Annotated in this window: 54 protein-coding genes, 1 pseudogene and 1 riboswitch (2 of these 56 only partly in view); of the genes and pseudogenes, 33 read left to right on the top strand and 22 right to left on the bottom strand. The window is 54.1% G+C overall.

All coding sequences use genetic code 11. From position 1 onward, the window contains the following. Nucleotides 1-422, top strand: partial view of a phage baseplate protein gene (locus V6940_RS16555; protein ID WP_333496573.1) — the 3' portion only. Its footprint begins 253 nt before the window's first position; the window shows 422 of its 675 coding nt (coding positions 254-675); its start codon lies off the left edge, out of view; it ends in the stop codon at nt 420-422. Nucleotides 423-463: 41 nt separating this feature from the next. On the opposite strand, the gene V6940_RS16560 is transcribed toward V6940_RS16555, so the two are convergent. Both V6940_RS16560 and V6940_RS16565 read right to left on the bottom strand, forming a co-directional pair. Then, entirely contained in the window at nt 464-1,135 is a 672-nt protein-coding gene (locus V6940_RS16560; RefSeq protein WP_333496574.1) for an EAL domain-containing protein, read from the bottom strand. Nucleotides 1,136-1,387: 252 nt separating this feature from the next. Then, the gene (locus tag V6940_RS16565; protein WP_063215958.1) at nt 1,388-2,623 is read right to left on the bottom strand and encodes a tyrosine-type recombinase/integrase; all 1,236 of its coding nucleotides are present in this window, start codon (nt 2,621-2,623) and stop codon (nt 1,388-1,390) included. Between the two features lie 359 nt (nt 2,624-2,982). On the opposite strand from V6940_RS16565, the gene V6940_RS16570 reads away from it, so the two are divergent. After that, a complete protein-coding gene (locus V6940_RS16570) occupies nt 2,983-3,348 on the top strand; it encodes an NUDIX hydrolase (protein ID WP_333496575.1) in 366 nt (121 codons plus the stop codon). A gap of 46 nt (nt 3,349-3,394) precedes the next feature. Here V6940_RS16570 and V6940_RS16575 read toward each other — a convergent pair whose 3' ends face one another. Next, entirely contained in the window at nt 3,395-3,883 is a 489-nt protein-coding gene (locus tag V6940_RS16575; protein ID WP_333496576.1) for an OsmC family protein, read from the bottom strand. A 34-nt stretch (nt 3,884-3,917) separates the two neighbouring features. Next, entirely contained in the window at nt 3,918-4,694 is a 777-nt protein-coding gene (locus V6940_RS16580) for an SDR family NAD(P)-dependent oxidoreductase (RefSeq protein WP_333496577.1), read from the bottom strand. A gap of 624 nt (nt 4,695-5,318) precedes the next feature. Here V6940_RS16580 and V6940_RS16585 point away from each other — a divergent pair. The 3 genes from V6940_RS16585 to V6940_RS16595 all read left to right on the top strand — a co-directional run bounded on the left by V6940_RS16585 (nt 5,319) and on the right by V6940_RS16595 (nt 6,799). After that, nucleotides 5,319-6,014, top strand: coding sequence for a porin (locus V6940_RS16585; RefSeq protein ID WP_333496578.1), 696 nt, complete (start codon nt 5,319-5,321; stop codon nt 6,012-6,014). Nucleotides 6,015-6,281: 267 nt separating this feature from the next. Then, nucleotides 6,282-6,515, top strand: coding sequence for a 4Fe-4S mono-cluster protein YjdI (gene yjdI / locus V6940_RS16590; RefSeq protein WP_333496579.1), 234 nt, complete (start codon nt 6,282-6,284; stop codon nt 6,513-6,515). Between the two features lie 11 nt (nt 6,516-6,526). Next, the gene (locus V6940_RS16595) at nt 6,527-6,799 is read left to right on the top strand and encodes a GNAT family N-acetyltransferase (protein ID WP_333496580.1); all 273 of its coding nucleotides are present in this window, start codon (nt 6,527-6,529) and stop codon (nt 6,797-6,799) included. 33 nt (nt 6,800-6,832) lie between these two features. On the opposite strand, the gene V6940_RS16600 is transcribed toward V6940_RS16595, so the two are convergent. Beyond that, nucleotides 6,833-7,444, bottom strand: coding sequence for a LysE family translocator (locus V6940_RS16600; RefSeq protein WP_333496581.1), 612 nt, complete (start codon nt 7,442-7,444; stop codon nt 6,833-6,835). Nucleotides 7,445-7,582: 138 nt separating this feature from the next. Between V6940_RS16600 and V6940_RS16605 the strand changes: the two genes are divergently transcribed. From V6940_RS16605 to mqo, 7 genes are all read left to right on the top strand, one after another. Beyond that, nucleotides 7,583-8,047, top strand: a complete 465-nt coding sequence (locus V6940_RS16605) for an Lrp/AsnC family transcriptional regulator (RefSeq protein WP_185670007.1) — start codon at nt 7,583-7,585, stop codon at nt 8,045-8,047. A gap of 45 nt (nt 8,048-8,092) precedes the next feature. Beyond that, nucleotides 8,093-8,154: riboswitch (Fluoride riboswitch) on the top strand. A 70-nt stretch (nt 8,155-8,224) separates the two neighbouring features. Continuing rightward, entirely contained in the window at nt 8,225-9,544 is a 1,320-nt protein-coding gene (locus tag V6940_RS16610) for a voltage-gated chloride channel family protein (RefSeq protein ID WP_333496582.1), read from the top strand. Nucleotides 9,545-9,686: 142 nt separating this feature from the next. After that, nucleotides 9,687-11,033 carry an LLM class flavin-dependent oxidoreductase gene (locus tag V6940_RS16615; protein ID WP_333496583.1) on the top strand — a complete coding sequence of 449 codons (1,347 nt, stop codon included), beginning with the start codon at nt 9,687-9,689 and terminating at the stop codon, nt 11,031-11,033. Between the two features lie 9 nt (nt 11,034-11,042). Further along, nucleotides 11,043-11,873 (top strand): ABC transporter permease, encoded by an 831-nt coding sequence (locus V6940_RS16620; protein WP_333496584.1) that lies wholly within the window; start codon nt 11,043-11,045, stop codon nt 11,871-11,873. A 51-nt stretch (nt 11,874-11,924) separates the two neighbouring features. Beyond that, nucleotides 11,925-12,896 carry an ABC transporter substrate-binding protein gene (locus V6940_RS16625; RefSeq protein ID WP_333496585.1) on the top strand — a complete coding sequence of 324 codons (972 nt, stop codon included), beginning with the start codon at nt 11,925-11,927 and terminating at the stop codon, nt 12,894-12,896. Beyond that, the gene (locus tag V6940_RS16630; RefSeq protein ID WP_333496586.1) at nt 12,893-13,666 is read left to right on the top strand and encodes an ABC transporter ATP-binding protein; all 774 of its coding nucleotides are present in this window, start codon (nt 12,893-12,895) and stop codon (nt 13,664-13,666) included. The genes V6940_RS16625 and V6940_RS16630 overlap by 4 nt, the downstream gene beginning before the upstream one ends. Nucleotides 13,667-13,858: 192 nt before the next feature. Next, the gene (gene mqo / locus V6940_RS16635; RefSeq protein WP_333496587.1) at nt 13,859-15,514 is read left to right on the top strand and encodes a malate dehydrogenase (quinone); all 1,656 of its coding nucleotides are present in this window, start codon (nt 13,859-13,861) and stop codon (nt 15,512-15,514) included. A gap of 97 nt (nt 15,515-15,611) precedes the next feature. On the opposite strand, the gene V6940_RS16640 is transcribed toward mqo, so the two are convergent. After that, entirely contained in the window at nt 15,612-16,841 is a 1,230-nt protein-coding gene (locus V6940_RS16640; protein ID WP_035897649.1) for an amino acid permease, read from the bottom strand. Nucleotides 16,842-16,952: 111 nt separating this feature from the next. Next, nucleotides 16,953-17,414, bottom strand: a complete 462-nt coding sequence (locus tag V6940_RS16645; RefSeq protein ID WP_333496588.1) for a multidrug/biocide efflux PACE transporter — start codon at nt 17,412-17,414, stop codon at nt 16,953-16,955. Nucleotides 17,415-17,508: 94 nt separating this feature from the next. Here V6940_RS16645 and V6940_RS16650 point away from each other — a divergent pair, with 94 nt between their 5' ends. From V6940_RS16650 to V6940_RS16660, 3 genes are all read left to right on the top strand, one after another. Beyond that, complete coding sequence (locus V6940_RS16650) at nt 17,509-18,378, top strand: LysR family transcriptional regulator (protein WP_333496589.1); 870 nt, start codon at nt 17,509-17,511, stop codon at nt 18,376-18,378. 111 nt (nt 18,379-18,489) lie between these two features. Further along, complete coding sequence (locus V6940_RS16655; RefSeq protein ID WP_333496590.1) at nt 18,490-19,674, top strand: acetyl-CoA C-acetyltransferase; 1,185 nt, start codon at nt 18,490-18,492, stop codon at nt 19,672-19,674. 478 nt (nt 19,675-20,152) lie between these two features. Then, nucleotides 20,153-20,857, top strand: a complete 705-nt coding sequence (locus V6940_RS16660; protein WP_185670015.1) for an oligogalacturonate-specific porin KdgM family protein — start codon at nt 20,153-20,155, stop codon at nt 20,855-20,857. 274 nt (nt 20,858-21,131) lie between these two features. Here the strand turns inward: V6940_RS16660 and V6940_RS16665 are convergent, their stop codons facing one another. Continuing rightward, nucleotides 21,132-22,307 carry an oligogalacturonate lyase family protein gene (locus V6940_RS16665; protein ID WP_185670016.1) on the bottom strand — a complete coding sequence of 392 codons (1,176 nt, stop codon included), beginning with the start codon at nt 22,305-22,307 and terminating at the stop codon, nt 21,132-21,134. Nucleotides 22,308-22,783: 476 nt separating this feature from the next. Here V6940_RS16665 and kduI point away from each other — a divergent pair, with 476 nt between their 5' ends. The 3 genes from kduI (at nt 22,784) to araE (ending at nt 26,229) form a co-directional block, all read left to right on the top strand. Then, nucleotides 22,784-23,620: a 5-dehydro-4-deoxy-D-glucuronate isomerase gene (gene kduI / locus V6940_RS16670; RefSeq protein ID WP_333496591.1), complete on the top strand. Its 837-nt coding sequence runs from the start codon at nt 22,784-22,786 to the stop codon at nt 23,618-23,620. A 68-nt stretch (nt 23,621-23,688) separates the two neighbouring features. Further along, the gene (gene kduD, locus V6940_RS16675; protein WP_185670018.1) at nt 23,689-24,450 is read left to right on the top strand and encodes a 2-dehydro-3-deoxy-D-gluconate 5-dehydrogenase KduD; all 762 of its coding nucleotides are present in this window, start codon (nt 23,689-23,691) and stop codon (nt 24,448-24,450) included. 360 nt (nt 24,451-24,810) lie between these two features. Next, a complete protein-coding gene (araE, locus tag V6940_RS16680) occupies nt 24,811-26,229 on the top strand; it encodes an arabinose-proton symporter AraE (protein ID WP_185670020.1) in 1,419 nt (472 codons plus the stop codon). Nucleotides 26,230-26,314: 85 nt separating this feature from the next. Here the strand turns inward: araE and V6940_RS16685 are convergent, their stop codons facing one another. The 5 genes from V6940_RS16685 to V6940_RS16705 form a co-directional block, all read right to left on the bottom strand. After that, nucleotides 26,315-27,442, bottom strand: a complete 1,128-nt coding sequence (locus V6940_RS16685; protein ID WP_333496592.1) for an oligogalacturonate lyase family protein — start codon at nt 27,440-27,442, stop codon at nt 26,315-26,317. Nucleotides 27,443-27,511: 69 nt separating this feature from the next. After that, a complete protein-coding gene (locus tag V6940_RS16690; protein WP_185670022.1) occupies nt 27,512-28,798 on the bottom strand; it encodes an ABC transporter substrate-binding protein in 1,287 nt (428 codons plus the stop codon). Nucleotides 28,799-28,812: 14 nt separating this feature from the next. After that, a complete protein-coding gene (locus tag V6940_RS16695) occupies nt 28,813-29,940 on the bottom strand; it encodes an ABC transporter ATP-binding protein (protein ID WP_333496593.1) in 1,128 nt (375 codons plus the stop codon). A gap of 12 nt (nt 29,941-29,952) precedes the next feature. Continuing rightward, complete coding sequence (locus V6940_RS16700; protein ID WP_333496594.1) at nt 29,953-30,855, bottom strand: carbohydrate ABC transporter permease; 903 nt, start codon at nt 30,853-30,855, stop codon at nt 29,953-29,955. Further along, nucleotides 30,848-31,738 carry a carbohydrate ABC transporter permease gene (locus tag V6940_RS16705; RefSeq protein ID WP_333496595.1) on the bottom strand — a complete coding sequence of 297 codons (891 nt, stop codon included), beginning with the start codon at nt 31,736-31,738 and terminating at the stop codon, nt 30,848-30,850. The genes V6940_RS16700 and V6940_RS16705 overlap by 8 nt, the downstream gene beginning before the upstream one ends. Before the next feature lie 474 nt (nt 31,739-32,212). On the opposite strand from V6940_RS16705, the gene wzz(fepE) reads away from it, so the two are divergent. Then, complete coding sequence (wzz(fepE), locus tag V6940_RS16710) at nt 32,213-33,340, top strand: LPS O-antigen length regulator Wzz(fepE) (RefSeq protein WP_333496596.1); 1,128 nt, start codon at nt 32,213-32,215, stop codon at nt 33,338-33,340. Nucleotides 33,341-33,376: 36 nt separating this feature from the next. Here the strand turns inward: wzz(fepE) and V6940_RS16715 are convergent, their stop codons facing one another. Beyond that, nucleotides 33,377-33,700: a cupin domain-containing protein gene (locus V6940_RS16715; protein ID WP_333496597.1), complete on the bottom strand. Its 324-nt coding sequence runs from the start codon at nt 33,698-33,700 to the stop codon at nt 33,377-33,379. Between the two features lie 143 nt (nt 33,701-33,843). Between V6940_RS16715 and V6940_RS16720 the strand changes: the two genes are divergently transcribed. Next, entirely contained in the window at nt 33,844-34,536 is a 693-nt protein-coding gene (locus tag V6940_RS16720; RefSeq protein WP_333496598.1) for an aspartate/glutamate racemase, read from the top strand. Here the strand turns inward: V6940_RS16720 and V6940_RS16725 are convergent. Further along, nucleotides 34,533-35,459 carry a LysR family transcriptional regulator gene (locus V6940_RS16725; protein WP_333496599.1) on the bottom strand — a complete coding sequence of 309 codons (927 nt, stop codon included), beginning with the start codon at nt 35,457-35,459 and terminating at the stop codon, nt 34,533-34,535. The two genes, V6940_RS16720 and V6940_RS16725, sit on opposite strands and share 4 nt — an antisense overlap. A gap of 120 nt (nt 35,460-35,579) precedes the next feature. Between V6940_RS16725 and lysA the strand changes: the two genes are divergently transcribed. After that, a complete protein-coding gene (gene lysA, locus V6940_RS16730) occupies nt 35,580-36,836 on the top strand; it encodes a diaminopimelate decarboxylase (protein WP_333496600.1) in 1,257 nt (418 codons plus the stop codon). Between the two features lie 68 nt (nt 36,837-36,904). On the opposite strand, the gene V6940_RS16735 is transcribed toward lysA, so the two are convergent. Continuing rightward, nucleotides 36,905-37,906 (bottom strand): LacI family DNA-binding transcriptional regulator, encoded by a 1,002-nt coding sequence (locus tag V6940_RS16735; RefSeq protein WP_185668074.1) that lies wholly within the window; start codon nt 37,904-37,906, stop codon nt 36,905-36,907. A gap of 194 nt (nt 37,907-38,100) precedes the next feature. On the opposite strand from V6940_RS16735, the gene V6940_RS16740 reads away from it, so the two are divergent. Next, a complete protein-coding gene (locus V6940_RS16740) occupies nt 38,101-38,577 on the top strand; it encodes a GNAT family N-acetyltransferase (RefSeq protein WP_333496601.1) in 477 nt (158 codons plus the stop codon). On the opposite strand, the gene galR is transcribed toward V6940_RS16740, so the two are convergent. Further along, nucleotides 38,538-39,554, bottom strand: a complete 1,017-nt coding sequence (gene galR / locus V6940_RS16745) for an HTH-type transcriptional regulator GalR (protein WP_333496602.1) — start codon at nt 39,552-39,554, stop codon at nt 38,538-38,540. The genes V6940_RS16740 and galR overlap by 40 nt on opposite strands. A 613-nt stretch (nt 39,555-40,167) precedes the next feature. Between galR and aas the strand changes: the two genes are divergently transcribed. Then, nucleotides 40,168-42,327, top strand: a complete 2,160-nt coding sequence (gene aas / locus V6940_RS16750) for a bifunctional acyl-ACP--phospholipid O-acyltransferase/long-chain-fatty-acid--ACP ligase (RefSeq protein WP_333496603.1) — start codon at nt 40,168-40,170, stop codon at nt 42,325-42,327. Next, nucleotides 42,320-43,513 carry a lysophospholipid transporter LplT gene (gene lplT / locus V6940_RS16755; protein WP_333496604.1) on the top strand — a complete coding sequence of 398 codons (1,194 nt, stop codon included), beginning with the start codon at nt 42,320-42,322 and terminating at the stop codon, nt 43,511-43,513. The genes aas and lplT overlap by 8 nt, the downstream gene beginning before the upstream one ends. 86 nt (nt 43,514-43,599) lie before the next feature. On the opposite strand, the gene V6940_RS16760 is transcribed toward lplT, so the two are convergent. The 5 genes and pseudogenes from V6940_RS16760 to V6940_RS16780 all read right to left on the bottom strand — a co-directional run. After that, nucleotides 43,600-44,640, bottom strand: coding sequence for an NADP(H)-dependent aldo-keto reductase (locus V6940_RS16760; RefSeq protein WP_185667946.1), 1,041 nt, complete (start codon nt 44,638-44,640; stop codon nt 43,600-43,602). 126 nt (nt 44,641-44,766) lie between these two features. Continuing rightward, nucleotides 44,767-44,985, bottom strand: a complete 219-nt coding sequence (locus tag V6940_RS16765) for a YgdI/YgdR family lipoprotein (protein ID WP_035893968.1) — start codon at nt 44,983-44,985, stop codon at nt 44,767-44,769. Nucleotides 44,986-45,108: 123 nt separating this feature from the next. Then, the gene (locus tag V6940_RS16770; RefSeq protein WP_333496605.1) at nt 45,109-45,822 is read right to left on the bottom strand and encodes a TerC family protein; all 714 of its coding nucleotides are present in this window, start codon (nt 45,820-45,822) and stop codon (nt 45,109-45,111) included. Nucleotides 45,823-46,015: 193 nt separating this feature from the next. Next, entirely contained in the window at nt 46,016-46,711 is a 696-nt protein-coding gene (gene mutH / locus V6940_RS16775) for a DNA mismatch repair endonuclease MutH (protein ID WP_185667948.1), read from the bottom strand. A 143-nt stretch (nt 46,712-46,854) separates the two neighbouring features. Beyond that, nucleotides 46,855-46,953 (bottom strand): annotated as a pseudogene (locus V6940_RS16780) (hypothetical protein); the annotation flags it as partial. A 441-nt stretch (nt 46,954-47,394) separates the two neighbouring features. Here V6940_RS16780 and rppH point away from each other — a divergent pair. The 9 genes from rppH to recC form a co-directional block, all read left to right on the top strand. Beyond that, nucleotides 47,395-47,925 (top strand): RNA pyrophosphohydrolase, encoded by a 531-nt coding sequence (gene rppH, locus V6940_RS16785; protein ID WP_035893962.1) that lies wholly within the window; start codon nt 47,395-47,397, stop codon nt 47,923-47,925. Nucleotides 47,926-47,937: 12 nt separating this feature from the next. Next, nucleotides 47,938-50,184, top strand: coding sequence for a phosphoenolpyruvate--protein phosphotransferase (gene ptsP, locus V6940_RS16790; RefSeq protein WP_333496606.1), 2,247 nt, complete (start codon nt 47,938-47,940; stop codon nt 50,182-50,184). Nucleotides 50,185-50,437: 253 nt separating this feature from the next. After that, nucleotides 50,438-51,310 carry a prolipoprotein diacylglyceryl transferase gene (gene lgt, locus V6940_RS16795; RefSeq protein WP_185667950.1) on the top strand — a complete coding sequence of 291 codons (873 nt, stop codon included), beginning with the start codon at nt 50,438-50,440 and terminating at the stop codon, nt 51,308-51,310. Nucleotides 51,311-51,316: 6 nt separating this feature from the next. Next, nucleotides 51,317-52,111, top strand: coding sequence for a thymidylate synthase (gene thyA, locus V6940_RS16800; protein WP_123650647.1), 795 nt, complete (start codon nt 51,317-51,319; stop codon nt 52,109-52,111). Between the two features lie 208 nt (nt 52,112-52,319). Beyond that, nucleotides 52,320-52,781: a prepilin peptidase-dependent protein gene (locus V6940_RS16805; protein WP_333496607.1), complete on the top strand. Its 462-nt coding sequence runs from the start codon at nt 52,320-52,322 to the stop codon at nt 52,779-52,781. Beyond that, entirely contained in the window at nt 52,781-53,329 is a 549-nt protein-coding gene (locus V6940_RS16810) for a prepilin peptidase-dependent protein (RefSeq protein WP_333496608.1), read from the top strand. Before V6940_RS16805 ends, V6940_RS16810 begins: the two co-directional genes overlap by 1 nt. Further along, on the top strand, nt 53,326-53,730 hold the full coding sequence (locus V6940_RS16815; protein ID WP_333496609.1) for a DUF2509 family protein: 405 nt from the start codon (nt 53,326-53,328) through the stop codon (nt 53,728-53,730). The genes V6940_RS16810 and V6940_RS16815 overlap by 4 nt, the downstream gene beginning before the upstream one ends. Continuing rightward, nucleotides 53,715-54,035, top strand: a complete 321-nt coding sequence (locus V6940_RS16820) for a prepilin-type N-terminal cleavage/methylation domain-containing protein (RefSeq protein WP_333496610.1) — start codon at nt 53,715-53,717, stop codon at nt 54,033-54,035. The genes V6940_RS16815 and V6940_RS16820 overlap by 16 nt, the downstream gene beginning before the upstream one ends. Nucleotides 54,036-54,047: 12 nt before the next feature. Continuing rightward, nucleotides 54,048-57,391: the 5' portion of an exodeoxyribonuclease V subunit gamma gene (gene recC, locus V6940_RS16825; protein ID WP_333496611.1), read on the top strand. 28 nt of this gene lie beyond the right edge of the window; the window shows 3,344 of its 3,372 coding nt (coding positions 1-3,344); its start codon is at nt 54,048-54,050; its stop codon lies off the right edge, out of view.

Below are 57,391 nucleotides of genomic sequence, written 5' to 3' on the forward strand. Positions count from 1 at the left end.
GCGATCACGTTCAGATTAAGAATAATACATTCAAGCTATCGGGGATTATTACCGAAACTCCGGTAAGGCTTGAGAAAGATTTATTATACAGTGCTGGCGTTAATGGTACTCGTATTTCTCAGGCTATCCAGTATCTTGATAAAATCTTTGATAGTCGTCAACCTATTACATTAGTGACAGAGCACAAAGTGTATGAGAATGTCATTCTCTCTGGCATCAGTTACGATTATAAATCTGAATTTGCTATGCAATTCGATCTTGAATTTGAACAAGTAAGGCTTGTTAGCACTGCTACAGTTAATGTAATTGCAACTAAGACGCAGGGGAATAAATCTATTGGTGGTACGGTAAAACAGAAGGTAGTAAACAATGCACCTAAGAAAAGCGAAGGTGATACGGTTACTACGGAATTTAAGAAATAAATAAGGGCATTTTGCCCCTTTTACAATGAAGATGATTCGAGCTATACCAAGGAATCTACGTTCTCAAATGGGATGGATTTAAAAAGATAACCCTGTAACCCCCAAATGCCTACTTCACGCAAGATTTCCATACTTTTTCTATCCTCAATGCCTTCAATAATAATTTTGTCGCAGTATTTTTTAATTAATACAATTAATTCGTAGAAGGTTGGTTTTTTCACCTGCTCATTAAAGAAAATGCGATCTATTTTTACTACTTCAAAGTAACCTTCTATCAAACTAACTACATTCGAATTACCTGCCCCAAGGTCATCGAGCCACAGCCCATTCACACCCTGGCTCAGCGACTTTAACAAGGGGTTTTTTAATCCTTTATCTAAACCTGGGAAATTCTCAGAAAGCTCAAGTTTGATGAATGGCATCGATTCGAAAGTTTGTCTAAGTATGTAGTCATGACGTATCAGAAAAGCCATTTGCTGATCAATGTTCAGTGTACAAAATAGATTCTTTCGTTCGAACCACATTTGCATACTGGCAATGTTTCCGCATTGTTCGTATAGGAAAAGCCGTTTCCTATCTAAATCCCAAGATGAAATTACGAACTCAGGATGAAGGGGGCGTCCATCTGGGGAAATGAAGCGAGTGAGAAGCTCAACGCCCAACAATTTTTCGTCAATGCTTACTATAGGTTCAGCAATGAATGTAGTATCCATAACAAACACCTTAAATTTCTACATAGGTTCATTCATAATGTGGTCTTTGTAACAAAAAATCAATAATGGTTTCTGTTATTTAAGTGTTTAACCTACTGAATTTGGTGGTTTTTTTTTGGGATTTTAGTGTTATGTCTTTGATGGTTTTTTGTTACTATTTTAAGCTTGCTTTGTTCGTAAAGCAAGAATTAGCGTGTATTATTCATAAACAATAGCTTATTAATCTAATCAATTTGTTTATAAATAAGGGGCTTACGCCCCTTTTTCCGTTTCAGGGAAGATGATCTCTGGATAATCCACCATTTCCACATAGTCGGACAATTCTTTCATGGAACACCCCGCGCTGTATGTCTTGAATGCTTCTGTGGCTGCGGCTTGGGAAGAGTGCCCCGTGATGTAGCCTATACGCTGTTCGGGTACTCCGGCACGGTCAAGACACGTGATAAAATGCCCCCTCAAACTGTGAAAGCATTGGCGATCTGTAGCCATAGGCACTACGCGACGCCGTAAGCGGGTGAATGCCTGGGAATAGAACGGCCCCTTTTTCCCGTCTTTGCGTTCAATCTTGTTAGCCTGTGGTAACAGGTAATCTCCAGTGTTCAAACTCAGATAATAATCCACCATACCGATCAGAAAAGCGTGGATCGGTATGTGCCTAACCCCTGCTTTCGTTTTCGATTTGCTAATGAAGAAAGTCTGTATCCCTTCCACTATAACAACATCTGATTTTTTCAAGCTGGCGATTTCGTCCAGCCTTGCACCAGAGAACAAACCGATCAGAATGACGGCTCGTAGTTCTTCGTCTGCTTCGTTGAGCAGGGTAGATAGTTGATGCCATTCAAACGGCTGGTAGCTCTCAATAGTGCGCCGTGCTTCGAGGTTCATGCCGTGAAACGGATTAAGCGGCGCTATAGCGTCGTAGCGACGTTTGGCAAACTCATAGAGGCTTCCCAGTGACGTTAACCAGTTTTGCAGCGTCTGCCCTGCTACGTCGCGTTTCTGCTGTTCTTCGATGAAATCCGTAACCAGCCGCCGTCCTATCTGATCCAAACTGATATCAACTTTCCCGATGCTCTGGAGAAATACTTCCACGGCCCGCGCCGATTTGCTCAGTGTGGACAATGAACGCCGATCCCGGTAGGCAGTTGCGTATTCATCCCGTAATAGGCACAGGTGGGGAATCGAACTGGCTCGCTCCTCAATCAGGGGTTTGTTTTTATTCTTGCGGATCTGTGAGTGCAGGGAAGTGATCGCAACTTGAATGCGTTTGTCCTCTGTATCCGGCTTGAACTGTTCTTTCAGGTTGTTCCACTCTACCAGCATGTGATTGCGAAAGTGACGCGCCTTGTAAATGTCCCGTGTACCTGTACTTTTCCGGTACAGACGTTTACCGCCGAACATGTGGCGCATGTAAGACGGGATGTAGATCTGAAACTGCCATACCCCATCCGGTGAAAGATAAAGATACTCCTGGCCCTTGATTGTCATGAGACTGATCCTCTAAAATCTCGCAATCAAGTATCAATAATAGTTACTATGTTGATTCTCTGACCGTCGCGCTATGGAAAAATGAAACGTCGTTTCGATTCCCTTCGCCCGCTCCAGATTTTCTTCATATCTTGTTATTCCTGTCGAATCCTTTATCCAGATTAGTGATATACCCAATTGGCTAACGTCGAAGCTATCACTCAGCATTGGCACGTCGTTTCTACCGCACTTCCTATAGATCTTTATAATGATAAATCGCCATTTTAATGCACGAATTATCTTGTTTGTGCATGTTTTTGCATGATAGGTTGTTGGGCATCACCTGCGATTAAAACCAACAACCCATCTGGAGCACTAACATGAAAAGTATGATCGTATTGATCGTGGGCCCCGTTCGTAGCGGAACAAACGGTGATGAACGGTTGATGCATGAAAATCTGGCACGTATGGAAAAAGCGGCGCTGGCGGTTTACCAGAAAGGGCACATTCCAGTGATTGGTGAGTGGCTGGCCTTCCCACTGGCGACGGCTGCGGGTTCGCAAAAGGTCGGTGACTCCATCAGCGAAGCGTATCTCTACCCGGTAGCTCATCGGCTGCTGACGCGATGCGATGCGGTATTGCGCCTGGAGGGCGCTTCAATGGGCGCGGACAACGATGTTCGTATTGCGAATGAGTTGGGGCTTATGGTCTACCAGCGACTTGATGAAATGCCGGAAGCGGTGTGATGAAACAAGCGCTCGCGGCCATAAAGCGTGCGCTTTAGCAGGATTCTTATTTTCCCTGAAGCGTCTCAGAACACATATCCCCTTCGATAATCATGTTCTGAGCCAGCAGCCAGCGAGTGGGGGAATGGGCAATGGCGAGTCGATGCAGCTTCTCGAACTGCTCAGCATTTGCCTCTCCATTCACGCGGATCAGGTAATGTAAGGTATCCGGATTGCCGTTGATGTTGGATGCTCGAGCCAGCAGATCCAAACGGCAGTCAGTTTCAATTTCAAGATGCGTCAGGCGGATATGCTCGCGGGCGGCTTCACCCGCGAATGTTGCCATCATGCAGGCATTAAAAGCCGTTAGCAGCAGTGCTTGCGGGGTGGGCGCCGTATTGCGACCACCGAGAAGCCGGGGTTCATCGGCATGGATGATATGGCGCGTTGAGGAGTAACGGCGGCCACGGCGAAGACGGGTATGGCTAGTGGACTCACTTGCCATACCGCCACGCCAGGTGGTGACAATGCCGAACGACGCCGACTCGTTTTTCATCATTGCCTCCCCCTATTTTTGTGTGTCAGCCTTATCAGGCGTTACGACCAGCCATCACGCCACCGTCAACGTCCCAGATAGCGCCGGTGACCCAGCCTGCTTTATCAGACAGCAGGAAGGAGACGGCTTCAGCGACATCGGCAGGCGTACCGACGCGACCAATCGGGTGGAAGCTGTCAAAACTGTTCATAACGGAACCGACCTCTTCTTTCGGAATGAAGCCTTCGTAGATCGGGGTGTGTACCACTGCCGGAGAGACGGCGTTTACGCGGATCCCTTTACTGCCCAACTCAATAGCAAGATTTTTAGTCAACGCGTGCAGGCCCGCTTTCGCCATAGAGTAGGCAGAAGATGGCGTTGCGCCAATGGCCTGCTGCGCCCACATTGAACCGATATTGACGATAGCGCCCTGGATACCGGCATTCACCATGTTGCGCACCACATCACGAGTAATAAAGAAGGTCGCACGGTTGATGCTCATGTACATGTCGTAGTCCGCCATTTCGTGTTCGGTGAACGCTTTCGGGAAGAAGACACCTGCGGCGTTGACCAGCAGACTAATGTCCTGATGTTCCGCGTTAATGGTGTTAATGACGTGCTGCATTCCTTCTTCTTTCATCAGGTCGGCAATGATAATGGAGACCTGACCATCGGCCATCAGTGCCTGACGAGCCTGCTCTGCTTTATCCTGGCGATTACCCACCAGAACCACGCTGCCGCCATTTTTCAGTACCTGCTTTGCGGTTTCAAAACCCATACCGCTGGTACCGCCTACCACTAACAATTTTTTACCGGAGAATAATGTGCTCATTGCTGACCTCGATGGTGATGTTCATTTTCACGGCGACATGCCGTTTGCTGTGGGGCCATGATGGCAGCGAGTGCTGAGCGTGACGAATCAGAAGAAATCGCGTGACGATAAAGAAAAACTATCTCGTGATGCAACATTGATGTTTTCAAGCGGGGAGAGAAGGAGCGGGTATTACGGTGGGGGGGGAAATCACCATGGTTAAGGTCTGCCTGGTCGACCGTTTAATAGCCTACCAAAAAAGGCTGATTTTTATTCTGAAATAGATAGATAAATAGGAAGATATGTAACTAGTTATAGCGTTAACGCTTAATATTCATATTGTTGGGTGGTCTTACTATTGATAAAAAATAAATAACGTAAGTGACTAATTGTTTTATCTATTTGATTTATAATGATAAATATTAAATATAAAGATGTGTAAATTTAATGTAATTTAATCTTTGATGTGATCCGTGACACTATTTTTGGAAAGTCAATTGCTAATTACTTGAGATCCATCACGTCTCAGACATCAATACATTCATGAAATAAATCTTTACGATCTCGATCACTAAAACAAATCTTCTAAAAAAATAAAATGCAATTCCATAAAAATGAAACATAATTTCAATTGAGGGTTATTGCATGTTTAAGAAATCTCTGGTCATGATGGCTTTGTGTGGCGCCTCTTTCGCAGCATCTGCAGTCACTGTCGATCTCCGTCATGAATTCATTGATGGTGGTAAAACAGATAAAACTAACGCGGATCGTGTTTCCGTTTCTCACCGCTTTGCGAATGGCTTTGGCTTCTCGGTCGAAGCAAAATGGAAATCAGGTGGGAATAATACCGACCAGCCGTTCTCTGACTTTGTTGGTAACGGTCACGAAGAAACAATTAGCTATCAATATAAATTCAATAAAAACTTCTCTGTTCAACCTGGTTTTAATATCGAAAGTAACGACAGTCGCTCCATTTACAAGCCAAACCTGCGAGTGCAATACAGCTTCGATAATGGTTTCTACGTTGCTGCCCGTTACCGCTATGACTACACTCGCTACCCGTCAAATGCCAACAAAGATGATGACAAAGTCAACCGTGGCGATGCATGGGCAGGCTATGTGTTCGGCGACTGGCGTACCGAGTTGAACTATGTTTACGCACGTAGTACCGAAGGGACTGCACGTAACAATAACAAGCCATACTCTCAGGAATATAACGTCAAAGTGGCGTATAAAATTGATAAAAACTGGGCACCATACGGCGAAGTGGGCAACGTTGGCGTGAACGACCGTGATGATCGCCAGACCCGTTTCCGTGTCGGTGTAGCATACTCTTTCTAATACATACTTCTTTAGCGATGCCCCGATATAATTATCGGGGCTGCACTCTTTTATTTCCCATTCATGCACAGCTGGAAACCATCATTGTTTATTATTTAGTAGCCGCTATAGGCTATTTCTAATTATTTTATAGTGTACAGACACTTTCCCCTCCATCCCACGTATGAAAACTTTCTCGCTGTGGTTTTTCGCCGTAAGTGATGAATCTCACCCCCAGACAGGTCTATGCTTAGTCTCGAACCCATATAAAAAAATAGAGGCAATGTCATGGATAAGGAACTACTGGACGCAGGCTATCGTGTCTATACCGGGGAGAAGATTGATGTCTACTTCAACACGACGATGTGCCAGCACTCGGGCAACTGCGTACGCGGAAGCAGCAAGCTATTTAACCTGAAACGTAAACCGTGGATCATCCCGGATGAGGTTGATGAGCAAACGGTGGTGCGCGTTATCGACACCTGCCCAAGCGGTGCGCTGAAATACCGTCATCACGATTAAGAGAGGGAAACATGGATATTCTGGAAGGCCATAACAAGTTCTACGTTAACGACAGCGACGGTAATCAGGTGGCGGAAATCGTCTTTGTTCCCACCGGCGAGCATCTGAGCATCATTGAACACACTGATGTAGACGCGAGTCTGAAGGGGCAGGGCGTTGGCAAACAGTTGGTGGCTAAGGTGGTGGAGAAGATGCGTCAGGAAAAGCGCAAAATCATCCCGCTGTGCCCGTTTGCGAAACATGAATTTGATAACACCCGCGAGTATGACGATATTCGCGCCTGAAACGCCGCGCCAGCGTGAGCTGGCGCATCTTCACTAGCGAAGCTGTTCGAACAGCAGCGCCACGGCGATAAGCACCATCAACCCACCGGAAAAACGGCTGACAACCCGCGCTGCCTGCGGACGGCTAGCCAACAGCGCGCGTGAACCGTACCCCACCAGTAAATAGATAATCGTGCAGGTGATGAGATGCATTACCCCGAGTGCTGACATCTGCATTGCCACCGACCACTGGCCGTGGGGGTCGGTAAACTGCGGCAGCAGCGCCAGAAACAGCAGAAAGACTTTTGGGTTGAGGCCGCTGATGCACATGCCTTTCAGCGCCCATTGGTTCCAACCGCCGCTTTGCTGCGTGGCGCTGGATACCGTTGCTGGATGGCGTAACAGCGACACACCGAGCCACAGCAGATAACACGCCCCCAGCAGCGTAATCGCCGACAGCGCTAGCGGATGCCCCGCTATCAGCACGCCAACGCCCGCCACCACGATAATTGTCGCCAGCAAATGGCCGGACATCAGCCCCGCCACCGCAGGCACAATGGTGCGTCCGTGGATCCCCGCGCTAATGGTGTAGGCCCAATCGGCGCCCGGCGTCATGATAAGCAAAAACGAAACCAGCCAGAATCCCGCCACCAAACTCATTTCCATACCCGAATTGCCTCGCGCTTGCTCATCATGTTAACCCCGAAAACCCTTACTGAATGTCAGGAAAGAATATCGGTATTGCCGCGCAATGAGCTTTCAATGTTATGCTGGAAACCCGGCCTGAGAGAGAGAATCTTCTAAGTGGACAGCATTGATCGAAAAATTCTTGCACAGCTACAGGCCGATGGCCGTTTATCTATCACTGAGCTTGCTGAACGGGTAAATCTGAGCCTGTCTCCGTGTCACCGACGTCTGCGGGCGCTGGAACAGGAAGGGGTGATTACCGGCTACCGCGCTAACCTCGACCCAGGAAAAATGGGCTTTAACTTCGTCGCGTTGGTCTTTGCGACCCTGAAAGAGGGTGACAGGAAGGCGGTCAGCGCGTTTGAAGAGGCGGTGGAAGAGATCCCGCAGATCGTGATGGCCCAGCGGCTATTTGGCGACCCGGACTATCTGATGCAGGTGGTCACGCGCGATCTCTCCTCATTCCAGAAACTCTACGATCAAAAGCTGTCGGCGATGCCGGGTGTGCAGCACCTGCGCTCAACGCTGGTGATGAAAACGGTAGTGCAGGACCGGCCTTTCCCGCTGGAGACGCTGAAATAACCCCAGTCACAAAGTATTTGGCTGAAACGATTCGTGTGCTAATATTCATTCACAGGGGATGGCATTCCCCCTTGAACCGCCGTGTGGCTGATGATGCCTGTTTGTATTCCTGGACCGGGAATGAACAGGCACACCTCTACTGCGTCCAGGATGATTAATTCATCTGAGGATGCGTCAATGCTCTCTGAACACTTCGCTCGTAAAAACTCGCTTTTCTTCCTGATACAGTGGCTCCTGCTGGCTGTAGTTATTGCCATACTCGTCGGCTCCGCATCTGCCTTATTTCTCTTCTCGCTCGACTGGGCGACCGCCACGCGCCTTCAGCATCGCTGGCTTATCCTGTTACTACCTTTCGCTGGCTTTGCTGTGGGCTGGATCTACCTGCGCCTCGGCCGTTCGGTAGAGGCGGGGAATAATCTGATACTGGAAGAGGTCCACAGCCCGGCGAATACGATTCCACTGCGGATGGCGCCGCTGGTGTTTATCGGCACGGTGGTATCCCATCTTTTCGGCGCGTCGGTTGGCCGTGAAGGCACGGCGGTACAAATGGGCGCCTCGATTGCCGATCGGTTCACGCCGCTGTTAGGGCTGGATAACGATGCGCGTCGGATGGTGCTGATGGCGGGCGTCAGCGCAGGCTTTTCTTCCGTATTTGGTACGCCGCTTGCCGGGGCAATTTTCGGCCTTGAGGTGATGGCGATAGGCCGCATGCACTACACCGCGATTTTCCCCTGTCTGGTCGCGGCGGTGGTGGCAGATCAGGTTGGCCTGATGTGGGGCGTGCACCATACGCATTACGCGATGTCATCTATTCCGATGATGTCGGTCTGGGTACTGGGTGCCGTTATTGTGGCGGGCTGCTGCTTCGGCCTGGCTTCCCGGGTGTTTGCCGATGCCACTCACCTGATTGGCGGCATGATGAAAAAACGGATTGCCTATGCGCCGCTGCGCCCGTTTATCGGTGGGGTGGTGGTCGCTGCGGCGGTCTATCTGCTACATGCTGACCGCTACATTGGTCTTGGTATTCCGGTGATTGTGGATGCCTTCCAGCACCCGCTGGCGCCGTGGGATTTTCTTGGCAAATTGGTCTTTACCGTCACCTCGCTGGGCAGCGGGTTTAAAGGCGGGGAGGTGACGCCGCTGTTCTACGTCGGCGCTACGCTTGGCAATGCGCTGGCACCGTTGCTGCATCTGCCGTTTGCCTTCCTTGCAGGGTTGGGATTTGTGGCGGTCTTTGCCGGTGCGGCGAATACGCCAATTGCCTCGACGCTGATGGCGATTGAACTGTTCGGCGCGGATATCGGCGTGTATGCCGCGATGGCCTGCGTGGTGGCCTATCTGGTCTCGGGCTATACCGGTATTTATCGTTCCCAGCGGGTAGCCTGCCTGAAGCACAGCATCGTGCCGGAAGGGATAAAGCTGGCGGAGCTGCCTGCCTGGCAGCGTGAAAATTGTCACCCGGAATCTGTCGTTGTCGAAGCTAAAGAGGAAAACTGACGCTTATCCGGCCTACAGGCCTCCCCTGGCCTTATTGCAAAAATGTAAATAACTAACTCAATATTTGTTATTTCAGAATGGCTGCGCATTCTGGCTATCTTGGTTCCAGCCCACTTTCGGCATCGAATCAGGAGAAACCAGAATGAGCAGACAAATCAAATTAGGGGCTTTCCTTCCTGGTGGCGGCCAGCATATCGCGGCGTGGCGTCACCCTGATGCTCCCGCCGATGGCGCGACCAGCTTTGAATTCCATAAGCAGCTTGCCCAGACCGCAGAACGCGGCCTGTTTGATGCCTACTTTCTGGCTGATGGCCTGGCGATCCCCGCTTCCGGCGTGACCGACGGCGGTACCGCGAAAGTGGCGGGCTTCGAGCCGGTGACCCTGTTTTCGGCGCTGGCGCCATTGACGCAAAATATCGGCTTTATCGCCACCGCTTCCACCACTTACGAAGAACCCTATAACCTGGCACGCAAGTTTGCTTCGCTGGATCTCATCTCCGGCGGGCGCGCGGGCTGGAACGTGGTGACCACCGCTACCGAAGCCGCGGCCCACAACTTTAATCTGGATACCCAGCATCCGCATGAGTACCGCTACCAGCGGGCGAAAGAGCACGTCGAAGTGGTGAAAAAACTGTGGGACAGCTTTGAAGACGACGCGTTTTTACGTGACAAAGCCTCGGGCCAGTTCTTTGACCGCAGTAAGGTGCACAACACCGATCACGTCGGTAAATTCTTTAAGGTCCGCGGGCCGCTGAACGTGCCACGCTCGGCGCAAGGTCAGCCGGTGATTGTGCAGGCGGGGCAATCTGAAAGCGGCCGTGCGCTGGCTGCCGCGACGGCCGAAGTGATCTTTACCTCGCATCAGCATCTCGACACCGCGCAGGACTTCTACCGCGATATCAAATCACGTGCTCGCGCCGTCGGCCGTAACCCTAACCATGTGCTGATTATGCCTGGCGTCGCGCCGTTCATTGGGCGAACGGAGGAAGAGGCGAAGGAGAAGTACCACAAGCTGACCTCGTTGATTGTCGAAGCCGACGGCATCGCCCTGCTGAATGGCCTGGCCGGTGGCGGTATCGATCTCGGGAAATTCGACCCGGACGGCCCGCTGCCACCGCTACCGGTGACCGAAGGGATGAAATCGCGCCCCGAGCTGATTCGCCAGATTGCCGATGAAAACAACTTCACCATTCGCCAGCTCTACCAGTGGGTGGCGACCGCTCGCGGTCATTTCACCGTGGTGGGCAGCGCCGAACAGGTGGCAGATACGTTGCAGGAGTGGTTTGAAAACGAAGCCGCCGATGGCTTCAACGTGCTGCCGCCGTGGCTTCCGGGCGGCCTGGACGACTTTATCGAACTGGTGGTGCCGATTTTACAAAAACGCGGGCTGTACCGTACTCAGTACGAGGGCAAAACGCTGCGTGAAAATCTGGGGCTACCGTTTGCCAGCAACCGCTACAGCGCCGTGCGTAACAGCAAAGTGGCTTAAGGAGGCGTAATGTTCTATTCCACGACCCGAATTCGCCTGAAGGCGCGCGTGCAGGCGAAGCCTGCCTACCAGGTGTGGTATCAACGCAGCCTGTCGCTGATCGCGCGCTATGGCCTGCTGGTGCTGTTCTTTGCCGGCTGGCAGATTGCCAGCACCGCCGGTTGGCTGAACGCGGCGATCATCCCGCCGCTGGATAAAATCTTTGTCGCCCTGTGGAACGGTATGACTCAGGGCGCGCTGCTGGGTGACATTACCATCAGTCTTCAGCGTGCCGGGCTGGCCTTCGCCGCGGCTATCGTGGTGGGGATCCCGCTGGGGCTGTTTATGGGCCAGATTCGCCCGCTGGAACAGGCGCTGGATCCTATCCTGCAACTGTTCCGTCAAACCTCGGCGCTGGCGCTGTATCCGATCTTTATCCTGCTGCTGGGCTTAGGGGAAACCTCCAAAGTGTTCGTGATCTTCTGGGCGGCGCTGTTCCCGATTCTGCTGTCGACCATCAGCGGCGTGAAGGAGGTGGATACCAAACTGCTGGAGATGGCGCGCACCTTTGGCGCCGGACGCCTGACGCTGTTCTACCGGGTAATAGTTCCCGCTTCCGTTCCCTCTATTTTTATCGGCCTGCGCCTGTCGGCCACCACCGCGCTGCTGCTGCTGATTGCTGCCGAAATGATCGGGGCGAATCAGGGGATCGGTTTCAGGGTGATGAATGCGCAATATAACTTCCAAATACCCATGATGTTTGCCGCGATATTTCTACTGGCGTTTGCCGGGTTATTAGCGAACGCGATTCTGGTCGTACTGCAACGTCGTCTGTGTCGATGGAATATCCGTAGCCGTTAATTTTGCACGTTATTTTGCGTTTTTACTTATCGCCATAAAGGAATTTTTATAATGAAAAAACAGTTCTATTCTGCGTGGGTTGCGGTACTTTTCTTATTGGGTGTGAGTGCGTCGGTTCGTGCTCAGGATGAAGTGACGATGCGCTATATGGCGAGCTATGGCGGTATTTCCGCTCACGAACTGGCGGAAGCGCTGGGATATTTTAAAGGTACCGGCGTGTCGATTAAAAATGCCGGTTACGCCAGCGGTGGCCCGGAGTCTTTATTTGCTCTGGCGTCCGGCAGCATTGATGTTGGTTCAGCGGCGACGCCAGCGGTCATTAATGCCATTGCCAACGGTAACGACTTTGTGGCGGCTTACCCGACCAACGGCATCAATGAAACCACCAAATCCATCTTCTACGTGAAGGAGGATAGCCCGATTAAGTCCATCAAAGATTTAGTCGGAAAAAGCGTGGCGGTAAACACCCTGGGCGCGCATCTGGACTATACCCTGCGGGAAGCGCTGCATCAGGCAAACCTGCCGGAAAACGCCGCCAGACCGGTCGCGGTTCCGGGCCCTCAGCTTGAGCAGACTCTGCGTTCGGGCCAGGTTGACGTTGCCGCCTTTGGCTACTGGCAGACCACCTTCGAAGGCGTGGCGCGTAGCCACGGCGGCCTGCGCCCGATCTTCAACGATGCGGACGTGCTGGGGCCGATTGCCGGTGGCTTTACGGTGCTGCGTTCCGACTTCGTCAAACAGCACCCGGATGCGGCGCGCATCTTCGTGGTTGAGTCGGCTCGTGCGCTGGATTATGCCCGCGACAACCCGGCGCAGGTGCGCGACATTATGGCGAAGATCCTTAAAGAACGCGGCGAGAACCCGGACGTGGCGCAGTACTTCACCGGCTACGGTGTCCGCAAAGGCGGTCTGTCGGAACCTCATGATGTGCAGTTCTGGCTGGATATTCTTGAGCGCGATGGCGTGCTGAAAAAAGGCCAGCTTAAAGCGTCAAATATTTTGCTGAAAACGGAAGGTGTATGATGACATCAACCACGCAGACCGCCCGCGGCGATATCTCGATTTGTCGTTTACGCAAGACCTTTTCCCTTGAGGGGAAGCCGTTTGACGTCTTCCGCGACCTCAATTTACAGATTGAAAGTGGGCAGAGTATCGCCATCGTTGGCCCCAGCGGCTGCGGCAAAACCACGCTGCTGCGAATTCTCGCAGGGCTGGAAACGCCGGATGCGGGCGACGTGGTGGTTGATGGTCAGGCGGTACACGGAATGAGCCGCGAGCGGGCAGTGATTTTCCAGGAGCCGCGCCTGCTGCCGTGGCTGACGGTGCTGGAAAACGTCAGCTTTAGCCTCGACGTGCAGGGCGTGCCGCGCAAGCAGGCCAGGGCGCGGGCGAAAGAGGCGATTGAGCTGGTGGGGCTTAGCCACTGCGAGCAGGCGCTGCCCAACCAGCTTTCCGGCGGCATGGCCCAGCGCGTCGGCATTGCCAGAGCGCTGACCATTCAGCCGGAAATTCTGCTGCTGGATGAGCCGCTAGGGGCGCTGGATGCGATGACCAAAATCACCATGCAGGAAGAGCTGGCGCGCATTCGCGATGCGGAAAAGATGACGATGGTGCTGGTGACGCACGATCTGGAAGAGGCGATTTACCTTGCCGATCGGGTGATTATTTTGCCAAAAATTAAAGGCGACCCGATTCGTACCATTGAGGTGACATTACCGCGACCGCGTGAACGTAGCAGCACGGATTTTGTTCTATTACGCCAGCAGCTTATGGCGGAATTCGGCCTGCATTAATTACTGAATTAAACTCAAATTATTTAAATTTTATTTCCACGCAAACAATACGGATGCTTTTTTTAATTAAAAAAAGCGGGGTGGGTAGTTTGTTAATAACTCTAAGTGGAAAGTGAGTGGTATTTTAAAATAATGTAAAAGTGCGCTACTATTAGCGCACACATTACATTTAGCTATGCGAATATCATCATTATGCCTGCTATTAATAAAAAACTATTTACCCTGGCGACCATCGCGCTGCTGGTCAATTCAGCGGCTTACGCAGATACCGATACCACCGAAAAAACCGACGTTCTGCTGATTGGCGGCGGGATCATGAGCGCCTCACTGGGCACCTGGTTACAGGAGTTACAGCCTGACTGGAAACAGGTGATGGTGGAGAAGCTTGATAAAGTCGCGATGGAATCTTCTAATGGCTGGAATAACGCCGGTACCGGCCACTCCGCTAATATGGAGTTGAACTACACGCCGGAGCGCCCGGACGGCACCATCGACGTGACTAAGGCGCTGGAAATTAACGAACAGTTTATGATTTCCCGCCAGTTCTGGTCCTCGCAGGTGAAGCGCGGCATTCTGAATAATCCCCATAGCTTTATTAATTCCACGCCGCACATGAGCTTCGTCTGGGGCGATAAAAACGTGGATTACCTCGGTAAACGTTACGATGCGCTGCAGAAAACCACGCTGTTCCAGGGCATGAAATTCTCCACCGATCATCAGCAAATTGCCCAGTGGGCGCCGCTGGTGATGGCCGGTCGTGACCCGCAGCAAAAGGTCGCTGCTACCTGGACGCCGGTCGGTACCGATGTTAACTACGGCGAAATTACCCGTCAGCTGATCGGCAGCCTGCAGAAGAACAACCACTTCACGCTGCAAACCTCCTCTGAAGTGACTGAATTCAAACGCAACGGCGATAACTCCTGGCACGTCACCATTGAAGATGTGAACAGCGGTAAGCAGCATGCTATCGATGCGAAGTATGTCTTTATCGGTGCCGGCGGTGGGGCGCTGAAGCTGCTGCAGAAAACCGGTACTCCGGAAGCAGACAATTACGCGGGCTTCCCGGTTGGCGGCTCTTTCCTGATGACCGAAAACCCGGACGTCACTCGTCAGCATATGGAAAAAGTGTACGGTCAGGCTTCCGTGGGTGCGCCACCGATGTCGGTGCCGCATATCGATGCGCGCTTTATCGATGGCAAGCGTGTGGTGCTGTTTGGGCCGTTCGCGACCTTCTCCACCAAGTTCCTCAAACAGGGTTCGTTCTTTGACCTGCTGAGCACCACCACGACCAGCAACGTGATGCCGATGACCCATGTGGGTCTGGATAACTTCGACCTGGTGAAATACCTGGTGAGCCAGGTGATGCTGAGCGATGACGACCGCTTTGCCGCGCTGAAAGAGTACTACCCAGAGGCGCGTAAAGAGGACTGGAAGCTGATTCAGGCAGGCCAGCGCGTGCAGATCATTAAGAAAGATGCGGACAAAGGCGGCGTGCTGAAGCTGGGTACCGAAGTGGTGGTTGACCAACAGCGCACCATCTCTGCGCTGCTGGGCGCATCACCGGGTGCCTCTACCGCTGCGCCAATCACCCTGAACGTGATTAAAAAGCTGTTCCCGGATCAGTTCAACTCACCTGAATGGCAGAGCAAAATTCGCGGTATCGTACCGAGCTTTGGCCAGAACCTGAACGGCAACGTTGCGCTGACCCAGCAGGTTTGGGATGACACAGCCGCCACGCTCGAGCTGACCAAGCCGCCGGTGATTCAGATGCCAGCGGCCCCAGTTGCTCAGGCAAAACCGGCAGAGCAGCCTGCGAACGCGTCACCGCAGCACGATATGGCGCTGTAATATCGTTGTGATTGCCGGATGGCGGCTTCGCCTTATCCGGCCTACAAAAAAAGCCTGTCAGGTTACCCTGGCAGGCTTTTTTACATCCGTGATGCGCTTACCCGAAGAACATCACCGACACGCACAGCAGACCGACAATCAGCGTAATCAAGCTGCCGATTGAACGGTAAGGCTTGAGCGACGGGATCAGGTAGGTCGACAGCGTTGGCATGATAAACAGAATCATGGCAATCAGCGGGCCGCTGATGGCGTAAATCATCGAAATCGCGTTCGGGTTAATGCAGCAGACGATAAAGGTCACCGCCGACACCAGCAGGATAGAGAGCCCACGGTTAAACGAGCGGCTCTTGCGAACGCCAACCTGGTTCAGCGAAGATTTCACCATCTCGCTGGCCCCTTCAATGACCCCAAAATAGGTGCCGAGGAACGATTTCGACATCGCGACCACCGCGACCACAATCCCGGAAATCGACAGCCAGCTCGGAGAGTTTGGCATCATCGACAGGGCGGAAAGGATGGTCACGCCTTCGGCTTTCGCCGTATTGATATAGGACGGTGGAATCGACATCAGGCAACTGAACACAAAGAACAGCACGCTCAGGCAGATGACCAGATACGCCACCTTCATGATTTTTTTGCATTTACCCATGGCCTGCTCGCCATATTTCTCCCGCCGGTCGATGGCGAAGGTGGAGATAATCGGCGTATGGCTAAAAGCGAAAACCATCACGGGAATGGATAACCACACCTGGTGCAATGTATGCGTGCTGACTTCCATCTGCGTGGTCAGCAGCGACGGCTGCCAGCTTCCGGTCAGGTAGATAGACAGGAACAGGAAGTAGGCAATCAGCGGGAAGACCAGCATGCCCATCACTTTGATGGTCGTCTGACGACCCGTCAGGAAGATCAGGTTTAGCAGCAGTACGACGCCAAGACTGACCAACGCTCGTGTCGTGAGATCGACCGGCATATGGTGACCAATCTGCTCGGTCAGCGAGTTGGTGATGGCCACCGCGTAAATCAATACCACCACGAAGAAGGCAACGAAGTAGAGCGTGGTAATCAGGTTGCCGATCTTTTTGCCGTAATAGTGGCTGACGGCACCGGTGATACCAACGCTTGCCGGGGTGTTAGCGGACAGGATGAACTGACATAAGGCGCGATGCGGCCAGTAGGTCAGGGGCCAGGCGACGAGGGCGGTAATAAACAGCACCACGGCACCTGCGGCGCCAAGCTGGATGGGCAGGAAAAGGGTCCCCGCGCCGACGGCAGTGCCATATAAGGCAAAGCTCCATAGCGTCTCTTCTTTAGACCAAATTTTAGACATTATCTGAATATATCAACCATAAAACCAAAAAAATGGCGGATAATTTACCATAATTAGCTTTTCGTGTGGCTGAACATTTTCAGACCGATTGTTATCGGCCTGAAAAGCAGATTAATTTTGCGCGTAAAGGTTCTGTTGACGGCGCTTGATAATGCGATCGCGCAGGGTGTCGTAAACCCAGTTGTAGAGCATGGTGTAGGGCAGGAAGAACAGAAAGAAACCAATCTCCAGCGTCAGCGCCTGCAGGAGAGTCACGCCCAGCACCAGTGACACGATGCTCACCCCGATAACAATAAACCCGCACTCAAAGCCGAGCGCGTGCAGGGCACGAACCTTAGCGGTACGAATAACGCGGGTCACCGGCCAAAAGCGGTCGAAACCGGCGTTATAGATGATATTCCAGATCATCGCGGTGGTGGCCAGAATGACCGTTAGCCCGCCCATTTCAAGTACGGATCGCTGCATCAGGTAAGCCGCGGTAGGGGCGAGGATCGCGGTGGCGATCCCCTCGAAGCACACGGCATGGAAGATACGCTCCGGGAGTTTTCTGCGATGTAATGAATCGTTTTGCATCTTGTGACCTTTGATTTATGGAATGCGATAGTGGGCATTTTATGGATAAATGTGATAAGTAAAAGATAGAAACCATCGATAAAGTAGATACATCATGCGCTATTCTCCCGAAGCCCTGACCGCGTTTGTTGAAACGGTCTCCTGCGGCTCTTTCTCAGCGGCGGCGCGTCGCTTACGAAAAAGTCAGTCCACCATCAGCACCGCCATTGCCCATCTTGAGGCGGATCTCGGCGTGACGCTGTTTGACCGTTCCACACGCCAGCCGCTGCTCACTGCCGAAGGGCAGCGGGTGCTGAGCTACGTACAGGCCATTCTGAGCGCCAGCGAACGGCTGGATGAGCTGGCGGTGTCGCTCAGCGGCGAGACCGAGGCGCGGCTGACCTTTGTGCTTTCCGATACGCTGCATCCCGACGTGCTCGAAGATCTGCTGGCTCAGTTTGACCGCCGTTTTCCGCACACGGAATTTGAGTGCCTGGTAGGGGAAGACGACGACGTGGTGGATCTGCTGCAAAAAGGGCGCGCGCAGGTTGGCTTAATTGAAGCGCGGGATAGCTATCCTACCGATATCGGCCATACCCGTTTGCCGATGCAAACGCGCATGGCGATTTACGTGTCGCCGACGCATCCCCTGGCCGCTGAGCGAGGGCTGGAGTGGGAGCAGTTGAGCACCTGGCGCGAGCTGCGGCTGAATACTTATCTGGAAAATCGCACTACGCCAGCGCGTGGGCCAGTGTGGTCTGCACCAAACTATCTGATGCTGCTGAGCATGGCGGCGCAGGGGCTAGGCTGGTGTGCATTGCCCTGTGCGCTGGTGGACGAATTTGCGCGCTCGGCTGAGCTGACTATGCTGGATATTGTGGGCTGGCCAATCTCGGTATCGACCGACCTTCTATGGCATAAAGCCTCACCGCTGGGCGCGGGGGGAAGTTGGCTGCGACAGTATTTGCAGCAGGTTTCTGCCTGAATGAAACGGGGTGAATTTCCTTTGTGATAAAACTCACTTTTTTTAAACAATTACGATAATAGTTGATAACAATCATCTACTATACGCGGATAATTTTGCGCTGAGGTCGAGATGAAAGACGTCGTTATCGTAGGTGCTGTCCGAACGCCCATCGGCTGTTTTCAGGGGGCGCTTGCCCGCCATTCCGCCGTGGAGTTGGGTAGCCTGGTGATTAATGCCCTGGTCGAACGTAGCGGAATTTCCGCCGCGACCATTGATGAGGTGATCATTGGTCAGGTATTAACGGCGGGAACCGGACAGAACCCGGCGCGACAGTCTGCCATTAAAGGCGGCCTGCCGAATACCGTCTCGGCGATTACCATCAATGACGTGTGTGGCTCTGGTCTGAAAGCGTTGCATCTGGCCACGCAGGCGATTCAGTGTGGCGAGGCCGATGTGGTGATTGCTGGCGGGCAGGAGAACATGAGCCGTGCCCCGCATGTACTGACCGATAGCCGCACTGGCGCGCAGCTCGGCAATAGCCAACTGATTGATAGCCTGGTGCATGATGGCCTGTGGGATGCCTTCAACGATTACCATATGGGCGTGACGGCCGAGAACCTGGCGCGTGAGTATGGTATCAGCCGCGAGCAGCAGGACGCGTGGGCGCTCAGCTCACAGCACAAGGCCCGTCGGGCTATCGACTCAGGACGTTTTCGCGATGAAATTGTCCCGGTCATCAATCTACAGCCTGGCGGTTCACAAATTGTCGATACCGATGAGCAGCCACAAACCGATGCGAGTGCCGAAGCGCTGGCGCGTCTGGTCCCCTCTTTTGATCATGCTGGTTCCGTGACCGCGGGCAACGCCTCGTCCATTAATGACGGCGCGGCGGCGGTGCTGATGATGAGCGAAAGCAAAGCGCTGGAGCTAGGGCTACCGATCCTTGCCAGGATCCGCGCTTTTGCCAGCGTCGGCGTCGATCCCGCGTTAATGGGCATCGCGCCGGTCTATGCCACCCGCCGCTGCCTTGAGCGAGCAGGCTGGCAGCTGAGCGATGTCGATCTTATAGAAGCCAATGAAGCGTTTGCCGCACAGGCGATCTCGGTGGGCAGAATGCTGGAGTGGAACGAGCAGAAGGTCAACGTCAACGGCGGGGCGATTGCATTAGGGCATCCTATCGGAGCTTCGGGCTGCCGTATCCTGGTTTCGCTGGTTCACGAAATGGTGAAACGCGATGCCCGTAAAGGACTGGCCACGCTGTGCATCGGCGGCGGTCAGGGTGTGGCGCTTGCCGTCGAACGCGATATTCAGTAATAACGCTTTAGTTTCCCCTTAATTCCCCCCCTCACAGAAAGACCTCAATCGAGGTCTTTTTTGTTTATATGCCCGAATTTATGAGAATAGAAATGGACTTCTGTCTAGTTCATTCCCTTATGTATTTATGTTCATTTGTATCAGTTGTAAATGACGCGTATGAGATGACGCTTAGGCAGATTATTAGTAAAACATAAATTATTACTATCGCTAAGAATAACTGTGGTTATTTGTTTTTGCGTAAGTTGCTGTTATTAATGAATTTTAATTTAATTAAAAATACCTTTATATAAAAGTTTGTGATCTGCGTTTTATTTTTAAGGGACATCTTTGATTTTTTGTTGAGCTTTATCACGTCCTTCGTGTGCCGGATTTTCTGAAACAAATAATTACGATCTTGATCACTAAAATGCAAAACCGGAAAAAATAAAATCCAATTTCATAAAAAAGAAACATAATTTTAATTGAGGGATGGCAAATGTTTAAGAAAACTCTGGCCCTGGCCGTATTATCTGGTATGTCTTTCGCTGCATCTGCGGTAACCGTTGACCTGCGTCATGAATATATTGACAGCGGCTCCAACGCAGACCGTGTTGCGGTATCCCATCGTTTTGATAACGGTCTTGGTTTTGGCGTAGAAGCAAAATGGAAAACGGGTGGTGATGCTGATAAACAGGATCGCCCGTTTAACGAAGTGGTGGGTAATGGTCACGAAGAGTCCATTAACTGGCGCTGGAAGGCGACAGATAACTTTGCCCTGAACCCTGGCTTTAACATTGAGAGTAAGGACAGCTTCTCAATCTACAAACCTTATCTGCATGCGCAGTACAGCTTTGATAACGGTTTCTACGTCGCAGCCCGCTACCGTTATGAATACACCCGCGTACCGGCAAGCGGCGGCGTTGACGATAAAGTGAACAAAGTGGATACCTGGGTTGGTTGGGCGATGGGCGACTGGCGTGCAGAGCTGAACTACGTGTATGCACGCAGTACGGTAGCCGACGATCAGCATAAGAGCCTGTATCGTAACAACAACAAACCGTACAGCACCGAATATAACGCTAAGCTGGCGTACAAATGGGATAAGAACTGGTCCCCGTACTTTGAAGTGGGTAACGTGGGCGTGAAATCGACCGATGAGCGTCAGACCCGTTTACGTGTGGGCGTTGCTTACTCCTTCTAAATAAATTCGGACCCTCATCCGTTTTCCCCCCGGAGCATTTAGCCGGGGGTTTTCGTTTTTGGTGCGGCGCGAGTTTCCCCTCACCCTAACCCTCTCCCCAAAGGGGAGAGGGGACCGTTGGGTGCAGTTATTCATTTCCGCACGGAATGTTCCCTCTCCCTTTTTAAGGGAGAGGGCTAGGGTGAGGGTTCCTGCTCCAACCGAAAAACCAGCCCAAAAAAAAGCCCTCCAGAGGAGGGCAAGGCCAGTTACAGAAACACAAAACTTAGATTTATTACGCTTTTACTAACACACGTTCAGCAGGCAGTTTGGCAATGTACAGCGCCGGCTTACCGTCTTTGTCAGAGCTGAACAGCACCGCGCTGTCGTCCGGGGTAAAGGACGGATGCGGGTGCGTTACCTGACGGCTGTTTTGTACCGTTGCCCACGACGTATCGTGACGAGCAATGCGGAAGTAAGCCTGTTTTGCCACGTCGAACGCGTACAGGTAGGGATCGTTATCAATGGTGTAGCCGCTGGTATCTTTCACATCAACCGGCGTGCCGGAACCGTCGCCAACCAGCATTGTGCCGTCGAAGTTGCTCATCAGGTGAGAGCAGGCTGGCATCTGCATCAGCGCTTCGTTTACGTTGGTATCCGGATTGAAACGGTAGATGGTGCGGCCTTGTTGCCCTTTCAGATACGAGACGTACACCAGCGCGGAGCCGTTTGGCACCCAGAATTCGTGCGTGCAGCTTTCACCTTCCGCGTGTTCTTTGACTTTGCGAACGTTGCTGCCGTCTTCATTAACCAGCCACATGCGTGCGTCGACCAGATCGTGCGGGCCTTCGTGGCAGAAGGCCACGGTGCTGTCATCGAATGGACGATAGATTGGATGGCCGAGCCAGATTTTTTCTTCGTGAATCGTCGCGCTTTCACCGGTTTTCAGGTCAACGCGCAGCAGACGGCAGTGCGGGCCTTTATGGAAAAAATCGTGGAACAACTGCCAGTCGTTCAACGGCGTCCAGTCGCTCTTCGCGATTTCGATGCCAACCAGCTTGGTGCAGTCGCTGTTCGATACCCAGGTGCCGTAGCCAACCCACTCATCTGGCACACGGTACACTTCACGCTCGACCAGGGTTTTCAGGTTAACTTCCAGCAGGGTACGGTCGTTCTTCACATAGTAGAGTGATTTATCGTCAGGAGAGAGGAAGCCGCCAAAAGTGTTATCACCTGCGCCTTCGGTCAGCTGTACGGCTTCGGCGTTGGCGACATCCAGTAAATAGTAGTTCCAGTGGCCATCGAATTCGCCGGCAAATAACAGGTGGCTGCCATCATTAAAGAAACACTTCTGATAGAAGTAGTTACGATGACACGTTACTTCCGGTGGCGTTAAGCGGGTGACCTCCGCGCCGGTATCTGGGTCGCGGCTGACCTCATAGTTCAATTTAACCCGCATGCCTTTAGCCATGATGCTCTCCTTTCACTCACTCTAGCGGTCGCAGGGTGCTATCTCCCGTGCTGGCCGATTCTGATGTTATTTTAAAAATTGGGTATCAATTTATCAAAACAGCGTTTCATTGTTTGTGATGTCAGACTCACTTTATACGAAAAATCATCATTTCTGCTACTTTTTTGTGTAGCCAATCTGCAGCTTGTCAAGCTCGCCTTTGTTTTCGCAACATCCTTTCTACTAAAGTGGTAATTTTTCAAAGAAACATGTAACTGAATGAATAATAGTATTTTTTGTTTTTTTGCAACGCGACAAAAGTGCATATTCGTGATCGCTTTTGCATTTTTGATATTATTACGCAGAAAAAATGAAACGATGTTTTATTTGTAATTGAAAACCCATTTCATCAGGGATAAGATACAAGCATTAAACAAAGCGGAACGCAGTTTCGTTTCTAATATAGAAGATAAAACCACATTTTCCTGGAGGTTCAGGTGGAAGTAAGACAGAGCATTCATAGCGCTCATGCTAAGACGCTGGATACGCAGGGCCTTCGAGACGAGTTTTTAGTTGAACAGGTTTTCACTGCTGATGAATACACTATGGTCTATAGCCATATCGACCGCATTATCGTTGGTGGCATTATGCCCGTGGCGAAAACGGTCTCCGTCGGCGGTGAAGTCGGCAAGCAACTTGGCGTAAGCTATTTCCTCGAGCGTCGTGAGCTGGGTGTCATCAACATTGGCGGTGCGGGCACGATTACCGTTGACGGTAAATGCTATGAAATTGGCCATCGCGATGCTCTGTACATCGGTAAAGGCGCGAAAGAAGTGGTGTTCGCCAGCATTGATGCGGCGAAACCAGCGAAGTTTTACTATAACTGCGCACCGGCCCACACCACTTACCCGACCAAAAAGGTCACGCCTGCAGACGTTGCGCCGGTTACGCTTGGAGATGACCTCACCAGCAACCGCCGTACCATCAATAAATACTTTGTTCCTGATGTGCTGGAAACCTGCCAGCTCAGCATGGGCCTGACCGAACTGGCGCCAGGTAACCTGTGGAACACCATGCCGTGCCATACCCACGAGCGCCGCATGGAAGTGTACTTCTACTTCAACATGGATGAAGACAGCTGCGTGTTCCATATGATGGGGCAGCCGCAGGAAACGCGTCATATCGTGATGCACAATGAACAGGCGGTGATTTCACCGAGCTGGTCAATCCATTCCGGCGTCGGTACGAAGGCTTACACCTTCATCTGGGGAATGGTGGGTGAGAACCAGGTCTTTGATGACATGGATCATGTAGCAGTTAGGGATCTGCGCTAGTCGCGGACAGCAAGCATTAGATTAATGATGCCTGTCCGGTACAGGCGCAAAACGACAAGGAATATAAAATGATTTTGGATTCATTCTCTCTGCAGGGCAAAGTTGCCGTAGTGACTGGTTGCGATACCGGTCTGGGTCAAGGTATGGCGCTGGGTCTGGCGGAAGCAGGCTGCGACATCGTCGGTATCAACATCGTTGAGCCAACCGAAACCATCGAACGCGTTACCGCACTGGGCCGTCGCTTCCTGAGCCTGACCGCTGACCTGCGTAAAATCGATGGCATTCCAGAACTGCTGGAACGCGCGGTGGCTGAATTCGGCCATATCGATATCCTGGTGAACAACGCGGGCCTGATTCGTCGTGAAGACGCGATCGATTTCAGCGAAAAAGACTGGGATGACGTCATGAACCTGAACATCAAGAGCGTGTTCTTCATGTCTCAGGCTGCGGCTAAGCATTTCATCGCGCAGGGTAACGGCGGCAAAATCATTAACATCGCCTCTATGCTCTCCTTCCAGGGCGGCATCCGCGTTCCATCTTACACCGCGTCTAAAAGCGGCGTGATGGGCGTAACTCGCCTGATGGCGAACGAGTGGGCGAAACACGGTATCAACGTGAACGCGATTGCACCGGGCTACATGGCCACCAACAACACCCAGCAGCTGCGCGCTGACGAAGAGCGTAGCGCGGCGATCCTTGACCGTATTCCAGCGGGTCGTTGGGGTCTGCCAAGCGATCTGATGGGGCCAATCGTGTTCCTGGCTTCTCCGGCATCTGACTACATCAACGGCTACACCGTTGCGGTTGATGGCGGCTGGCTGGCTCGCTAAGTTAGCTTTTGAGTGATAAAAAACCTGCTTCGGCAGGTTTTTTTATGTCTGTAGGATCCCCTGCGTCGCTTTGCTCGGCCGGGCTACGGATGGCACAGGCAACGTCGGGGTCTTTAATCATCCATATCTACATATTCATATCGTCCATGCACTTTCACCTACCAGAAAATAGTAACGCATGTGTAGTAGGGTTTTCTGGCTATATGTAACGGGTTTCACTTCCATGCGAAAGTCGAATGTCCATCACAAAACCAACCTATGCAGCAATATAATCCATATTAATAACGTTTATGGCCTGACGGTCTGGCGCGGCTATCTCGTATTTTCATTCCATGTCTTACTTTGTCTGGCAGGAAAAAAATGACTTCAATCAGCAACGATTCAACGTTAATGCCGAACGCCCAGCGCGATACCCGGCGCATGAATATGTTTGTTTCCTTTGCCGCTGCGGTGGCGGGGCTGCTCTTTGGCCTTGATATCGGGGTGATTGCCGGGGCGCTGCCCTTTATCACCGATCACTTCGTGCTCTCTAACCGCCTGCAGGAGTGGGTGGTCAGCAGTATGATGCTGGGGGCCGCCATCGGTGCGCTCTTCAACGGCTGGCTGTCGTTCCGCCTGGGCCGTAAATACAGCCTGATGGTTGGCGCCGTGCTGTTCGTGGCCGGTTCGCTGGGCTCCGGTTTTGCCGTTAACGTCGAAATGCTGCTGGTCGCCAGGGTTATCCTCGGCGTTGCCGTGGGGATCGCCTCGTATACCGCGCCGTTGTATCTGTCCGAAATGGCGAGTGAAAACGTGCGTGGCAAAATGATCAGCATGTACCAGCTGATGGTGACGCTGGGTATCGTGATGGCGTTTCTCTCCGACACCGCGTTTAGCTACAGCGGCAACTGGCGCGCGATGCTCGCCGTGCTGGCGCTGCCCGCTCTGGTGCTGATTGTGCTGGTGGTTTTCCTGCCGAATAGCCCGCGCTGGCTGGCGGAAAAAGGCCGTCATATTGAAGCGGAAGAGGTGCTGCGCATGCTGCGCGACACGTCTGAAAAAGCGCGCGACGAGCTGAATGAAATTCGTGAAAGCCTGAAGCTGAAGCAGGGCGGTTGGGCGCTGTTTAAGGTGAATCGCAACGTGCGCCGCGCGGTGTTCCTCGGCATGCTGCTGCAGGCGATGCAGCAGTTTACCGGCATGAACATCATCATGTACTACGCGCCGCGCATCTTCAAAATGGCGGGCTTCACTACGACTGAACAGCAGATGATTGCCACCCTGGTGGTCGGTTTAACCTTTATGTTCGCCACCTTTATTGCGGTGTTTACCGTCGATAAAGCTGGACGCAAACCGGCGCTGAAAATTGGCTTTACCGTGATGGCTATCGGTACGCTGGTGCTGGGCTACTGCCTGATGCAGTTTGATAATGGCACCGCGAGCAGCGGGCTCTCCTGGCTCTCCGTCGGTATGACCATGATGTGTATTGCGGGCTATGCGATGAGCGCGGCGCCGGTAGTGTGGATCCTTTGCTCTGAAATTCAGCCGCTGAAATGCCGTGACTTCGGTATCACCTGTTCTACCACCACCAACTGGGTGTCGAACATGATTATCGGCGCAACCTTCCTGACGCTGCTGGATTCCATTGGTGCGGCGGGGACGTTCTGGCTCTATACCGTGCTTAACGTGGCCTTTATCGGCGTGACCTTCTGGCTGATTCCGGAAACCAAAGGGGTGACGCTGGAGCACATTGAACGTAAGCTGATGAAAGGCGAGAAATTACGGGATATCGGCGTCTGATGGAGTACCCGGTGGCGCTACGCTTACCGGGCCTACAAAGTCGCGCCAAATGTAGGCCGGGTAAGGCGTAGCCGCCACCCGGCTTTTACACCTTCGCTAAATACAGCGCTGGCATTCCCTCAGCGTCCGAGGTATACAGCACCCACTCACTGTTCGGTGAAAACGACGGATGCGGATGGGTGACCTGACGGTCGCCGTCCAGCACCTTCCAGCTGCTGTTATGCTGGCAAATCGCTTTTTTCTCACCGGTTTTTAAATCAAACACCCAGATAAACGGATCGTTCAGGCTGATGTCGCCGGTGTTATGCGGCGCGCCGTCACCAACCACCAGGGAGCCGTCATGGTTACTCATCAGGTGCGAACAGGGCGGGATCTCCATCAGCTGGCGATTTTCCAACGTCTGTGGGTCGGCGCTGTAGAGATAACGGTGCGGGCTGTTCTCCTGATGCGCCACGTAGTAAAGCGCAGAGCCGTCCGGCACCCAGAATTCGTGGGTAAAACTTTCCCCTTTTTGATGCTGACGCACGCAGCGAACGTTGCTGCCGTCTTCATTGACCAGCCACATGCGCGCGTCGATGGCGTCACGCGGGCCTTCGTGACAAAACGCCACGGTCCGATCGTCAAACGGGCGGTAGATAGGGTGCCCGAGCCAGCGTTTTTCCTGCAGGATGGTCCGCTGTTCCCCGGTTTTCAGGTCGATGTTAATCAGACGGCATTCCGGGTTGGTAAAGTAGTAGGCGCGGAACTTCGACCAATCGGTTAATGGCTGCCAGTCGCTTTTTTTAATTTCGATGCCGACGAGCTTCGTGCAGTCTGAGTTTGCGACCCACGTGCCGTAGGCAACCCACTCATCGTCCACTTCGTAGACCACGTACTCTTCCAGCGTCGAGAGATCCAGGCGTCTCAGCTGGCGCGTGTCTTTCACGTACCATAACGATTGATCGTCGTCGGAAAGAAAACCGCCGAAGGTGTTATCCCCCGCGCCGTCGGTAAGCTGGGTCGCCTGCTGGGCGGCAATATCCAGTAAATAATAGTTCCAGTGCCCCTCGAATGCGCCGCCAAAAATCAGCTTGCCGCCGTCGCGGGTAAAGCATTTTTGGTAGAAGTAGTTTCGGTGGCAAATAATGTGCGGTGGCGTCATCCGGATCACCTCGTGACCGGTTTCGCTGTCTTTCTGCGTACGGAAATTCAGCGGGATGATTTTGCCTTTCATGTGCTTTCTCCTTAAATAAAAAAATACCCCGCAACCGGAAGTTGCAGGGTATTGATAGCTAAATCGTGATTAGCGCATGGCGCGTTTCAGAATACGCTCGCCCTGGCGCTGGAAGTCCGCTGCCGCTTCTTCTACGGATTTCTGGCCGTAGTCGATGTACTGCAGCGTGGTGCCGAACTGGGCAACGATCTGCGGATCGTCAAAGTAAGGAGAGACGCTCAGCTTCGCTGGCAGAGACTGCGCCAGACGCAGGCCCGCAACGGAAGGATCGCTCTCTTTCAGGATGCCGTCTTCGGTCAGGTATTTCACCGCGACTTTGCTCAGCGGCACGCCACGTTCCAGACCTAAGGTATCGACACCTTCTTTGCTGTTCAGCAGGAAGTTGATCACTTTCGCAGCGGCTTCCGGGTTCTTGGTGGATTTGCCGATGGAGAGCATCTGTGCAGGTTTGAAGAACAGACCCGCGTCGGTAGCGCCCGGCAGCATTGGATAGCTACCCAGCTCCAGCTTCGCTGGTGGCTTCAGGTTATCGGAGTACTTGTTAATGGTGGAGTTCCACATGTAAGTACCGCCCCATTCGCCCTGGATCCACGGCTTCATTTCATACATGTTGCTCTTGCCAAAGGACGCGTAGTACTTGGTATCAGGCATCACGTGGCTGTCGACCAGCTTTTTGTACATCTGGAAGAACTCAACCCACTGCTCTTTGGAGTAGGAGAACTTCTTAGTGTCCGTGTTGATGGCCGGAATGTTGTACTTCTGCGTCATATAGGAGTTCAGCAGCGCCAGGGTATCCTGGTGCTCCAGAACCACTGGGAAGTACTGTTTGCCCAGCTTGCTTTCAAAGGTTTTACCCGCCGCCAGCAGATCGTCCCAGGTTTTCGGGTAGGCTACGCCTGCCTGTTTCCAGGTCTCATCGTTGAAGTAGAACACGCGAGCGGTCACGGAGATTGGGATCCCATTCAGCTTGCCGTTCACGGTGGTGGACTGCAGCTCTTTGGCATCAAACTGGCTTAAGTCGATCACGTCCTTCATTTTGTTCAGATCGTAGAAGCCGTCGCCGTTTTTCGAGAAGATTGGCAGCCAGTTCCAGTTAGTTTGCATCACGTCCGGCTCAGTGCCGCCAGCAATCTGAGTGGTCAGACGGGATAAGTGACCGTCCCAACCGGTGTACTCGGCCTTCACGTTAATATCCGGGTTCTGCTTGTGGAACTCTTCCAGCGCCTTCAGAGTCACCTGGTGACGGCCGTTGCCGCCCCACCAGGACATACGAAGGTCAACATCCTTTGCCATCGAAGGAAGGGCGGTCAGACCCAGAGTGGCGGAGATTGCTGCGCTTAAAAGCACTTTTTTCATTTTAATACTCCAGATTATAGGGAGAGGTTCTGTTCAGTTTTAGCATCAAAGATATGGCATTTATTCATATCAAACTTGAAGTACACCTTACGATGAAGACCCTTATCAATCATTGGCTTAGCTTCATCTGAAGGGATTCGTGCCGTCAGCTCGTAGTTCGCCACTTTCAGGTAAACGAAGAACTCATGGCCCATGTTTTCCACGCGAACCATTTCACCGCTGCAGCCGCCTTCGGCAAACGGCTCGTCGGACAGCGAGACGAATTCAGGACGGATACCGTAGAACACTTCTTCATTGTCATGACCGGCCAGTTTCTGGTTCAACCCTTCACTGAGTGCCATGAACTCATCGCCAATCGCCAGGTTCAGGGTGCCTTCTTTATTCACCAGCTTGCAGGCGCGGATGTTCATTTCCGGTGCGCCGATAAAGCCGGCGACGAACATGTTTTTCGGCTTGTGGTACAGGTTGTCCGGCGTATCAACCTGCATGATGTGACCCAGCTTCATCACGCAGATGCGGTCGCCCATGGTCATCGCTTCGGTCTGATCGTGGGTGACGTAGACGGTGGTCGCTGGCTTGCCGGATTTCTTCAACTGCTTGTGCAGGTCGGAAATACGGATACGCATTGACGCACGCAGCTTGGCATCCAGGTTGGACAGCGGTTCATCGAACAGGAACACGTCTGGCTTTTTGACAATCGCACGGCCTACGGCCACACGCTGCGCCTGGCCGCCGGAGAGCTGACGCGGCAGACGGTCCAGCAGCTCTTCCAGTTCGAGGATTTTCGCCGCTTCGTTCACCTGTGCTTCAATCTGCGCTTTTGGCAGCTTGCTCAGCTTCAGGCCAAACGCCAGGTTTTCACGCACGGTCATATGCGGATAAAGCGCATAGTTCTGGAACACCATCGCAATCCCACGCTCTTTTGGCGCAAGGTTGTTAACAATTTTCTCGCCGATGCGGACTTCGCCGCCGCTGATGGTTTCCAGGCCAGCCAGCATACGCAGGGTGGTGGACTTGGCGCAGCCGGATGGACCGACAATCACCATGAACTCACCTTCAGCGATTTTCAGGTCGATACCATGTACCGCTTTGAAGCCGTTGGAGTACACTTTTTCCAGTTTGTTGAAAATAACTTCAGCCATGATATATCCCTCTTAACCTTTAATTCCGCTGCTGGTAACGCCCTGTACGAAGTAGCGCTGTGCCAGGAAGAACACAATGATAGATGGCAGAATGGAGATGCTCGCCATTGCCAGAATTTCGTTCCACGGCGCGCCTTCAGTCACGTCGATGGACATTTTCAGTGCCAGTGCAATCGGATACTTATCAACGCTATAGACGTAGATCAGCGGGCCGATAAAGTCGTTCATGGACCACATGAACTGGAACAGTGCGACGGAGATAATCGCTGGCTTCAGAATCGGTACTACCACGTACCACAGCACCTGAATGGAGTTACAGCCGTCAATCTGTGCCGCTTCTTCCATGTCACGCGGTACGCCGCGCAGGAACTGAATCAGCATGAAGACGAAGAACCCTTGCGTGGCGAAGGCCAGCGGCAGGTACAGCGGCATGTAGCTGTTCAGCATGCCCATTTCGCGGAACATCAGGTACTGAGGAATCAGCAGTACGGTGCTCGGCAGCAGCATGGTAGTGATGAGCGTCGCGAACCAGAATTTCTTCCATGGGATCTCGAAGCGGGCAAAGCCATTCGCCACGATGGTGGAAGAGATAATGGTCAGAATGACCTTCGGAATGACATACTTGAACGTGTTCAGCATGTAATGACCGAAGGTGTACTCGGTACCGGTTTTCCAGCCGTTAATAAAGCCATCCCAGGTGGCGTGTGCCGGCCACAGGCTCAGCGTGGTGAAGATCTCGTGGTTCGGTTTAAACGACGCCGAGAACATCCAGGCCAGCGGGTAGAGCATTAACAGACCGACGATCAGCAGGATGACGTAACGGATCCAGGCGTTGATCTTCTCGCGACGAAGGGTGCGGGCAACCTCACGCTCTGCGATGGTTCTTGCGTCGGAGATTTGTTGGATATCAGCCATTTTTGCCTCCCTTATCGGCGGAGTAGAACACCCAGTATTTTGAAGACTTAAAGGCAATGCCTGCGAAGATAGCCACGACCAGGAACAGGACCCATGCCAGCGCTGCACCATAGCCCATATCGAAGTACTTGAACGCCGTGTCGTAGATGTACAGCGAGAACAGATACGTCGAGTAGGTTGGGCCGCCGCCGGTAATAACGTACGGGCCGGTAAACTCCTGGAATGCCTGGGTGGTCTGCATGATAAAGTTGAAGAAGATAACCGGCGTAATCAGCGGCACGGTCACTTTCATGAACATCTGCCATTTGGATGCGCCATCGATCATCGCGGCTTCATACTGGGACTGCGGGACGTTTTGCAGTGCGGCCAGGAAGATAACCATCGCGGAACCGAACTGCCATACGCGCAGCAGGGTGACGGACATCAGCGCCAGTGAAGGTTCGCCCAGCCAGTTAACCGGATCGAAGCCCAGCACGCCGATAAAGCTGTTCAGCAGGCCGTCGATGGCGAAGAGTGCACGCCACAGTACGGCGATAGCTACGGAGCTACCGAGGATAGACGGAATATAATAAGCAGTACGGAAGAAGCCGATACCGCGTAATTTAAAGTTAAGAACAAACGCAATCCCTAAAGCAAAAGCGAGCTTTAACGGGATAGTTAAAAATACGTAGGCGAACGTGACGCCCATGGATTTCCAGAAGAGGGCATCTTCTGTAAACATGTAACGATAGTTCTCTATGCCGTTAAATACCGGCGGGCTCATCAAGTCATACTCAGTAAAACTGAGGAAGAAAGATGAAACGAACGGGAAGGCCGTGAAGATTATCAACCCAATGATATAGGGTGAAATCCAGGCCAATCCCAACATTCTGTTTTCATTCATACATACCTACCTGGCGAACAAGTGTGTCAAACGGATTGGGTGTCTGTTACATCCCCTGCGCCTGCTGGCGCCTGGGTTTTAAAGTGTTAGCTTGTTATCGGTCATTCAGCCTTTCCCTGTAAGTAAATGTAATTCAAAATCTTTTTGCGCTATCCATTGTCTGTTTCGATGGCGTTTTAAAATCTTACTCTCTGCGAGGGCTTTTTTATAAAACGCCGTTTTAAATTTATTTTATTGCGATTTGTTTCTGCGTCATTCGATTAATCGTGAAAGTGTGATCGAAGTCGAAACGGCGTTTTAAAAAGGTGAGTGGTGTGGCATTTTGTACTGTGGGGAGGGGGGCGGAGCTATCATCCTCTTCTGGGTAGGCAAATCTTTTGATGAATCAATAAGAACCATCTGAAGGCGATGAATTCACCTGAAAATATAGTGATAAAATAAAGAGAAATCTTATAGAATGAGCTTATTGTCCTTGTGGATTTCGGGGTTTACGCCTCCTTCTTAAACATTAGCGCTCTTACCATTATGTCAATAGAACCCATACTACAGCCTACTCCTGCCAGAAATTTGCTGGTTGCAGCCAGCAGCAATGATGATATCGATCTCCGTCTCTTGCTGCTTCGCCTCTGGCGTGAAAAAAAGATAATTGCCACTTTTGTTGTTGCCTCTGCGATTTTGAGCCTGGCATTGGCATTCATACTGCCGCAAAAATGGACCAGCAGAGCGGTACTGACCATGCCTGAAAGTATCGATGTTGTTAACCTCGATCCTTTGATTATTCAGATGAAAACCCTTGCCGTTCCAGTGCAAAATAGTCGTGTAAATACTTTCAACCTATTTATCAAGAAGTTGAGTTCCCAATCGCAGTTTCAGGAGTGGCTTGGTTCATCGGGTATGATCAAAGATGTCACTGATCCCGTTGAATTGCATAGTAAAATAGTCGGTATGGCTGAAAGCCTGAAGATTACAAACAACATGGATCCAAAAAAGCCAACCGAACAGAGACCATTTGTAAGCTGGACGTTGGAGTTTACGGGGGCGGAGCCTGAGCGGGCGCAAACTATTCTGCGCGGCTATCTTGACCATATTAGCGCTGAGGTGCGTCAGGAAGTCCTGCAAACGATGCGAAATAATATCGGTAAGCAAATTAGTACGGAGAAAGCGAGTCTGGCATTAGATCGTACTCATCTGGAAAATGCGCGAAATATTCTTATCCAGAGATTAAAATACTCCTTGAGTATTGCTAATGCGGCAGGCATACAAAAACCGCTGTACAGCGAAGGTCTGGCGGTTAAGGACGATCCTGATTTCTCTATCTCGCTGGGCGCTGCGGGTATTGCGGAAAAGCTGAAAATTGAATCTTCATTGCAGGATGTCAGCACCTTGAATAGCGAGCTGCAAAACCGTGAGTACAATATACAAAAGCTGCAATCACTCACGATTCCAGACGTCGATTTTATGCCGGTGGCTTACCAGCTTTCGCCTACGTTGCCGATTAAAAAAGATGGCCCAGGGAAAGCGCTAATCCTGGTATTGGGCTGCCTGTTAGGTGGTTTATTAGGATGTGGTTACGCGCTGGGCAGACAAATGTTCAGAGCGTAATAATAAAAAGGCTCGCCATATGGCGAGCCTTTTTATTTAGTTAAGGAAGTCCTGACGCATCGGCGTAAAGGTATCCAGCAGCGTACCTGCTTTCAGGCACACGCAGCCGTGCATGATGTTCGGTTGCTTATAGAGTGTGTCGCCTGCGGCAACGACGTGCTTTTCATCACCGATGGTGAATTCGAATTCGCCGGACAGCACGTAGGTCAGCTGCTCGTGCGGGTGGTTGTGCATCGGGCCGATGGCGCCCTGTTCGAAGTTCACCTCAACGGCCATCATTTTGCCATCGTGCGCGAGAATGCGGCGGGTTACGCCATTGCCCAGATCTTCAAGGGTGGTTTCTTTATGAAAAATAAACATCAGGCGGTCCTGTTGGTATGTTGAAACGTTGTTTCATTAAATTTATCTCAGAAACGATCAAAAAGAAATCTATCGCCGCAGATGTGGAAAGTTGATCACAACTTTGGTTCACTAGCGGTACGACACCAAACAAGGTAAACGGCATGAAAACGATCGGTCTTCTGGGCGGCATGAGCTGGGAATCCACTATTCCCTACTATCGCTTGATTAATGAAGGGGTGAAGCAACGACTGGGCGGCCTGCATTCAGCGCAGATCCTGCTGCATAGCGTGGATTTCCACGAGATTGAGCTTTGTCAGTCTCAGGGTGATTGGCAGAAAGCGGGCGATATTCTGGCCCAGGCGGCGGTTGGTCTTCAGCAGGCGGGAGCCGAAGGTATTGTGCTGTGTACCAACACTATGCATAAAGTCGCCGAGGCTATCGAAACCGCCTGCGATGTGCCGTTCCTGCACATCGCCGATGCGACCGGCCGCGCTATCAGCCAGCAGAAGATGACCAACGTGGCGCTGCTCGGCACGCGCTATACCATGGAGCAGGATTTCTATCGCGGGCGCTTACAGCAGGAATTTGGCATTAACACGCTGATTCCGCAGCAGGATGAACGTCAGAAGATTAACCAGATTATTTTCGATGAGCTCTGTCTGGGCGAGTTCAGCGACGCCTCGCGCGACTATTACCTGAGCGTAATTGAAACTCTGGCGCGTCAGGGTGCGGAAGGGGTGATTTTCGGCTGTACGGAGATTGGTTTGCTGGTGCCGACAGCGCTGAGCCCGCTGCCGGTGTTTGATACCGCGGCGATTCATGCGGCGGACGCGGTTGAATTTATGCTCTCTTAACGGTCGCTCAGCACCGCCTCCAGCGGCGTCGTTATCTGCGACAGGCTGTGCTGCAGATGGGCCATAAAGGCCTCGACCAGCGCCGAGCGGGGGCGGTGTATAGGGCGAACCAGGCTGACGGTAAACGGCACATCGATGCTAAAGCGTCGAATGGCCACACCGCTGTTGGCGTAGTCGAGTGCGGTCAGCGGGTTGACCACCGAAATGCCGACGCCCGCTCTGACCATCGCGCAAATGGAAGCCGCACTGTGCGTCTCCACCACCATCCTTCTTTTTACCTGCTGCTCATTGAACAGCGTATCCAGCAACTGGCGATAGCTGTCGGTGCGCGACAGGCTGATGTAGTTCTCGCCCTGAAAATCGGCGGGCGTCAGCACCGTTTTCGCCGCCAGCGGGTGATCCTGCGGCAGCACGCACACTTCGTTTAGCGTCAGCAGCGGCATACGCTCGGTGCCTGCTGGCGTATGCAGCGTCTCGGTAATGCCTAAATCATGGCGCTGCGCCGACAGCCACTCTTCCAGCAGCGGTGACTCCTGCGGCACGATCTGAATATTCACCTGCGGGTAGCGGGTCAGAAACGGCTGCAGCAAAGGCGGCAAAAAGGATTGGGAAAAGACCGGCAGGCAGACAATCGACAGCTCGCCCTGGCGGAACTCGCGCAGGCTTTCCGCAGCGCTGACGATCCTATCCAGCCCGTACCAGGAGCGCTGTACCTCTTCAAACAGTCGCAGCCCCTGAACGGTGGGATGCAGGCGACCGCGGCTGCGCTCAAACAGCTTAAGACCCAGCACCTGCTCAAAGCGCGCCAGCTCACGGCTGACCGTGGGCTGCGAGGTATGCAGCATACGGGCGGCTTCCGTCAGGTTACCCGCCGTCATGATAGCGTGGAAAATTTCGATATGGCGCAGGTTAACGGCTGGCATGGGCGACCCTCAGACTAAGCATTCCATATCATTTTTGCATAGACTCGCGATAAAACGATATTTTTTATTCGGTTCGCGCTGTGGCGTAATCATAAAAAAGATGATTACCGGAGTCTGTCCATGCCACGCCCGCTCAACAATACCGAAACCGACCTCACCGCCGACAACCTGCTGCGCCTGCCTGCCGAATTTGGCTGCCCGGTATGGGTCTACGATGCGCAGATTATCCGCGCGCAGATTGCCAAATTGCACCAGTTTGACGTGGTTCGTTTTGCCCAGAAGGCGTGCTCGAATATCCATATTCTGCGCCTGATGCGCGAGCAGGGCGTAAAGGTAGATTCGGTTTCTTTAGGTGAAATCGAACGTGCGCTGGTTGCCGGTTACGAAGCGGGTAAGGACGATATCGTCTTTACCGCCGATACCATTGATGAGGCCACGCTGACCCGCGTGCGCGAGCTGCGCATTCCGGTTAATGCCGGCTCTATCGATATGCTGGAGCAGCTTGGTCAGGTTTCCCCAGGGCACCGCGTGTGGCTGCGCGTCAACCCAGGTTTTGGTCACGGCCATAGTCAGAAAACGAATACCGGCGGCGAAAACAGCAAGCACGGGATCTGGTATAGCGACCTTCCGGCGGCGCTTGAGGTGATCCAGCGTCATCAGCTGAAGCTGGTGGGCATTCACATGCACATTGGTTCCGGCGTGGACTACGGTCATCTGGAGCAGGTGTGCGGCGCGATGGTGCGTCAGGTGATTGAGTTTGGTCAGGATCTTGAGGCGATCTCCGCGGGTGGCGGCTTATCGATCCCATACCGTGAAGGGGAAGAGGCGATCGACACCGATCACTACTTCGGTTTATGGAACGCTGCGCGCGAGCAGATTGCGAAACATCTGGGTCACCCGGTGAAGCTGGAGCTGGAGCCGGGGCGTTTCCTGGTGGCGGAATCCGGCGTGCTGGTGGCGCAGGTGCGTAGCGTGAAAGAGATGGGAAGTCGTCACTTTGTGCTGATCGACGCGGGCTTTAACGATCTGATGCGCCCGGCGATGTACGGCAGCTATCACCATATTTCCGCGCTGGCGGGCGATGGCCGTGCGCTGGACGCTGCACCGCAAATTGAAACCGTTGTGGCCGGGCCGCTGTGTGAATCGGGCGATGTCTTTACTCAACAAGAGGGCGGTAAAGTCGAAACGCGCCTGCTGCCAGCGGTAGTACCGGGGGATTATCTGGTGCTGCACGATACCGGCGCGTACGGTGCGTCGATGTCATCAAACTACAACAGCCGTCCGCTGCTGCCGGAAGTCCTGTTTGATAACGGCGTGGCGAGATTGATTCGTCGTCGTCAGACGATTGAAGAGCTGCTGGCGCTGGAGCTTATCTGAGGGAATGCCCGATGGCGCTGCGCTTATCGGGCCTACGGGGATGTAGGCCCGATAAGGCGCTTGCGCCGTTATTTGTAATATGGCCCCGTCGTCACCGAATCGCGCAATACCAGCGTGCCGGTAAACGGCGGGATCGTCTCGATCTCTTCCCCACTTGCCAGCTTAATCGCCTGATCGATAGCGGTAACGATCATATTATCGATCGGCAAGTAAACGGTTGAAAGCCCCGGCTCCAGCCACTTGGCGCTAGGCGCATCATCGAAGCCAAACAGTGAAATATCCTGTGGGATCTTAAGCCCCGCCTGATGCAGTGCTTTTGACGCACCGAGCGCCATATCGTCGTTACAGGCGAACAGCGCGCTGAACTTCACCTTCTCCTCCAGCAGCGCATTGCACATGTCATAGCCGCAGTTCATGGTGGAATCACCGTGCTTCACCTTTGCCGGGTCCCACTTGATCCCGTTTTGCTCCAGTGCCCGGCGATAGCCCTGTAAACGGGCTTTACCGGTTGGCGTGTGGATTGGAACGGTGATACAGGCGATATCGCGGTGACCCTGAGTAATCAGGTATTCGACGGCCTGAAACGCCGCATCCTGCTGTTCGAAGAAGACGCAGCGTTCGCGCGCCTGGCTGACGTCACGGTTGATAACGACCAGCGGCATCGGCGTGCTGTTGACCAGCGACATGATCGCCTTTTCGCTCATATGACGGGTGTATAGCACGATGGCATCGCACTGACGGTCGGCGAGCATCTGCACCGCCTGTTCTTCGCGCTCCGGGGTATCGTGACCGTCGGTGACGATCAGCTGCTTGCCCCAGGCTTCCGTCTGGCGGGATGCCTGCTGAAGCAGTCGACCAAAGTAGAAGCCGTCGAAGGTGGAAACCACAAGACCAATGCTGTTGCTGGTGCGGTTAGCCAGCGATCGCGCCAGGAAGTTGGGGCGATAGCCTAACTCTTCCATTGCTTTGAAAACCTGCTGACGCGTGCTCTCTTTCACCTGGCCCGTACCATTCAGCACGCGAGAAACCGTCGCTTTCGAGACCCCAGCACGTATTGAGACATCCAGCATTGTTGCCATTATTATTTCCTGAGACTTCATTTTGTTCCGCAGTTTATCACAGACATTCAGCGGCATAAGCTCTATGAAAGCGGCAAATAACCACCGGGATCACGCTTTTTAGCGCTGCCGGGTAGAATATCCACCTTGCATAAGCGAATAGTCCATAATCGACGATGCCTGATGGCCGACAACGAGACTGTGATATGAATATTCAACCGCTCTACGCTGCGCCGCAGCATGCCCTACAGGTTACCGACTGGCTCTGGGAGGCATTTGGTGATGGGCTATCTCGCGACTTTTTTGCCAGCATTATTGCGCATAGCCAGACGCCCGCCGCGCTGCCGATAACGTTTATTGCGACCGAGGGGGAGACGCTGCTCGGCACGGTCGGGCTGTGGCGATGCGACCTGATAAGCCGCCAGGATCTCTGGCCGTGGATGGCAGCGCTGTACGTAGAGGAATCGGCGCGTGGTTGTGGGCTGGCGGGGAAACTTCAGCAGTATGTCATCGACTATGCCCGTCAGCAGGGTTTTGACCAGCTTTTCCTCTATTCCGCCTGCCGGGATTTTTACGAACGCTTTGGCTGGCGGTACATCGGCGATGCGCTGGACTATCCGAACACCACCGTGCATTTATACCGCTACGACTTTACCTCTTCACCCGGTGCAATCACCGAATGACGGCGCACCAGCGTCGGGCTGAATAGGTGGGTAATATCCGGCAGCGGGCGGTTATCCGCCAGCGCCAGCGCTAGCTCCGCCGCCTGGGTTGCCATGGTGACAATCGGGTAGCGGATGGTGGTCAGACGCGGACGCACGTAGCGGGAAACCAGCACATCATCGAAACCAATCAGTGAAATCTCCTGCGGCACATCGATACCGTTATCGTTGAGCACGCCCATCGCGCCTGCAGCCATCGAATCGTTGTAGCAGGCGACGGCGGTAAACTGCTTACCGCGGCCTAACAGTTCGGTCATTGCCTGCTCGCCGCCGCTCTCGTCCGGCTCGGCGAAGGTGACCAGCCGCTCGTTACACGGCAGGCCGCTCTCTTTCAGGGCGTCGTAGTAGCCCTGCAGACGATCTTCCGCATCCGAAATGGTATGGTTCGAACAAATATAGCCGATGCGGGTATGGCCTTGCTGAATCAGATGGCGGGTAGCAAGCCATGCACCGTAGCGGTCGTCCAGCGCCACACAGCGCTTCTCAAAGCCGGGCAGAATGCGGTTTATCAACACCATGCCGGGGATCTGTTTCATTAGCCCCGCCAGTTCGGCGTCGGGAATGAGCTTGGCATGTACAACCAGCGCCGCGCAGCGGTGGCGAATGAGTTGCTCAATCGCCTGACGCTCTTTGGTTTCATTATGATAGCCGTTGCCGATCAGCAAAAAATTGCCAGTGTTGTAGGCCACCTGCTCCACGGCTTTTACCATCGCACCGAAGAAAGGGTCGGAGACATCGCCGACTACCAGACCGACGGTTTCGGTTGACTGCTGAGCCAGGGCGCGGGCGTTGGCGTTAGGGTGATAGCTGAGTGACTCCATCGCGGAAAAAACGGCCTGACGTGAGGCATCACTGGCTTTTGGGGAGTTATTGATGACGCGGGATACGGTGGCGACGGAGACGCCTGCAAGCCGGGCCACATCTTTAATTGTCGCCATAATATGCCTTAATCAAAATTCGGGGGGTAAACGCTTACACCATAACAGTGTTACGGAAATCTCCCCGCTATTCAAGGAGGGCGGTATGGCGAATTGCACAATGATGATGCAAACGTGACATTCTGTGGAAAAGTTACAGTAGCCCTGCAACGAAACGCGAGAATTCAAACGTTTGCTTACACTTTGCGAAACGCTGTTGCGAATGTCTGCTGGAGAAGGCGTTAGGCGACTTGCTAATCTGATTATCCCAGAGGTATTGATAGGTGAAGTCGCCCCACAAGGTTGACCACTTGATTACACCAACCTGCGCAGATGCGCAGGTTTTTTTTTGCCTCACGCCTGCCTGTTACAGTTCCCGACAATCGCAATACCTCGTTTCATTTCCGCTGACTCTCTTGCGCTTTTCCGCTGGTTGCAGAATGGGTAGGGCGCGACAATAGCGGTCCCAGAGGTATTGATTGGTGAATGTTTTATTGTGCGCTTTGCGTACTCATCACTTACACCGACCTGCGCAGATGCGCAGGTTTTTTTTTGCCTGTTTCCTTCCCGGACTGCTTTTCCTCAGTTTTCTCGTGTAACCTTCATGAACAAAACTATGGCAAAAGGAGTTGGTATGCTTCTCTGTTTTTTCCGACAGCTATTTAAGGTGCTCTTTCGGGTCAGGATGACGGGAAACACCGACGCGCTGAACCAGCCGAAGGTGCTGATTACCCCAAACCACGTCTCGTTCCTCGACGGCATATTATTGGCGCTGTTTCTCCCTGTTCGTCCGGTTTTTGCCGTCTATACCTCAATTTCGCAAAAATGGTTTATGCGCTGGCTGACGCCAATCATCGATTTCGTCCCGTTAGATCCGACCAAGCCAATGTCCATCAAGCACCTGGTGCGTCTGATCGAACAGGGCCGTCCGGTCGTGATATTCCCGGAAGGGCGTATTTCGGTATCCGGCTCGTTGATGAAGATTTATGACGGGGCTGCCTTTGTGGCGGCCAAATCTGGAGCGACGATTATTCCGGTGCGTATTGAAGGCGCGGAATTGACCCATTTCAGCCGCCTGAAAGGGTTGGTGAAACAGCGTCTGTTCCCGAAAATTACGCTGCATCTGCTGCCGCCAACGACGCTGCCGATGCCGGAAGCGCCGCGCGCGCGCGATCGCCGCAAAATCGCCGGCGAAATGCTGCACCAGATTATGATGGAAGCGCGCATGGCGGTCCGTCCGCGCGAAACCCTGTATGAATCTTTACTGACGGCCATGCACCGCTACGGCGAGAAAAAACCGTGCGTGGAAGACATCAACTTCCAGCCGGATAGCTACCGCAAGCTGCTGACTAAAACGCTGTTTGTGGCGCGTATTCTGGAGAAATACAGTAAGCAGGGCGAGAAAATTGGCCTGATGCTGCCGAACGCGGGCATCAGCGCAGCGGTGATTTTTGGTGCCATTGCCCGTGGGCGTATCCCGGCAATGATGAACTACACCGCGGGCGTCAAAGGGCTGACCAGCGCCATTACCGCCGCACAGATTGGCACCATTTTTACCTCTCGAACCTTTCTGGATAAAGGCAAACTCTGGCATCTGACCGAGCAGCTCACCCAGGTGCGCTGGGTGTTCCTTGAAGATTTAAAAGGTGATGTCACGACTACCGATAAGCTGTGGATCTTCTCCCGCGTGCTGATGCCGCGTCTCGCGCAGGTGCCACAGAAGCCAGAAGACCCGGCAATTGTCCTCTTTACCTCCGGTTCGGAAGGCCATCCTAAAGGGGTGGTGCACAGCCATAAAAGCATCCTGGCGAACGTGGAGCAGATTAAAACCATCGCTGACTTCACCGCCAACGACCGTTTTATGTCGGCGCTGCCGCTGTTCCACTCTTTCGGCCTGACGGTGGGGCTATTCACACCGCTGTTGACCGGCGCAGAAGTGTTCCTTTACCCAAGCCCGCTGCACTATCGCGTGGTGCCGGAGTTGGTTTATGACCGCAACTGCACCGTGCTGTTTGGGACCTCCACCTTCTTAGCCAACTACGCGCGCTTCGCCAACCCGTACGATTTCTATCGTCTACGCTATGTCGTGGCGGGGGCGGAAAAGCTGCAACAAAGCACCAAAGAGCTGTGGCAGGACAAATTTGGCCTGCGCATTCTCGAAGGCTACGGCGTGACCGAATGTGCGCCGGTGGTCTCCATCAACGTACCGATGGCGGCGAAGCCGGGTACGGTGGGGCGTATTCTGCCGGGTATGGATGCACGTTTGCTGGCGGTGCCGGGCATTGAACAGGGCGGCCGCCTGCAGCTGAAAGGGCCGAATATCATGGCGGGCTATCTGCGCGTTGAAAATCCGGGCGTGCTGGAAGTACCGACGGCGGAAAACCAGCACGGCGAGCTGGAAAACGACTGGTATGACACCGGTGATATCGTGGCCTTTGATGCGCAGGGCTTTGTGCAAATTCAGGGGCGAGCGAAGCGTTTTGCCAAAATTGCCGGCGAAATGGTATCGCTGGAAATCGTTGAGCAGCTGGCGCTGGGGGTATCGCCTGAAAAGATGCATGCCACCGCAGTGAAAACCGACGCCAGCAAAGGCGAGGCGCTGGTGCTGTTTACCACCGATAATGAACTTACCCGCGACAAACTGCTGCAGTATGCGCGGGCCCACGGCGTACCGGAGCTGGCGGTGCCGCGAGATATTCGCTGGCTGAAACAGCTGCCGCTGCTTGGTAGCGGTAAACCGGATTTCGTCACCCTTAAGAGCATGGTCGCAGAGACGGAACATCCGAATGAGTGAGTCAGTACACACTAACAATTCCCTGCTGTCGAAAGGCATGATGGCGGTGATTGTGGCCCAGTTCTTTTCGGCGTTTGGCGATAACGCGCTGCTGTTTGCCGTGCTGGCGTTGATGAAGCAGCAGTTCTACCCGGAGTGGAGCCAGCCGGTTCTGCAGATGGTGTTTGTGGGCGCTTACATCATCTTTGCCCCGTTTGTCGGCCAGGTGGCGGACAGCTTCGGGAAAGGTCGGGTGATGATGTTCGCCAACGGCCTGAAGCTTGTCGGTGCGGCGACGATTTGCGCGGGCCTGAACCCGTTTATCGGCTATACGCTGGTGGGCATTGGCGCGGCATCATACTCTCCGGCGAAGTACGGCATTCTCGGTGAAATCACTACCGGCGATAAGCTGGTGAAAGCCAACGGTTTAATGGAAGCCTCGACCATTGCCGCCATTCTGATGGGCTCTGTCGCCGGTGGCGTAGTGGCCGACTGGAGCGTGGTAGGGGCGCTGGTGCTTTGTGCGGTGGTGTACGGCGTCGCGGTGGCGGCCAACCTCTTTATTCCGAAACTGCCTGCGGCGCGTCCGGGCCAATCCTGGCGTTTTCGTCCCATGACCCACAGCTTCTTTAATGCCTGCAACGTACTGTGGCATAACGGCGAAACGCGCTTTTCTCTGCTCGGCACCAGCATGTTCTGGGGGGCTGGGGTGACGCTGCGTTTCCTGCTGGTGCTGTGGGTGCCGGTGGCTCTGGGGATTACCGATAACGCGACACCAACCTATCTGAATGCGATGGTTGCCGTCGGGATTGTGGTCGGCGCGGGGGCGGCGGCAAAGCTGGTGACGCTCGAGACCGTGGCACGCTGTATGCCTGCCGGGGTGTTGATTGGCGTAGTTGTCGCCATTTTTGCGTTCCAGCATGCGCTGCTGCCAGCTTACGCACTGCTGTTTATCATCGGTATCTGCGGTGGCTTCTTTGTGGTGCCGCTTAATGCGCTGCTGCAGGATCGCGGCAAGAAGACCGTGGGTTCGGGCAATGCGATAGCGGTACAAAACCTCGGTGAAAACAGCGCCATGCTGATTATGCTGGGGCTCTATTCATTGGCGGTGGCGGTTAATATTCCGGTGGTCGGCGTAGGGATTGGTTTTGGCGTGTTGTTTGCGCTGGCGATTATCGCGCTGTGGCTGTGGGGTAAGCGCCGTTGATGTAAACCCGGCGGCGCTTACGCCTGGCCGGGCTACCACTATCAATGTAGCCCGGGCAAGCGCAGCGACCCCGGGACTGCTCGAACTTAAGGTGCCGGGTAGGTATAAACCTGATGCACCGCTTCAATCTCCGCTAACACTTCCGCGCTTAGCTCCAGATGCAGACTTTCAACGTTGGTTTTCAGCTGCTCCATCGTCGTCGCGCCTAACAGCGTGCTGGCCACGAACGGTTGACGGCGAACGAACGCCAGCGCCATTTGTGCCGGGTCGAGGTTATGACGCTTGGCGATATCGACGTATGCCGCCACTGCCTTCTGCGTCTGCTCACCGCTATAGCGGGTAAAGCGGCTGAACAGCGTATTACGTGCGCCCGCAGGCTTCGCGCCGTTCAGGTACTTACCGGTGAGCGTCCCGAAGGCCAGGCAGGAGTAGGCCAGTAGCTCAACGCCTTCAAACTGGCTCACTTCCGCCAGCGCCACTTCGTAGCTGCGGTTCACCAGACTGTATGGGTTCTGGATGGTCACGATGCGCGGCAGGTCGTGTTTATCGGCCAGATGCAGATAGCGCATCACGCCAAACGCCGTTTCGTTCGACACGCCGATATAGCGAATCTTCCCGGCGCGCTGGTATTCGGTGAGCGCTTCCAGCGTCTCCAGCAGCGACACTACCGGTGCTGAATCAGCCCAGGTGTAGCCCAATTTGCCAAAGCAATTAGTCGGGCGCTGCGGCCAATGCACCTGGTAGAGATCGAGATAATCGGTCTGCAGGCGCGTCAGCGAGTTATGCAGCGCATCGCGAATGTTTTTACGGTCCAGCGCCTGATTAGGGCGAATGCCGCTGTCGTTGTTGCGCGACGGGCCGCTCACCTTCGAGGCGATCACCAGTTTCTCGCGGTTGCCGTGCTTCGCCAGCCAGTTACCGACATAGGTCTCGGTCAGCCCTTGGGTTTCCGGGCGCGGAGGAACGGGGTACATCTCGGCGACATCGATAAGATTGATGCCCTGACTAACGGCATAATCAAGCTGTGCATGGGCGTCGGCTTCGCTATTTTGTTCACCAAACGTCATAGTGCCCAGCCCGAGGGTGCTTATCTCAAGCGAGCTGTGGGGGATACGGTGGTACTGCATAAGCCGGCTTCCTTTTATCAACAGCGTCAGGAGAGAGTCCCGACAAAGGAATATAAAAATGGCAGAGGGGGAGAAAAAGGGAAAGCAGAAAATGAAAAAAGGCCAGCAGGCGGCTGACCTCTCTGATTATCGTTTGATAATTTGCGACACGTCGTCGCGGTTGATCTGCATTTTATTACCTTGCTGATCTTCATAGCTGATAAGCCCGGTGTCGTCATCGACTTCCGGTTTACCGTCGGTCAGGATCATCCGACCGTCTTTTGTGGCCATCACGTAATCGCTGCTACAGCCGGAAACTGCAAAGGCTAAACCTACTGCGGAAATCAACACTGCCCATTTTGTCATCGTTATCCCCTTCATCGCCGCACTCTTGATAGTCTAGTAATAACCGACCTAAGGCACAGCATAAAGCAGGAAAATCTTAAAAAAACCGGATGCAGCCCTCAATTGAGGGCTGTTGATGAACGATTAAAGGGGATTTTTCTTGCTTCGCAGCAGATTGAGGCTCTCGACCGCCATGGAGAAGAACATTGCAAAGTAGATGTAGCCTTTTGGCACATGCACATCGAAGCTCTCGAGGATCAGCGTAAAGCCAACCAGAATCAGGAACGACAGCGCCAGCATCTTCACCGATGGATGGCGTTCGACGAACTCGCCAATCGAGCGTGCGGCAAACATCATCACACACACGGCAATCACCACGGCTGCCATCATAATGAACAGATGGTCAGAGAGGCCCACGGCGGTAATGACCGAGTCGAGGCTGAAGATGATATCCAGCATCATAATCTGCACGATGGCGCCCAAAAACGAATGGACGTTCGTTTTCATGCTCTCTTCATCGCCTTCGATAGTTTCGTGGATCTCCATACTGGCTTTCCAGATAAGGAACAGCCCGCCAACCAGTAAAATCAGATCGCGAATCGAAATGGCCTGGCCGAACAGCGTAAATAGCGGCTGGGTCAACTTCACCACCCAGGCAATGGAGGCCAGCAGCGCCAGACGCATTACCATCGCCCCCATCAACCCCAGACGACGGGCATGAGCACGTTGAGCAGTAGGAAGCTTAGCCACAACCAGAGAGAGGAAAATAATATTGTCGATGCCCAGGACGATTTCCAGAATCGTCAGCGTGCCGAGCGCAAGCCAGGCATTGGGATCGGTGATCCATGCAAATAACATTAGATAAGTCCTGCCAAATAGAACAAAAGCGTTAATCGATGTACGTTGATGTGCTTCCCCGCAACCGCCGTTGGCACCAGGCTCATCCTTTGAAACGAAGACTATCGCTCAGAGAAGGAGCAAAGGCGTACCAGCGAGCATGTTGCGTGCAGCAGGGAGGAGTATAAGCCCGCAGCGCGGCAGGACAAAAAAATTAATCGGTGCGTAACATAAAGTGGCGTGCCAACAGGGCGGCGGTGAAGTTCTTTTTGAGATAAAAACCGCGCGGCAGCGTCATTATCGGCTCTCCCTGCGCGCCGATAGCTTCGGTCAGCGCTTTACTGTTGGCGGCCTTCGGCCTGAGCTGGAGCACCTCGCCGTGACGAGCGGTAATGCGTTCTACCTGACCGAGCACGATCAGATCCATCAGTTCTTCCCAGTCCATCTGCAGCTGATGCTCTTCCTCGGCGCTTGGCGTCCACAGCAGCGGTGCGCCTACCCGACGTTCAGCCAGCGGAATAGCACGATCGCCTTCGACTGGGATCCACAGCACGCGTTTGAGCTTGTGGCGCACGTGGCTGTTCTCCCAGGTGACGCCTGAGTTGCCGGTCAGCGGCGCGACGCAGACGAAGGTGGTCTCCAGCGGGCGCCCTTGCGCATCGATCGGAATGGTTTTCAGCTCCACCCCCAACGCGGCAAAATCCTGCTCGGGCTTGCTGCCGGCGCTGGCTCCTAGCCAGATCTCCAGCAGCACGCCAATCCATCCTTTATCGCGCTTTAAATCTTTCGGCGCCACGATACCGGCCATCGCTGCCAGCTCTCCCAACGAATAGCCCGCCAGACGCTGCGCCTGAGCAAGCAGCTCAGCCTGGGTTTTAGGCGATTCGGGAAGCGGTGCGAGGGTGGACATGATGATGCGCCTTTTGGTGAAAAAATGAACGACAAATTAACCGGGTGTGGATAGAGTTTAACTTTTTCTGAGTAAATATGACAAGGTGATGATTATCATCGTTTTTTTACGCATAAATTACGCAAAAAAATCAGCTGAAAAAAGGTTTTCCAAATCTGGTCACTGACAATGAACAGGATCTTACACCATGTTATCCACAGAAAAGTGGGATAACTGGGGAAAAGCCTGACTACTGTTTCAATTTACAGCCTTGACGTGCGACGAAAATCGAATTTTCGCACAAAAGATGCCTAAGATGTTTGCACAATCTGTGGATAAAACCAACGTTGTTCGATCTTTCATCAATTGAAGGATCGCCTATGTGATGATCGTCACGTTATGCGCTAATACATCAAGATTAACTATAATAACATAATGAAAAATATCATTTTACTGAGCGTGGTCGGCGTGCGATTATTCGGAGTACTCCGGGTTTTCCCTGGGTAATTCCGTACTTCTTCACAACTCTATCCACAGAAAAAGTGAATAAAATCGCTGACCAGCACGGTTCTCTGTTTATAACTCTGATGATTACTGTGAGTTATTCAAATGTTATTCGTTGGTAGAGGCGTAATAGAGTGGTTTACCGTTTCCAGCGAGTGTGAAACAATCATTCACATTGAAGCTTATTTTGAGGTAGTCCGGTGATTGATGACGATGGCTACCGCCCGAACGTTGGTATTGTAATTTGCAATCGTCAGGGTCAGGTAATGTGGGCCCGGCGCTATGGTCAGCACTCCTGGCAATTTCCCCAAGGGGGCATAAACCCCGGTGAGACAGCAGAACAGGCGATGTATCGGGAACTGTTCGAAGAAGTTGGATTAAGCCGCAAGGATGTGCGGATCCTCGCTTCGACCCGAAACTGGTTGCGTTACAAGTTGCCAAAACGTTTGGTGCGTTGGGACACTAAGCCGGTGTGTATCGGCCAGAAACAAAAGTGGTTTCTCTTGCAGTTGATCGGCAATGACGCGGATATCAATATGCAGACCAGCAGCACGCCAGAGTTCGATGGTTGGCGCTGGGTGAGTTACTGGTATCCGGTGCGTCAGGTCGTCTCGTTTAAACGCGACGTCTACCGCCGGGTGATGAAAGAGTTCGCCAGTGTAGTGATGGCGCTTGCGGAGAGCGCGCCAAAGCCGCAAAGCGCGCCTGCTTATCGACGCAAAAGAGGTTAAGCCACGCATATTATGCTCACGCGCTTACGCGAAATTGTTGAGAAGGTCGCGAGTGCGCCTCGTCTGAACGAGGCGCTGGATATTCTGGTTACCGATGTCTGCCAGGCGATGGAGACGGAGGTTTGCTCGGTCTATCTCGCCGACAACGATCGACGCTGCTTTTACCTGATGGCGACCCGCGGGCTGAAAAAGCCTCGCGGTCGTACCATTACGCTCGCCTTTGATGAAGGTATCGTTGGCCTGGTTGGCCGACTGGCTGAACCCATCAACCTTGCCGACGCGCAAAAACACCCCAGCTACAAATACATCCCCTCAGTAAAAGAAGAGCGCTTCCGCGCCTTTCTCGGCGTGCCGATTATTCAGCGTCGCCAACTGCTGGGCGTACTGGTGGTTCAGCAGCGCGAACTGCGTCAGTTCGACGAAAGCGAAGAGTCATTCCTGGTGACGCTCGCCACCCAGATGGCGGCGATCCTCTCCCAATCTCAGCTGACGGCGCTGTTTGGTCAGTACCGCCAGACGCGTATTCGCGCGCTTCCTGCTTCACCAGGCGTGGCGATTGCCGAGGGCTGGATGGACGCCACCCTGCCGTTGATGGAGCAGGTTTACGAAGCGTCATCGCTGGATACCGCGCTTGAGCGCGAGCGTTTAACCGCCGCGCTGGAAGAGGCGGCGAACGAGTTTCGCCGTTACAGCAAACGCTATGCCGCCGGGGCGCAAAAAGAGACGGCGGCGATTTTCGACCTCTATTCACACCTGCTCTCTGATGCCAGCCTGCGCCGCGAACTGTTCGCGGAAGTTGATAAAGGCTCGGTGGCCGAATGGGCGGTGAAAAAAATTATTGAGAAGTTCGCCGAACAGTTTGCCGCCCTGAGCGACGGCTATCTGAAAGAGCGAGCGGGCGATCTGCGTACGCTCGGGCAGCGTCTGCTGTTCCACCTCGATGACACCACGCAGGGCGCAAACGGCTGGCCCGCGCGGTTTGTGCTGGTGGCTGACGAACTTTCTGCCGCTACGCTTGCGGAAGTGCCACAGGATCGTTTAGCTGGCGTGGTCGTTCGTGATGGCGCCGCCAACTCCCACGCGGCAATCATGGTACGCGCGCTGGGCATTCCAACGGTGATGGGGGCAGACATTCAGCCGGCGATCCTTCATGGGCGCACGCTGGTGGTGGATGGCTATCGCGGTGAACTGCTGGTTGATCCTGAACAGATTCTGGTGCAGGAATACCAACGCCTTATTAGCGAAGAGAACGAACTTAGCCGCCTGGCGGAAGGGGACGTTGAACGCCCGGCAGAGCTGAAAAGCGGCGAGCGCGTCAAGGTGATGCTCAACGCTGGTCTAAGCCCGGAGCATGAGCAGAAACTGGGGCGTCGCATTGACGGCATTGGCCTCTATCGCACCGAAATTCCGTTTATGCTGCAAAGCGGCTTCCCGTCGGAGGAAGAGCAGGTGGCGCAGTATCAGGGCATGTTGCAGATGTTCAACGACAAGCCGGTGACGCTGCGTACGCTTGACGTTGGCGCGGATAAACAGCTGCCGTACATGCCGATCAGCGAAGAGAACCCGTGCCTTGGCTGGCGTGGGATCCGCATCACGCTCGATCAGCCAGAGATCTTCCTGATCCAGGTGCGTGCGATGCTGCGCGCCAATGCGGCAACCGGCAATCTAAGCATTTTGCTGCCGATGATCACCAATCTTGAAGAAGTGGACGAAGCCCGCCGCCTGATTGACCGCGCCGGTCGCGAAGTGGAAGAGATGATCGGCTATGCGATCCCAAAACCACGTATCGGGATCATGCTGGAAGTGCCGTCGATGATCTTTATGCTGCCAAATCTGGCAAACCGCGTCGATTTCATCTCGGTGGGCACCAACGACCTGACCCAGTACGTGCTGGCGGTTGACCGCAACAACACGCGCGTTGCCAGCATGTATGACAGCCTGCACCCAGGCATGATTCGGGTGCTGTCGATGATTGTTCAGGAAGCTGACCGCTATGGCATTGATTTACGCCTGTGCGGCGAAATGGCGGGCGACCCAATGTGCGTCACTATTCTGGTGGGCCTCGGCTTCCGTCATCTGTCGATGAACGGCCGCTCGGTGCCGCGCGTGAAGTATCTGCTGCGCAATATCGATCTCGAAGATGCCGAAACCCTGGCGCGCCGCAGTCTTGAAGCACAGATGGCGACCGAAGTGCGCCATCAGGTGGCAGCCTTTATGGAACGTCGCTGCCTCGGTGGCCTGATTCGCGGCGGCCTGTAGGCAGCCCGGTGCGCATTGCCGGATGGCGCTACGCTTATCCGGCCTACATTCTGCACCACCTCGTAGCCCGGCCGAGCGAAGCGACGCCGGGATCGCCCGTAGCCTCCCGTTTATACATATCTTTTACATCTTCTCCGCATCATCTCTCATCTCCCCTGTGCTATCATTCGCACCTTTGGAGCGCCTGAAGCTTCCGGCGCGCGTCTCTACCGCTGTCCACTTTCGGCGGAATAACAAGCATTTGTGGTGACAGATGAATAGTGGTTATCTGCGTTTCCCGGACTTTGATCCGGTAATTTTCTCCATCGGACCGGTTTCCCTGCATTGGTACGGCATGATGTACCTTGTGGGCTTTATCTTTGCCATGTGGCTGGCGACGCGTCGTGCGAACCGCCCAAACAGCGGCTGGACCAAGAACGAAGTTGAAAACCTGCTGTATGCGGGCTTCCTCGGGGTATTCCTCGGCGGGCGCATCGGCTACGTAATGTTCTACAACTTCGACTCCTTCCTGCAGGATCCGCTCTATCTGTTCCGCGTCTGGGACGGTGGGATGTCCTTCCACGGCGGCCTGATTGGCGTGATCGTGGTGATGATTATCTTCGCCAAACGTACCAAGCGTACCTTCTTCCAGGTATCCGACTTCATCGCACCGCTGATACCGTTTGGTCTGGGCTGTGGTCGTCTGGGGAACTTTATCAACGGCGAACTGTGGGGCCGCGTCGACCCGAGCTTCCACTACACCATGCTGTTCCCAGGCTCCCGTGCGGAAGATCTGGCGCTGCTGCCGTCTCACCCGGAATGGCAAACGCTGTTTGATACCTACGGCTCGCTGCCGCGCCATGCGTCCCAGCTGTATGAACTGGCGCTGGAAGGCGTGGTGCTGTTCCTGATCCTGAACTTCTTTATCCGTAAACCACGCCCGGCGGGCTCGGTCTCCGGTCTGTTCCTGATTGGCTACGGTCTGTTCCGCATCATCTCTGAATTCTTCCGCCAGCCGGACGCGCAGTTCACCGGCGAGTGGGTGCAGTACATCAGCATGGGGCAGATTCTTTCGATTCCGATGGTGCTTGCGGGTATCATTATGATGGTCTGGGCGTTTCGCCGTCCGCAGCAACAGATCTCCTGAGGAAGCATGAAACAGTATCTTGAACTGATGCAGAAGGTGCTCGATGAGGGCACCCAGAAAAACGACCGTACCGGTACCGGTACCGTCTCCATTTTCGGCCACCAGATGCGCTTTAACCTGCAAGAAGGTTTCCCGCTGGTGACGACCAAGCGCTGCCATCTACGCTCCATCATCCACGAACTGCTGTGGTTCCTGCAGGGCGACACCAACGTTGCCTACCTGCACGAAAACAACGTCAGCATCTGGGATGAATGGGCCGATGAGAACGGCAACCTGGGGCCGGTTTACGGCAAGCAGTGGCGCGCCTGGCCAACGCCTGATGGCCGCCATATCGACCAGATCACCACCGTGATGAACCAGCTGAAAAACGATCCGGATTCACGCCGTATCATCGTTTCCGCATGGAACGTCGGTGAACTGGACAAGATGGCGCTGGCGCCGTGCCATGCGTTTTTCCAGTTCTATGTGGCTGACGGCAAGCTCTCTTGCCAGCTCTATCAGCGCTCCTGCGACGTGTTCCTCGGCCTGCCGTTCAACATCGCCAGCTATGCGCTGCTGGTGCATATGATGGCGCAGCAGTGCGATCTGGAAGTGGGCGATTTTGTCTGGACCGGCGGGGATACCCACCTGTACAGCAACCATATGGAACAGACCGCCCTGCAGCTGACCCGCGAACCGCGTGCGCTGCCGAAGCTGGTGATTAAACGTAAGCCTGAGTCTATCTTCGACTACCGCTTTGATGACTTTGAAATCGAAGGCTACGACCCGCACCCGGGTATTAAAGCGCCAGTGGCGATTTAATCTCACGGTCATGAAAAACCGGTACTTAGGTGCCGGTTTTTTTATGCGTGGTCAATGGCACTCCTGGCACCATCAATCCCCCGTTTTGCAAAGCACTTTCCACGTTTCCCCCCGCGTTGCTGTAAACCACTATTTTCCCCTGAAGACGGCTCGTAAAAGCTAAACCCCAGCCTCGTGCCCCATTGAAGCGCGCGCCATACTGCCCGCCATGAACAAAAGAGAACGGGGCTATACCCTCATTGAAACCCTGGTGGCGTTGACGCTGGTGCTTATTCTCAGCGCCACCGGCCTGTACGGCTGGCACCGCTGGCAGCAGTCGCAGCGGCTATGGCAAACCGCTAGCGAACTGCGCGGCTACCTGATGGCGATGCGCAGCGATGCCCACTGGCATAACCGCGATCGCCTCTTCCGGCTGCACCGCCACGAAAGCGGCTGGTGCGTGGTGGCCGATGAGACCGTTCTGACAGGCTGCCCAACGGGTAACCCCGCCGTATTTCATCCGATGTGGGCGGAGGTGAGCGTCAGCCATATCACGCCTAACCTGGCCTTTTTTGGCCTGCGCAATACTGCATGGGCGGGCAACGTAACGCTGGTTAGCGACGCGGGTCGCTGGACGGTGGTTATCTCAAACGGGGGGCGAGTGCGGCTATGCGAAGGAGGAGCGTGTTGATGCGCGGGTTTTCGCTACTGGAAGTGCTGATTGCGATGGCGATTAGCAGCGTATTACTGCTGGGTGCTTCTCGCTTCCAGCCCGCGCTGCAGCGGGGAATATTCCTGCAAATGCGTCAGCAAACGCTGGAGGATGGCCTCTGGCAGAGCGTCTATACGGTCGCGAAGCATCTTCAGCGCGCGGGCTACTGCGGTGGCGATAGCTGTCAGGGCGAAGCGCTGACGATTGCAGATGAAGGACAGTGCGTTATTGCCCGCTGGGATGGCAACAGTAACGGCCTCTGGGAAATGTCGCCGACGGAGAACGCCGATAGCATTGGCTTTCGCCTGAATTCCGGCGTGCTGGAGACGCTGCGCGGGGCGAAAGCCTGTAGCGGCAGCGGCTGGGATAAAATGACCGACCCGGCAACGGCGACCGTCACGGTTTTTCAGGTGTCGCGGCAGGCCATCAGCGGGTTTGCGCCGGAGCTGTTGATTAGCTTATCGGCCACGGCGGCGAGCGGCGCCACCGCCAGCGCGCAGTATGGCGTCACGGGATACAACCTGTGAATCGCCAACGCGGGGTTTCATCGCTGGCGATGGCGCTGATGCTGCTGGTTACCGGTAGCCTGATGCTGCAAGGGCTGAACCAGGCGCTGCGGCAGCAAACGGCGAATGTTAGTGCAGAAAGTCGGGCGCTTCAGCGCACCGCGGAGGTTCATACGGCGTTACAGTGGGGGAAAGCCCAGAACTGGGTGGAGGAGGCCGGGGCGCAATGCCTGGTGCACGGCGATTTAACGCGGGTTTGCCTGCGGCTCTTCGATGACGGCACGCTGCTTCTGGTGGCCAAAAATGAGGCGTTTATGCTCTGGCAATCGGGACGCTGGGCGGTGGGGAATATTCGGTTTTCCGCGCATGGCTGGAGCGATTTTTGCCCGTTGAAGGAGGTGGCGCGATGCCAGATACCCTGAAAATGCGAGGCTTTAGCCTGCCGGAAGTGGTGCTGGCCATGTTTCTGATGATCTGCGTCGTCACGGCGCTCGGCGGCTATTATCGCGTGCTGGCAACCAGCAGCCTTGAGCTTAATCAGTACCGGCAGATGTGGCGCTATGCCTGGGGGCAAACGCAGCAGCAGGCACAGGCGCTGCCTGCTGGCTGGACGAGTCAGCGGGGACAGACATCGTCACAACGTTGTGTCAGCATCAATGCTACTATTACCACCCCAATGGGTAAGCAGGGGCGCATGTCCCGCCTGCATTGCCCGGTCAGTCAGTAGTCAGGAGCGAATATGTTAAGGGTCTACCACTCCAATCGTCTGGACGTGCTGGAAGCATTGATGGAGTTCATCGTTGAGCAGGACCGCCTGGCGGACCCTTTCGAGCCTGAAATGATCCTCGTGCAAAGTACCGGTATGGCGCAGTGGCTGCAGATGACGTTGTCCCAGCGCTTTGGCATTGCTGCGAATATCGACTTCCCGCTGCCCGCGAGCTTTATCTGGGACATGTTTACCCGCGTGCTGCCCGAAATCCCCGGTGAGAGCGCCTTTAACAAACAGAGCATGAGCTGGAAGCTGATGACCCTGCTGCCGGGCATGCTGGATGATGAAGCCTTCGCGCCGCTGCGCCACTATCTGACTGACGATGCCGACAAGCGCAAGCTGTTTCAGCTGGCCTCCCGCGTCGCTGACCTCTACGACCAATACCTGGTCTACCGCCCTCAATGGCTGACGGAATGGGAAGCCGGAAGGTTAGTCGACGGCGTGGGCGAGGCGCAGGTGTGGCAAGCGCCGCTGTGGAAAGCGCTGGTAGAGCATACTGCCGCGCTGGGCCAGCCGCTGTGGCATCGCGCCAATCTGTATCAGCGTTTTATCGACACCCTGGAAAAGAGCAACGATCGGCCTGCAGGCCTGCCGGCCCGCGTCTTTATCTGCGGGATCTCCGCGCTGCCGCCGGTTTATCTGCACGCGCTACAGGCGCTGGGCAAACACGTCGATATCTACGTGTTGTTCACCAACCCGTGCCGCTACTACTGGGGCGATATTAAAGACCCGGCGTTTCTGGCCCGCTTGATGGCGCGCCAGCGTCGTCACTATCGCGAGCAGCGTGAACTGCCGCTGTTCCAGGATGCCAGCCACGCGCCGGGGCTGTTTAACGACGATGGCGAACAGGACGTCGGCAACCCGATGCTTGCCTCCTGGGGCAAGCTGGGACGCGACTATATCTACCTGCTGGCGGGGCTTGAGCGCTATCAGGAGTTGGATGCGTTTGTCGATATCGAACCCGACAACCTGTTACACAACCTTCAGTACGACGTACTGGAGCTGAAAAACTCCGCTGTGGCCGGGCGCACCGCTGAAGAGTTTGCCCACAGCGGCGACAAGCGCCCGCTGGTGCGAGATGACCGTAGCCTGACCGTCCACGTTTGCCATAGTCCACAGCGCGAAGTTGAAGTGCTGCACGACCGCCTGCTGGCGATGCTGGAGGCCGACCCAACCCTGACGCCGCGCGACATTATTGTCATGGTGGCGGATATCGACAGCTACAGCCCGTTTATTCAGGCCGTGTTCGGCAGCGCCACCGGTGAACGCTATCTGCCGTACGCCATTTCGGACCGTCGCGCCCGCCAGGCTCACCCGGCGATGCAGGCGTTTATCACCCTGCTGTCACTCCCTGATAGCCGCTTTACCAGTGAAGACGTGCTGGCACTGCTTGATGTGCCTGTGCTGGCGGCGCGCTTTAACATTGATGAGGCGGGCCTGCTTCATCTGCGGCAATGGGTTAGCGAGTCCGGCGTGCGCTGGGGGATGGACGACGATAACGTCCGTGAAATGGACCTACCGGCTACCGGGCAGCATACCTGGCGCTTTGGCCTCACGCGAATGCTGCTGGGCTACGCGATGGAGAGCGAGCAGGGCGAATGGCAGGAGGTGCTGCCGTATGATGAGTCCAGCGGCCTGATTGCCGAACTGGTGGGGCACCTGGCCTCGCTGCTGATGCAGCTTAACCGCTGGCGACAGGTGCTAACGCAGGCGCGCTCGCTGGAAGAATGGCTGCCGGTGTGCCGTGAGATGCTGAACGACTTCTTCTTGCCCGATCAGGACACGGAAGCCGCTCTGGCGTTGATTGAGCAGCAGTGGCAGGCAATTATCGCGCAGGGCGTGCAGTCGCAGTACGCCGGAGAGGTGCCGCTGACGCTGTTGCGCGACGAGCTGGCGCAGCGCCTCGATCAGGAACGCATCAGCCAGCGCTTCCTGGCGGGGCCAATCAATATTTGTACTCTGATGCCGATGCGTTCGATCCCGTTCAAAGTGGTATGTCTGCTAGGCATGAACGACGGTATTTATCCACGCGCATTAGCCCCGCTCGGCTTTGACCTGATGAGCCAGAAACCGGTACGCGGCGACCGAAGCCGCCGCGACGATGACCGCTATCTGTTCCTTGAAGCGATGATGTCGGCGGAAAAAGCGCTCTATATCAGCTATATCGGCCGCTCCATTCAGGATAACAGCGAACGCTACCCGTCGGTGCTGGTACAGGAACTGATGGACTATATCGGCCAGAGCCACTGCATGGAGGGCGACGAAGAGCTCAACTGTGACGAAAGCGAGCAGCGAGTGAAGCGTCACGTGATGCATCTGCACCCGCGTATGCCGTTTGATGCCGACAACTACAAAGCCGGCGAGCAGCAAAGCTATGCCCAGGAGTGGCTGGCGGCAGCTAGCCAGCAGGGCGAAGCGCATTCCGACTTTATCCAGCCGCTGGAACCACTCGCATTGACCACGCTGCCGCTCGAACAGCTTCAGCGCTTCTGGGCGCACCCGGTGCGTGCCTTTTTCCAGATGCGCCTACAGGTCAATTTCCGTAACGAAGAGAGCGATATTCCCGATACCGAGCCGTTTACCCTGGAAGGATTAACGCGCTACCAGCTCAACCAGCAGTTGTTGAACGCTCTGATAGAGCAGCAGGATGCCGGTCTGATGTATCGCCGCTATCGTGCCGCCGGTGAACTACCTTACGGCCCGTTTGGTGAAATAGCCTGGGAGGCACAGCATCAGGAGATGAGCGCACTGGCGGGCCGGGTGATTGAATACCGACGTAGCGGGCGGAGTATGGAGATCGATCTGGACTGTGACGGGGTGAATATCACCGGCTGGCTGCCGCAGGTGCAGGAAAACGGACTGCTGCGCTGGCGGCCTTCGCTGCTCAGCGTTTCACAAGGGATGCAACTTTGGCTGGAACACCTTGTCTACTGTGCTAGCGGCGGAACGGGTGAAAGTCGCCTGCTGCTGCGCAAAGACGGGGAGTGGTGCTTCCCGCCGCTGGCAGCTGAGGAGGCCAAAGCCTATCTGTCACAGTTGGTCGCTGGTTATCGTAAGGGGATGTGTCAGCCGTTGCTGTTCCTGCCGGAGAGCGGCGGCGCATGGATAAAAGCCTGTTACGATGCCGAAAATGATGCCATCTTAGAAGACGAAGACTCGCTGCAGAAAGCGCGCAGCAAGTTTTTACAGGCTTACGAAGGCAACATGGTGGTTAGCGGCGAAGGGGCCGACGTCTGGTATCAGCGTTTATGGCGTACCCTGGAACCTGCGCAGTATGACGCGATTATCGCGCAGACGACGCCGTATCTGCTGCC

The sequence above is a fragment of the Kluyvera sp. CHPC 1.251 genome, from assembly GCF_036759945.1.
GTDB lineage: Bacteria > Pseudomonadota > Gammaproteobacteria > Enterobacterales > Enterobacteriaceae > Kluyvera > Kluyvera sichuanensis.

Bases quoted from the DNA above. Each gene is read 5' to 3' on its own strand.
- V6940_RS16560 (WP_333496574.1), bottom strand. From the start codon at position 1,135: ATGGATACTACATTCATTGCTGAACCTATAGTAAGCATTGACGAAAAA.
- V6940_RS16565 (WP_063215958.1), bottom strand. From the start codon at position 2,623: ATGACAATCAAGGGCCAGGAGTATCTTTATCTTTCACCGGATGGGGTA.
- V6940_RS16570 (WP_333496575.1), top strand. From the start codon at position 2,983: ATGAAAAGTATGATCGTATTGATCGTGGGCCCCGTTCGTAGCGGAACA.
- V6940_RS16575 (WP_333496576.1), bottom strand. From the start codon at position 3,883: ATGAAAAACGAGTCGGCGTCGTTCGGCATTGTCACCACCTGGCGTGGC.
- V6940_RS16580 (WP_333496577.1), bottom strand. From the start codon at position 4,694: ATGAGCACATTATTCTCCGGTAAAAAATTGTTAGTGGTAGGCGGTACC.
- V6940_RS16585 (WP_333496578.1), top strand. From the start codon at position 5,319: ATGTTTAAGAAATCTCTGGTCATGATGGCTTTGTGTGGCGCCTCTTTC.
- yjdI (WP_333496579.1), top strand. From the start codon at position 6,282: ATGGATAAGGAACTACTGGACGCAGGCTATCGTGTCTATACCGGGGAG.
- V6940_RS16595 (WP_333496580.1), top strand. From the start codon at position 6,527: ATGGATATTCTGGAAGGCCATAACAAGTTCTACGTTAACGACAGCGAC.
- V6940_RS16600 (WP_333496581.1), bottom strand. From the start codon at position 7,444: ATGGAAATGAGTTTGGTGGCGGGATTCTGGCTGGTTTCGTTTTTGCTT.
- V6940_RS16610 (WP_333496582.1), top strand. From the start codon at position 8,225: ATGCTCTCTGAACACTTCGCTCGTAAAAACTCGCTTTTCTTCCTGATA.
- V6940_RS16615 (WP_333496583.1), top strand. From the start codon at position 9,687: ATGAGCAGACAAATCAAATTAGGGGCTTTCCTTCCTGGTGGCGGCCAG.
- V6940_RS16620 (WP_333496584.1), top strand. From the start codon at position 11,043: ATGTTCTATTCCACGACCCGAATTCGCCTGAAGGCGCGCGTGCAGGCG.
- V6940_RS16625 (WP_333496585.1), top strand. From the start codon at position 11,925: ATGAAAAAACAGTTCTATTCTGCGTGGGTTGCGGTACTTTTCTTATTG.
- V6940_RS16630 (WP_333496586.1), top strand. From the start codon at position 12,893: ATGATGACATCAACCACGCAGACCGCCCGCGGCGATATCTCGATTTGT.
- mqo (WP_333496587.1), top strand. From the start codon at position 13,859: ATGCCTGCTATTAATAAAAAACTATTTACCCTGGCGACCATCGCGCTG.
- V6940_RS16640 (WP_035897649.1), bottom strand. From the start codon at position 16,841: ATGTCTAAAATTTGGTCTAAAGAAGAGACGCTATGGAGCTTTGCCTTA.
- V6940_RS16645 (WP_333496588.1), bottom strand. From the start codon at position 17,414: ATGCAAAACGATTCATTACATCGCAGAAAACTCCCGGAGCGTATCTTC.
- V6940_RS16650 (WP_333496589.1), top strand. From the start codon at position 17,509: ATGCGCTATTCTCCCGAAGCCCTGACCGCGTTTGTTGAAACGGTCTCC.
- V6940_RS16655 (WP_333496590.1), top strand. From the start codon at position 18,490: ATGAAAGACGTCGTTATCGTAGGTGCTGTCCGAACGCCCATCGGCTGT.
- V6940_RS16660 (WP_185670015.1), top strand. From the start codon at position 20,153: ATGTTTAAGAAAACTCTGGCCCTGGCCGTATTATCTGGTATGTCTTTC.
- V6940_RS16665 (WP_185670016.1), bottom strand. From the start codon at position 22,307: ATGGCTAAAGGCATGCGGGTTAAATTGAACTATGAGGTCAGCCGCGAC.
- kduD (WP_185670018.1), top strand. From the start codon at position 23,689: ATGATTTTGGATTCATTCTCTCTGCAGGGCAAAGTTGCCGTAGTGACT.
- araE (WP_185670020.1), top strand. From the start codon at position 24,811: ATGACTTCAATCAGCAACGATTCAACGTTAATGCCGAACGCCCAGCGC.
- V6940_RS16685 (WP_333496592.1), bottom strand. From the start codon at position 27,442: ATGAAAGGCAAAATCATCCCGCTGAATTTCCGTACGCAGAAAGACAGC.
- V6940_RS16690 (WP_185670022.1), bottom strand. From the start codon at position 28,798: ATGAAAAAAGTGCTTTTAAGCGCAGCAATCTCCGCCACTCTGGGTCTG.
- V6940_RS16695 (WP_333496593.1), bottom strand. From the start codon at position 29,940: ATGGCTGAAGTTATTTTCAACAAACTGGAAAAAGTGTACTCCAACGGC.
- V6940_RS16700 (WP_333496594.1), bottom strand. From the start codon at position 30,855: ATGGCTGATATCCAACAAATCTCCGACGCAAGAACCATCGCAGAGCGT.
- V6940_RS16705 (WP_333496595.1), bottom strand. From the start codon at position 31,738: ATGAATGAAAACAGAATGTTGGGATTGGCCTGGATTTCACCCTATATC.
- V6940_RS16715 (WP_333496597.1), bottom strand. From the start codon at position 33,700: ATGTTTATTTTTCATAAAGAAACCACCCTTGAAGATCTGGGCAATGGC.
- V6940_RS16720 (WP_333496598.1), top strand. From the start codon at position 33,844: ATGAAAACGATCGGTCTTCTGGGCGGCATGAGCTGGGAATCCACTATT.
- V6940_RS16725 (WP_333496599.1), bottom strand. From the start codon at position 35,459: ATGCCAGCCGTTAACCTGCGCCATATCGAAATTTTCCACGCTATCATG.
- lysA (WP_333496600.1), top strand. From the start codon at position 35,580: ATGCCACGCCCGCTCAACAATACCGAAACCGACCTCACCGCCGACAAC.
- V6940_RS16735 (WP_185668074.1), bottom strand. From the start codon at position 37,906: ATGCTGGATGTCTCAATACGTGCTGGGGTCTCGAAAGCGACGGTTTCT.
- V6940_RS16740 (WP_333496601.1), top strand. From the start codon at position 38,101: ATGAATATTCAACCGCTCTACGCTGCGCCGCAGCATGCCCTACAGGTT.
- galR (WP_333496602.1), bottom strand. From the start codon at position 39,554: ATGGCGACAATTAAAGATGTGGCCCGGCTTGCAGGCGTCTCCGTCGCC.
- aas (WP_333496603.1), top strand. From the start codon at position 40,168: ATGCTTCTCTGTTTTTTCCGACAGCTATTTAAGGTGCTCTTTCGGGTC.
- lplT (WP_333496604.1), top strand. From the start codon at position 42,320: ATGAGTGAGTCAGTACACACTAACAATTCCCTGCTGTCGAAAGGCATG.
- V6940_RS16760 (WP_185667946.1), bottom strand. From the start codon at position 44,640: ATGCAGTACCACCGTATCCCCCACAGCTCGCTTGAGATAAGCACCCTC.
- V6940_RS16765 (WP_035893968.1), bottom strand. From the start codon at position 44,985: ATGACAAAATGGGCAGTGTTGATTTCCGCAGTAGGTTTAGCCTTTGCA.
- V6940_RS16770 (WP_333496605.1), bottom strand. From the start codon at position 45,822: ATGTTATTTGCATGGATCACCGATCCCAATGCCTGGCTTGCGCTCGGC.
- mutH (WP_185667948.1), bottom strand. From the start codon at position 46,711: ATGTCCACCCTCGCACCGCTTCCCGAATCGCCTAAAACCCAGGCTGAG.
- ptsP (WP_333496606.1), top strand. From the start codon at position 47,938: ATGCTCACGCGCTTACGCGAAATTGTTGAGAAGGTCGCGAGTGCGCCT.
- lgt (WP_185667950.1), top strand. From the start codon at position 50,438: ATGAATAGTGGTTATCTGCGTTTCCCGGACTTTGATCCGGTAATTTTC.
- thyA (WP_123650647.1), top strand. From the start codon at position 51,317: ATGAAACAGTATCTTGAACTGATGCAGAAGGTGCTCGATGAGGGCACC.
- V6940_RS16805 (WP_333496607.1), top strand. From the start codon at position 52,320: ATGAACAAAAGAGAACGGGGCTATACCCTCATTGAAACCCTGGTGGCG.
- V6940_RS16810 (WP_333496608.1), top strand. From the start codon at position 52,781: ATGCGCGGGTTTTCGCTACTGGAAGTGCTGATTGCGATGGCGATTAGC.
- V6940_RS16820 (WP_333496610.1), top strand. From the start codon at position 53,715: ATGCCAGATACCCTGAAAATGCGAGGCTTTAGCCTGCCGGAAGTGGTG.